Below are 56608 nucleotides of genomic sequence, written 5' to 3' on the forward strand. Positions count from 1 at the left end.
GCCGGGGAGGGCGTCCCCTGCGGCTGGGTGAAGGAGATGCGCGGGTCGCTCGTCGGCGTGTCCAGGGACTGGCCGTCCGCCGTGGAGGGCGGTACCGCGGCGGGCGCGGGCGGTGGGGCGGCGGCCTGGCGGCGCTTGACCAGGGCGACGACCTCGCGCTGGGTGCGGGCCAGGGCGTCGCGCAGGTCGGCGGTGCGCTGGTCGTCGCGGGCGACGTTGCGCAGCGAGTCCAGCAGCGCCTCGCCCTCGGGGCCGAGCCCGGCGGCGAGTTCCAGGGTGCTCCAGGGCGCGGAGGCGACGGCCTCGGCGACGGCGCGGGCCTTCTTGATGGAGGTGCCGTACCGGTCGGCGCTGGTCCCGCCCAGGTCGAAGGAGGCCAGCGCCTCCACCGTCCGCTTCGCCCCGGCCGCGCCCTTGCCGGCCTCCGCCGTGAGGGCGTCCAGCAGCTCCAGGGCGCGGCGGGCGAGGGCGAGCCGTCCGGTGTCGGCGGTCTGGTCGAGGCCGAGGAAGGCGGCGTGGGCCTCCAGCTGGTGCACCAGGTCGGCCGCGTGGTCGCGGTGGGCGCGGGCGGCGCCGATGATCTGGTGGGCGAACTGGTTGACCATCCGGCCGCGCCGCAGTGCGGGCGGCTTCTGGCCGAAGATCGTCTCGAAGCGCTGCCGCGCGGCCTCCCAGTCGGACTCGGCGGGCAGCGGCTGGCTGCGCAGCCCGTCGTGGTCCTTGATCGCGTTCAGTTCGGGCGCGGGGTCCAGGACGGTGCCGCCGCGCACCCACACCCGGTCGTCCATCTCGGCGAAGGCGGCGACGACGAGCCGGACCAGGAAGTCGGGCAGGCCGCGCGGGTCCGGCTCGTCCGTCCAGTCGGCCAGTTTGACCAGGGACAGGTCCCCGGTGACGCCCCGGGAGCGGGCGAGCTTGCGGAAGTGGTCGGCCCAGTAGCGGGACAGCTCGAAGTACGCCTCCTTCTGCTGCCCCAGGCGCAGGGGCCCGGCGACGCGCTGCATGAGCCCGCGGTCGCCGGCCGGGACCTCCACCCGCCCGTCGCGCGCCTCGGCGGCGGCCCGGACGTGGGCGAACACCCTCCTGGTGTCGGCGGGCCTGACGGCGGTGCCGGTCTCCTCGGGGTCGAGGTCGGGGTGGGCCGGGTACTGGTGGGCGAGCAGCTTGCCGGCGACGTGCCGGATGCCGTCGTACATGTTCTGCCCGAAGGACAGCGTCAGGTCGTCCACGTCCGGCAGGGCGACCAGGTGGTCGTCGAAGTCGGGCACCACGTCGGCGGCCTGCTTCCGGGCGAGCCCGTAGGCCTGCTTGAAGGCGCCCTTGACCTGCTTGAGCAGGGCCTCGCGCTGGGTCTCCAGCAGTCCCTTGGCGCGGCTGCGGTTGTCGGCGTTGAGGTGGCCGGCGTACTGGGTGTCGAAGCGGTGCTCGTCGGCCAGTGCCTTGTCGATGACGACCAGGCGCCGGAAGTCGGCGAAGCGCTGCGCGGACAGGTGCGCGGGCAGCCAGGCGACGGTGCGGGACCGCTCGCCCTGCTGCCGCTCGCGCAGCCGCTGGATGCGGTTGGCGTCCTCCACCGGGCCCCACTCGCCCTCGTCGAAGGGGAGGTCTATGGCGATGCGCCACAGGCCGTCCTGCTGCGGCACCAGGTCGTGGTCGGGCAGCTCGTCCTCGTCGGCGACGTTGCCGAAGACGACCTCGGCGGTACGGGCGGTGCCGCGCCAGGTGAAGCCGAGCTGGTCGCTCAACTGGCCGTGCTCGATGCCCAGTTCCTCCGACAGCAGGCGCCGGGCGAGTGCGGCCCGGTTGCCGGGGTTGTCGTTGACCTGGGCGTTGGCGATGACGGAGTCCACGTCGACGCCGGACAGCTCAAGCCGCACACCGGGGTTGGCCTCGGTGCCGGTCTCCTTGATCTCGGGGAACCGGGCGGCCCACTCGGCGACCTTGTTCTTGATGATGCCGACCTCGGCGCCCGGGATGGGGGCGAGCACCGAGCCGTGGTTGAGCGCGCCCAGCCGCCGGATGGTCAGCTCCGACAGCGCGGGCACGCTGGGCGCGAGCGCCGACAGCAGCAGGGTGCACACCAGCCGGTTGTCGCCGGTGAACATCCGGCAGCCGGCCAGCCGCCTGGGGTCGGTGATGGACTCGGGCCGGTTGCGGTACTGCTCGACGTCGTCCTCGGTGATGTCGTACGAGCTGAGCAGATAGGGCCGCAGCTTGGTCCTGTAGAGCTTGTCGGCGGCCTCGAAGACGACCTTGAGGCTGTCGGTGAACGGCTTGTCGCCGCCCTCGGCGATCACCGGGTAGAGGTCGCCGACGGGTACGAGCTGCCCGAGCCGGATCTCGTTGCGGTGGTCGGCCAGGAGCTGGCCCATCAGCTTCAGACCGGTGCGGGAGCGCTGGAGCGCGGAGGAGATGTGGACGAGGGTGTCCATGAAGGCGGGCGAGAACGGGTAGGTCAGCCGGAACGACTCCTCGTCCGCGCCGGTGGTGCCCTTGTCGGTGCCCAGGAGGGTGTCCCAGACCTGCGCGCCGGCCCTCTTGGTCTGCGCGAACGCGTCGTCGACCAGCCGGGCCGCCTCGGCGTCCCTGGGCTTCAGCAGGCGGGCGTGGGCGATCTGCGGGAGGTTGCGGTCCTCCAGGGTGATCTTGTCGAACCGGCCGGAGGCCAGGTTCAGGGTGTCCTGGATGGACGACTCGGCCGCGCCGGACACCTCCTCCCCGACCAACTCGCGCAGGTCGCGCTGGCGGGCGATGAAAGACACCACGGGGATGGCGCGGCGGGCGTCGCCGCCCTCCACGAAGTTCGTGATCTTGCCGGCCTCGCGGGCCACGAACTTCTGGTCGTGGATGAGGGTGGCCAGCCACAGGATCAGCTCGTCCATGAACAGGATCAGGCCGTCGTAGCCGAGCGACTTGGCGTGCTCGGCGATCACGGACAGGCCGGCGTCCAGGGAGACGAAGCCGTGCTCGTCCTCGGCGGCGTTCCTGGCGAAGCCGGGCAGGAGGTTGGTGCTCGCGTCGTTGACCAGCTTGGCGCGCAGCTCGGCCGGTGTGGAGGGGTTCTTGAGGTTGAGCGGGGTCCTCCCCTCGTGGTCCTCCTCGGCGGCGAGCGCGGTGTCCAGCAGTCGCGGGGTCCAGGCGAAGCCCTCGCCCCACTCGTCCTCCTCTCCGTCGTCCGAGCCGCTGCCGCCCAGGCCCCGGATGACGGCCTCGTCGCCGATGTTGGCGCGCATGGCGCGGATGTCGTCGAAGAGGGAGTCGGTCCGGTACACCTGCGGGGTCGGGGCGTCCGGGTGCAGCTTCTTGACGTGGTGCACATAGCCGCCGAGGACGCGCTGCTCCAGGGCCTTCGCGCCGAGCATGTGGTACGGCACCAGCAGGAACTTCTTGCCGTCCGTGCTCAGCCACTCGTGCCGGGTCAGCACCGGGTCGAACTCGGTGCGGGCGCGGGCGGCCGGGTTGCCGCTGAGCAGCGCGTAGAGGACGGCCATGAAGTGCGACTTACCGGAACCGAACGAGCCGTGCAGATACGCCGCCTTGGAGCGGTGGCCGTCCAGCGCGGACTTGATGAGGGCCAGCGCCTCGTCGAAGTTCTCCAGCAGCCGCTCGGTGACGACGTAGTCCCTGAGCGCGTGCCGGGCGCCCTCGGGCGTCGTCGCCTCGGCGAGGGACAGCACGAAGTCCGAGGTGGAGATGGACTCCTTGATGTCGATGACATCGCGGAGGAGGGGCTGCTGGGCCATCGGGTTTTCTCGCTCTCCTTGCGGACGTGCGGTGTGCGGCTCTGCGGTGTACGGGCGGGCGGCGGGGCGGGCCGGGGCCGGAGGCCCGGCCCCGGCTTGCCTTCGGTTTCTTCCTGTTCCTGCCGCTTGCGCTACTTCTTCTCGGCGGCGCGGCGGCCCCGGGTGGTGGCCCGGAGGCGCCGGTTGCGCAGGTCGTCGTCGGTCAGGCCGTGCTCACCCTGCTCGGTCTGCCGGTGGCCGAGGTCGGTCTCGACCGCCTTGGCCTGCTGCTTCAGGTCGTCCGACGGAGCCTTGCGGTCGATCACTTCGCGTCTCCCCCGACACCACTCGCCACGATCTCGCCGGACCCGCGGTGGGCGTTGCCCACCCAGGTGTCCGGAAGCTGGATCCACTCCCCCAGGCCGGCCTGGTACGGCACGGCCACCTGCCCGAGTCTGGGCTCGCGCGAGGGGTCGGCCTGCGGGACCAGGAGCCACAGGCCCCGTCCGCCCCGGCGGGCCGCCGACGCCAGCCGGTCCAGGACGCCCATCGCGTCGTACCGGGCGAACACCCCGGCCTCCGTCAGCAGGACCGGGCCCGCCGCGCCGCCGCTCCCGTCGCCGCCGTCGCTCCCGTCGCCCAGAAGTTCCGCGATCCGCGGCTCGACGAGCCCCCACGCCGTCCGCGCGTACTCCGCGAACCGCACCGCGCCCTTCGAGCCCGGCTCGGCGGCGTCCGCCTTGAGCAGGGTCTCCCAGGTGGGCTTGGTGCCCGGCCTGACCTGCGCGCGCAGGCCCTGAAGGAACAGCTCGGTGACCGAGACGACCCGCGCGCCCAGTCGTTCGGCGCCCAGCTCCCGCACCGCGTCCCGTACGAGCTGCTGCCGCACCGTCAGCACCCGGTAGCCGTCCCGGCGGGCCGAGGCGGCGAGCCGCTCCTCCGCGCGCACCGCGCCCGCGAGCTGCGGGTCGTCCGCGTACCGGGTCGCGGTGCCGATGCGGGTGGACTGCCGCCAGACGCCCGTCGTGAGGTAGCTGGAGGCTTCGTCCACCCGCGTCGGCAGGTAGCGCAGCGTGCCCGTGTCCTCGCGCATCTTGAGCGACAGCTCGAAGCCCGCGTCGCGCAGCGCCTTGGTGAGCGGGCCGCCGGTCGGCAGGTCGTGCGTCGTGCCGCCGCGCCCGTCCGGGGCGACCAGCTCGGGGAAGCGGGCGCGGACCCGCTCGTGGATCTCCTCGCCGGTCAGACCGGGCTGCCTGCCCTCGGGCACGCCCGGGATCCGGCGGACGAGTCCGGCCTGGGTCAGCCGCAGGGCTCGGACGAGCGGCAGGTCGCGCGGGTAGATCTCCAGGCGCGGGGTGGCGGCGGCGTTGACGGAGGCGGCGGCGGCCAGTTCGACCACGCGCCGCTCGTCCCAGTCGATCGTGCCGGGCGGCACGGTCACCGCGCCCAGCTCCGCCAGCACGGTCGCGGCCGTCGGCAGGGTGTCCAGCCTGGCGAGGCGGTCGGCGGTCCTGCCGAGCCTGGTCGCGTAGTCCAGCAGACCGGGCGCGGTCGGGGTGTCCGGCGCGTCGTCCTCTCGCACGTCCAGGGCCAGCAGGCCCGCGCCGAGGGACTCCTCGGTGGCCTTGCGGTTGGGCTGGTGCTGGAACTCCGCCTCGTCGGGGACGAGTTGCTCGGCCTCGACCACGGCGCGCACCGCCGCCAGCGCCAGCGCGCGCCGCTGCTCGCGCTCGGAGAGCTGGCTGCCGCGCCGCACCGCGAGGGCGTCGGCTATCTCGACGGCGGAGGCGACCCGCCCCATGCCCGCGAGCAGGTCGAGGATCTCCTCGCGCAGGGCGCGGACGGCCGCGTCGCCCTTCCAGCGCTTGCGCTCCTCCTTGAGTATCTGCGGGATGCGCCCGGCGCTGAGCCCCAGCGCCCCGGCGACGTCCTTCTGCCTGGGCCAGACCCCGATGTCCGGCAGGACGCCGTGCTCGTCGGGCAGGCGCAGCAGCAGCCGCACCATCTCGGCCTTGTTGCGGTTGGAGCCGTTGTTGTTGACGACCGGCACGAAGACCGTGGCGAGGGCGTCGAGGCTGACCGAGCGCAGGGCGCGCGCCGACAGCCCGCCGGCGGCGTCGGCCGCCACCAGGTCGCCCACGAGGGCGGACTCGGCGGCGGTGAGCTGGTCCAGTTCCTCCTTCGCCTCCGCACGGCCCTCGGGCGTGAGCGGCGAGACGGGTGTGCCGCGCAGCCTCTCGCCCCACTCCCGCTGCCGCCGCTGCACCTCGTTGCGGGTCTTGGCGCCCAGGCCGGGGGCGTTGACGAGCTTGCGGCGGCTGTAGTCGAGGAGTTCGCCGACGGTGCTGATGCCCAGGCCGTAGAGGAAGGACTGGGCCGCGCCCGTGAGACCGGAGACGGTCAGCGGGGTGTCGCGGGTGACCTCGGCGGCGAGGCGGTCGCGCTGCTGCTCGGCGGTCTCCGGCTCGGCGTCCGCGATGACGCCGAGGGGGGCCGCCCCGGCCGTGCCGGGGCCCGCGGCGGAGCCGGTGGCGGCCGGGGCCGGGTGGCGGGTGCGGTGGCTGGAGGGGACGGCCTGCGAGGCGTCGAGGAAGACCTTGCGCCAGGCGTCCCGCATCGGCTTGAGCTCGGGGAACCGCTTGCCCACGTCGCGGTGCAGGGCCTTCCGGAAGAAGGCGACCAGCCCCTCGCGCACGGCCGGGTCGAACGCCTCGGCCGCGATGGTCGGGTACGGCCACTCCTCCGGGTCGGTCATGCGCGGCGGGACACTGCCGTCGCCCCACCTGGGCAGCTCGCGGGAGGCCATCTGGTGCAGGGTGACGGCCACGGCGTACCGCTCGGCATGGGAGTCGTAGCTGCCGCGCGTGATGACGTCGACGAACGGGTCGAGATAGCCGTCGGTGCCCGCGTCGGTGTTCTTCGCCGGGTATCCGGCCAGCGAGAAGTCGATGAGGACCAGTTCGCGGGTGCGGTTGGGGCGGATGCGGATGGCGATGTTGTCCGGCTTGATGTCGCGGTGCCAGACGCCCTCGCCCTCCAGGAAGTCGACCGCGCCGAAGAGGTAGTCGCCGTACGCCTCCAACTGGTCGACCGGGAGCCGGCCGTCGTCGCGGAGCTGGCGGGCGACGGTCTCCTCGCGGCGGCGGGGCTTCTTGCGCTCGCCCGGCTCCCCGGCCTCGTCGCGCTCGTCGCCCACGTACTCCAGCGCCAGGACGGTGCGGCCCGCGATGCGCAGCGGCTCCGGTTCGACCAGGCGGATGATGCCGGAGTGGGGGCGCAGGCGGCCCATCACCTCGGCCTCGCGGACGAGGATGTCGCCCCGGCTGTCGGACAGGGCCACCTTCAGCACGGCCAGCGGGCGGGTCCTGCGCGCCTGCGCCTGGAGGTCGCGTACGAGGAAGGCGCGGCTGGTGGAGCCCGTGCCCAGGCGGCGGCGAACCTCCCAGCGGCCGTCGAGCACATCGCCGGGGACGGCCTCCAGCGGGTCCTTCTCGGGCGCGGCGGCCTCGGAGGCGGTGTCGGTGGCGGTGTCGGAGGCGGTGTCGGAGGCGGGGGCGGTGAGGGAGTCCTCGACGACCTCCAGCATCTCCAGGAAGTCGTCGACGCCGGCCAGGCGCCGGTCCGGGTTGTAGGCCGTGGCCGCCTGCACCAGCTCGTCGACGTCCTCCGACAGGCCGTCCACCAGGGAGCTGGGCCGCAGCCCCTCCCCCGTCTCCAGGCGGGCGCGCAGCTCGGCCTGGCTGGCGGCCGGGGCATGGTCGGTGACCAGCAGATAGGTGAGGACGCCGAGGCCGTAGACGTCCAGGGAGACCGGGTCGGGGCGGAGCGCGGTCAGCTCGGGCGCGAGGTAGGGGTCCTCGTCGTCGGCCAGGTTCATCGCGGACAGGGCCGTCGGCGCCAGGCGCGTGGCGCCCCCGCCCTGGGAGGAGTCCGCGCCGCGCTGGGTGGCGATCTGCCAGTCGGAGATCTGCAGCCTCGGGCTGAGCCAGGCCGCCTCCTCACCGACCGCCTTCCCCGGCCCGCCGTCCGGGCGGGGCAGGACGTGGACGGAGCGGGCGGCCAGGGCCCGGTGGTGGATGCGCCGGGCGTGCGCGGACCGCATGGTCTCGGCGAGCTGGCGGACCAGCGCCATCCGGCCGAGGATGTCCAGCTTCGCGCCGTACTGGACCAGGTACTCGTCCAGCTTCATCGTCCGCCGGTCGTAGTCGAAGACCAGCGCGGGGCCCGCCGGGTGCCCGGTCGGGAAGTACTGCCGGTAGGGGACGACGCCGGGGTGCCGGAAGCGCTGCAGGACGGCCGCCTCGCGGCGGGCGGCGTTCTCCACGGACTGCCGCAGCGAGGAGTCGGAGCCGCGCTCGCTCAGGTAGACGCGGACCCGGGCGCGCTCGGGCAGCTCGCTGTGGCGCGCCTCGTAGTCGGCCCAGGTCTGGCCGGAGTCGAAGGGGCGGCGCTCAAGCTCGTAGGGGCCGACCTTGTACTCGGCGTCGCTGCGGCGGATGCCGATCTTCTCCAGCGCGGCCCTGATCTGGCGGGAGTCGCCCGGGGAGATCCTGCTGCGCTCGTCGCGCGGGGGCCGCCTGAGCAGCTCGACCAGCTCGGCGACCGTGTGGACGCCGTTCCGGTCGTGGGCGGGCAGCCGTACGCGCAGCGAGTCGTCGGTGAAGCAGACGGCCTCGCCGACCCAGATCCGCCTGCCGAGCTGTCCGGCCTGCCCGAGCAGCCCGGACAGCTCCTTGGCCTTCTTGTTGACCAGGTGCAGGGGGTTGGAGTGGGTGCGGCGCCGGCCGCCGGGCGTGGTCTGCACCCAGGTGCCGCCGACGGAGGTGACCGAGCCGTGCCAGTCCTTCAGCTCGATCATGTAGACGCCGCCGGGGGCGACGACGAGCAGATCGACCTCGCGGACGTGCCCGGTGCCCGCGGTGAAGGTGAAGTTCGACCAGGCCCGCCACGGATCGGCGTCCGGCAGCTTCTCCCGGACGGCCTCCAGGCCCCGGCGTTCGTGGTCGAACTCGGACTCGGTGACCGTGGTCCACCGGCCTTCCCGCATGCGCTGTCCTCGCTCGTCGTCTCCGCTGCCCCGGCCTGCCGGGACTGTCCGTCCCGCGGGCCGGTCCCCGGGCGGGATCCTAACGGGTCGGTCCGACATGGGTGGAGGGATCACGGATCACACCTATGAGACGTTCGCCCTGACCGGCAGGGGTGCCGGCCGGGCTGCGGGCAGGGTCAGCGGCGGCGTCCGAGGGTGGGCAGCCCACCCGAGACGGTCCGCACACTGCTGCCGCGCTCCGTGATGTCACGGAGTTCCTCCCGGAACTCCTCGGCCGCGCGGTCGTCGCCGTAGTCGCCGTAGTCGCCGTACGAGAACGCGTCGTCCCTCGGCGGGCGGGCGGGGTTCGGCCACTTACCGCCCTGCCTGGTCTCGGACCCCGGGATCCGCCGGACCGCGACCGACTGCTCCCGCCGCCTCTTCTTCATGGAGGGACAGGCGCATCCCATGCCGATCAGAAGCTCACACCGCGTGCACCTGGTTCCGTTCACTCAGCCCCACCCCCGAGACACTGTTGACGCCGACATCACGTCGACCGCCACCAATCAGCCTACGCAGGCACCGGCGAACGTCAACAGCTTTGACTGAGTTTTCAGTTGACCTTTCGTTGGGTGCGCTCACCGTCTGGAGCGTTGGCCGAGGCCGCCCCGACACGCCTGTGCGGCGGGGTCGGAGCCCCGCCGCACAGGCGGGTGGGTGCATACGGTGCATACGGTTCAGCGGGCGGTGTGGCCGAGGAAGTCCGCCCAGGCCGCCGGGGACACGGACAGCGGCCGCCGCTGGACGCCCTTGGAGTCGCGGACGAGAACGGTCTCAGGGCGTATGGCCACCTCGACGCAGTTGTCGCCTTCGCTTCCGCTGTAGCTGCTCTTGAACCAGCCCTGTTCGTCAGTGGTGCTCATACGCTCCTCGCATCTGTTCCAGCAGGCTCACAGTGGCCCTGCGATCATGAGCCTGCGAGCGCAGGCTGCAATAGCGCTGGAGCAGAACACTGACGTCCTTGGGTGCGGTGAGCAGATTGCTCGACCGCTGCCCTTCGGTGTAGCCGACCCATCGGTGGTCCGGAGTCTCCGCCAGGTACATGTGCCCGTCGACTCCGCAGTGGTCCTCCTGGCGGAGAGGCATGATCTGGATCTCGACGTTGCGCCGCCTGCCCACGTCAACAGGTGGTCGATGACGGCCAGCGTCACCTGATCACCACCCACGTTCCGTTCCAGGAAGGCCTGTTCGATGACGAAGCTGAACGCGGTGTTCGGTTTCTGCTCGATGATCCGCTGCCGGTCGAGCCGAGCGGCGGCCTCTCGCTCGAGCTGCTCCTCGGTGACGGGTGGCAGGCGGCGCTCGAAGATCGCCCGGATGTAGGGCTCGGGCTGCAACAGCCCGGGAATCGCCCTGCACTCGTACGCGTACAGCGACAGCGCCTCCTCCTCGATGCCCGCCCACTGGTGGAACCACGAAGCAAGCCCCGTCCTGCGGGTCAGGCTGCGGTAGGCCGCCGCCAGGACGCGGGAGGCGATGTAACCCAGGGGCTCCTCCGCGCGGCCGGGCAGGTCCTTCGGCGGATACCGCCTGCCCTGCTCGATCTTGGCCATGTAGTGCGCCGAGGACCGCACGCGCGGGGCGAGTTCCTCCTGCGTCAGCCCCGTCTCCTCGCGCAGCACCTTCAGTACCGCGCCGAACGTCCTCAGGCTGTCCGACAGCTCCGCGCCGCCGTTGTCGGCACCGCCGCCGTTGTCCGCCGCCATGGCCACCGCCTCCCCCTCCGTACCGCGTCGTGGGCCTGCCTCCCTGCCCAACGGCCCAGGCCCGCCGCCGTCACGCCGCACACCGGCCCAGCCCAAGGCCCCCACCCGCACAACGCGTTCTGTACCGACGCCGGCCCTGCCGCTCCGGGCCCGGAGGAGGAAAGGAGGACCGGGCGACCTTCAGCAGTCGGCACAGGAGAGCAGCACCGTGGGTGGTCTTCTCAGCTTCGATGACCGTTCACCTCCACCCGGACAGCGGCACCGCGTCTTCACGGGTGACCCGGTCCCTTGTCTCCAGCAACCGCGCATTCACCTGCGCCCCACCGGCGCCCCGCAAGAGCTGGGCTGCTCAAGCCCGTGAAGAGCCGCCGGGCCGATGAGGAGCAGATCGTCGCGGTCGGCCGCGAACTCGGGGAGGTCCGGGTGGGGACCGCGCAGGGGGAACAGGGCCGGCGTGGCGCCCGTCGTGTCGTAGCCCTGGTCGGTGAGCAGGCTGCGGATGTGCTCCGGGCGTTGCAGATCGCCGGTTCCGCGCCGGGCGGCGGTGGCCCTGGCCTCGCCGATCAGGGCGATCCGGGCGCGCGGCGCCTGCGGACGCTCGCCCAGGGCCAGGGCGATGACGTCAACCTCGTGCTTGGTGCGGGCCGCCGGATCGGCGACCTCGGTGGTACCGACCGGACCGGGCAGACCGCCGGGGAGCAGGGTGTGGGCGTAGCGGCGGATGAAGGTGCGGGCGAGGTCCTCGAAGTGCGGGCCGAGGATCTTGGGTTGAAGGTGGGAGCGGAGGATGTCCTGCTCGCGCTGGATGTAACCGGTGGACCCGAGAACATCGAGCGGGTGGGTGACGGCGTTGCGCTGCTCCTGGTCTCCACCGCGGCAACAGCGATCACCTGATAGCCCGGGACGTACCCACAGCCAGAGCCGTGCGAGGTAAAGCCTTTCCACCCGAGCTTCACGTGAGCGTCAGAAGCTCGGGCTGCGCCCTCGCGTCGTCGCCTGCACGAGGACCGCTTCGTCCGAAACCGCAGGCCAGAGAGGTTTTCCCGCTCTTCCGGGAGTCCACGGGCACCGTGAGCGTCAGACGAGCGTCATGGCCCACGGGATCGACGACACGGCCGGGCACCCTCCGGCGTCAGATCGGAAGGTCGTCGGGCAGGACCCGGAACGCCTTGCACCGGCCCAGTGGGCGCACGGCCCGGAAATCGCGACGGTCGAGCGTGAGTACGGCGTCGGTGTCGTACTCGGCGGCCAGGGCCACGTTCACCGCGTCCGTGAGATCCAGGTCCAGGTCGCGGTACCGGGCGCGCACCGACTGGGCTACATCCAGATGGTCTTCCGTGATCTCGGGCAGGGCGATACGGCCTCGACGCATCCAGTACCGGATGTCGTCGACCGCGCTGAGCGCCGCTTCACGGCCGAGCTCGCGCGTGGCGACGTGGTCGATCTCCGCGAGCAGCAGTGGGGACATCACCAGGAGTCCCGCGGCCATGATCGCCTCGTTCGACGCGTGATGCTCGGGATGGGCGGAGTCGAGCGCCGCGAGGAGCCCGGAGGTGTCCGCGATGACGATGATCACGTGGCGGTCCCGGACTCGGTCTCGCGGCTCACGGCGTCGGCGACGGTGTCACGCACCTCGCTCTTGCCGGGAGTACGACCTGCCCCCCGGAACGTGCGGGAGAAGAGAGGCTCGTCCCAGACACGGTTGGCCATGGCCGCGAGATGGATGCCTTGGCGGATGATCTCGGCCTCGCTGATGCCGCGCCGCTTCGCCGCCTCCTTGATGATCGCGAGATCTTCCGGATCGGCGTAGACGTTGGTTCGCTTCATAGACATGTACCACGCATAGCACATGTACCATACTGGTGTATACCAGTTTCGGTCGGGCACTCCATGAACGACGCGGCCGTCACGGACGACGGAAGCAGAGCAACCACCTCCGCCCATCGGCAACCGACGATCTTGCAATGCCAGACCTCGGCAACGCGCAACCACGTCTCGCGGAGCTCCCCTTCCGGCGACCGCGCCATCGTGGTCAGCGCGCTGCCGCGCAGGATCAGCCGGATCCGGCTGTGACGGTCCTTCGGCCGGGCGTCGTATGAGCGTCGGGATTCTGGGCGATGCCCTCGCGCCGGGGCCGGCGCGAGGACCGCCTCGCCACGGAATCACAGGTCGGACCGGCTGCGCAGATGGAGTGGCCGTTCCACACGGTGGGTGGCCGGGAACAGGTCGAGCGCAGTTCCCGGGGCGAAGAAAGCGCAGGTCAGGAGCGCTTCGGCGCGGGCTTGAGGATGGCGACGCACTCGACGTGGTGGGTCATCGGGAACAGGTCGAAGGCCCGCAGGAAGTGCGGGACGTAGCCCTCCTCGCGGAAGTAGGCGATGTCCCGGGCGAGGGCGGCCGGGTCGCAGGCGACGTAGGCGATCCGGCGCGGGCCGAGGGAGGCCACCTGCCGCACCGTCTTGCGCCCGGCGCCGGAGCGGGGCGGGTCCAGGACGACGACGTCGGCCTCGGTGATGCCGGTGCGCGGCAGGACCTGCTCGACGTTGCCGCGCTCGACGCGGACGCGGTCGAGGTCGGCGAGGTTGTGGCGGGCGTCCTCCACCGCGCGCTTGGAGGACTCGATGCCGAGCACCGCGCCCTTCTCCCCCACGCGCTCGGCCAGGGCTCCGGCGAACAGCCCGGCGCCGCAGTACAGGTCGAGGGCCATCTCGCCCCTGCGCGGCGTAAGGCCCGTCATCACGGCCTCGACCAGCAGATCGGCGGCCTTGGGGTGGACCTGCCAGAAGCCCCCCGCGCTGATCCTCCAGGTGCGGCCGACGGCGCGCTCGCGGACGAAGGGGCGGCCGTGCACCCGGTGCACGGCCCGCTCGCCGCCGCGCTCGGCGCCGCGGCCGCGCGGCTCCTCGCCCCGCAGCACCGACACCGGCCGGTCCAGCTCCACCAGGGGCAGGCGCCCGCCGGGGCGGGGGGTCAGCACGACCTGGCGGTCCCCGGAGCCGGTGGCGGCGGTCGCGTCGACGGTGGCGATCTGCGGCCACCGGCGCTTCTCGACGCCCAGCTCGCTCACCCCCGGCGCGGCGATCAGGCAGCGGTCGATCGGCTGCACCTCGTGGGAGCGGTGGCGCAGCAGCCCCGCGCGGCCCTCGTCGTCCACGCTGTAGTGGACGCGGGTGCGCCAGGCCGGGACCTCGCCCTTGGGCACCTTGTCGCCGGGGGCGGGCTCGACGGTGCCGTCCCAGCCGGCGTCCTCGGCCGTGAGCCCGGCCAGCCGCGCCAGTTGCTCGGCGATGACGGAGGCCTTCAGCCGCCGCTGGGCTCCGGGGGCGGCGTGCTGCCAGTCGCAGCCGCCGCACAGGCCGGGGCCGGCGAACGGGCAGGGGGCCTCGACGCGGTCCTTGGAGGGCTCCAGGATCCCGACCGCGTCGGCGCGCAGGAAGCGGGAGTCCTCCCGGCCCTCGGTCACCTTCGCGACGACCCGCTCGCCGGGCAGGGCGTGGCGCACGAACAGCACCCGCCCCTCCTCGGTGCGGGCGATGCAGTGGCCGCCGTGCGCGACGGGGCCGATCTCGACCTCGTACTCCCGGCCCACCAGTGACGGTGCGGTTCCGGGGGACGCGGCGGGGGGTGTTGCGGGGGGCATGGGGAGCGGCTCCAACGGACGGCGGGGCGCATGGACGGCAGTCCTCCAGCCTACCGGTCCGTCCGGGTCACTCCTCCCGCCCGTCGCCCTCCCCCCGGCCCGCGGGCCCGGCGGGGCCGCGGCGCACCGCGCCGGGCGCGCTCCACTCGGAGCGCCTGCGCGCCTTCAGCCGGGCGCGCTCGGAGGATTCCAGCTGGTAGGGCACGGAGGTGACCATCACGCCGGGGGTGAACAGCAGGCGGCCCTTGAGGCGCAGGGCGCTCTGGTTGTGCAGCAGCTGCTCGTACCAGTGGCCGACGACGTACTCGGGGATGTAGACGCTGACCACGGTGCGCGGGTTGCTGCGGCGCAGGCCCTTGACGTACTCCACGACCGGCCGGGTGACCTCGCGGTAGGGGGAGTCCAGGGTCTTGAGCGGGATGTCGATGCCGCGCCGGTTCCACTCCTCGAACAGGGCGCGGGTCTCCTCGGAGTCGACGTTGACGCTCAGGGCCTCCAGGACGTCGGAGCGCATCATCTTGGCGTACGCCAGCGCCCGCAGGGTGGGCCGGTGGACCTTGGAGACCAGGACGATGGAGTGCACCCGAGAGGGCTTGGCCATCTCCTCCCGCCCGGCCTCCGCCGGCAGCGCCAGCTCCTCTGCGACCCGGTCGTAGTGGCGGCGGGTGGCGGTCATCATCGCGTAGAAGAGCGCCATGCCGATCAGGGCGACCCAGGCCCCGTGGCTGAACTTGGTGACCAGCACCACGACCAGGACCAGGCCGGTGAAGAAGGCGCCGAAGGCGTTGATGGCGCGTGAGCGCTTCATCCGGCGGCGGGCGGCGGGCTCGCTCTCCCGGGCGAGGTGGCGGTTCCAGTGCCGGACCATGCCGGTCTGGCTGAAGGTGAAGGCGACGAAGACGCCGACGATGTAGAGCTGGATCAACCGGGTGGAGTCGGCGTCGTAGGCGTAGACGAGCACGCCCGCGAAGACGGCCAGCAGCACGATGCCGTTGGAGAAGGCCAGCCGGTCGCCGCGGGTGTGCAGCTGGCGGGGCAGGTAGCGGTCCTGGGCGAGGATCGAGCCGAGGACCGGGAAGCCGTTGTAGGCGGTGTTGGCGGCCAGGAAGAGGATGAGCGCGGTGGCCGCGGCGACCAGGAGGAAGGGCAGGGATCCGTGGCCGAAGACGGCCGCGGAGACCTGGGCGATGACCGGGTCCTGGTGGTAGTCGGGCCCGGCGGGGCGGCCGTCGATGAGGATGTCGGTGGCGGGCGTCTCGGACATCTTCACGCCGGTGGCCAGGGCCAGGGCGACGATGCCGCCGAACATGGTGGCGGCCAGGCCGCCCATCAGGGCCAGGGTGGTGGCGGCGTTGCGGCTCTTGGGGCGGCGGAAGGCGGGCACTCCGTTGCTGATGGCGCCGACGCCGGTGAGGGCGGCGCAGCCGGAGGAGAAGGCCCGCAGGAGCAGGAAGAGCAGGGCGAAGCCGGTCAGTTCGGCGGTCTCGGCGCTGACCTCGTATCCGGCACTGGGGGCCGACATCTCGTCGCCCAGGACCAGGCCGCGGAAGGCGCCCCAGGCGATGGTGGCCAGTACGCAGGCGACGAAGAGGTAGGTGGGGACGGCGAATATCGTGCCGGACTCGCGTACGCCGCGCAGGTTCAGCACGGCCAGCAGCGCGATGATCGCCACCGCCGTGCCGGTCTTGTTCTCGGAGACGAAGGGGATGGCGGAGCCGAGGTTCTCCACCCCGGCGGCGACCGACACCGCCACCGTCAGGACGTAGTCCACCAGCAGGGCGCCCGCGACGGTGAGTCCGGCCCGGGGGCCGAGGTTGACGGTGGCGACCTCGTAGTCGCCGCCGCCGGAGGGGTAGGCGTGGACGTTCTGCCGGTACGACGCCACCACCGCGAACAGGAGCACGACGACGGCGAGGGTGATCCACGGCCCGTAGCGGTAGGCGGAGAACCCGGCGATGGACAGCACCATCAGGACCTCGCCCGGGGCGTACGCGACCGACGACAGGGGGTCGGAGGCGAAGACCGGGAGGGCGATGCGCTTGGGCAGGAGCGTCTGGGTGAGGCGGTCGCTGCGCAGCGCACTGCCGATCAGGATCCGTTTGGACACGTCGGTCAGCTTGGACACGCAGAGGATCGTAAGCCTCCCCCGCCCGGCCCACCCAACCGCCGGCGGGCCGGAGTGCGGCAGGTCACGGAGGGAAGGCGCAACCTCGGCACCCGTCCCCGCGAGTTGCGGCCGGTGAGGGCGGGGCCAAGCATGGCCGTATGGCGGAGAGGACGGGCCGGCACATGGACGGCGGCAGCGGCAGCGGCGGCACCGGAGGTACAGACGGCACGGGCGCTCCCGCTCCCGGGAAGGGGAGCGGGGCCGCGGGCGGGGAGGAGGGGGGAGGGCTGACGGGCCGGCCGCTGCGCTGCCTGGTCACCGGCGCCACCGGCTACATCGGCGGCCGGCTGGTGCCCGAGCTGCTGGCGGTCGGCCACACCGTGCGCTGCCTGGCCCGCACCCCGGCCAAGCTGCGCGACCACCCCTGGGCAGGGCGGGTGGAGGTGGTGCGCGGCGACGTCACCGACGCCGCGTCGGTGCGCGCGGCGATGGAGGGCGTGGACGTCGCCTACTACCTGGTGCACTCCATGGGCGGCGGCTCCCGCTTCGAGGGCACCGACCGCGAGGCCGCGAGGATCTTCGGCGAGCAGGCGCGGGCGGCCGGGGTGGGCCGGATCGTCTACCTGGGCGGACTGACCCCCGCCGGGGTGCCCGAGGAGGAGCTGTCGCCGCACCTGCGCTCCCGCGCCGAGGTGGGGCGGCTGCTGCTGGCCTCCGGCGTGCCGACGGCCGTGCTTCGGGCGGCGGTGATCATCGGCTCGGGTTCGGCCTCGTTCGAGATGCTGCGCTATCTGACCGAGCGGCTGCCGGTGATGGTCACCCCGAGCTGGGTGCGCACCCGGCTCCAGCCGATCGCGGTGCGCGACGCGCTGCGCTACCTGGTCGGCTGCGCCTGGCTGCCGCCCGAGGTGAACCGGACCTTCGACATCGGCGGCCCGGAGATCCTCACCTACCACGACATGATGCAGCGCTACGCCGCGGTGGCCGGGCTGCCCCGGCGGATCATCGTCCCGGTGCCGGTGCTCTCCCCCACCCTGTCCAGCCACTGGATCGGCCTGATCACCCCCGTCCCGCGCGCACTGGCCCGGCCGCTGGCCGAGTCGCTGCGGCACGAGGTGGTCTGCGCAGAGCACGACATCGCCCGCCACGTCCCCGACCCGCCCGACGGCCTGCTGGGCCTGGACCGGGCGCTGCGGCTGGCGCTGAAGCGGATCAAGGACGCGGACGTGGTCACCCGCTGGTCCTCGGCCTCCGTCCCCGGCGCGCCCAGCGACCCGCTGCCCACCGACCCGAACTGGGCGGGCGGCAGCCTCTACACCGACGAGCGCGAGCGCACCGTGACCGCCTCGCCGGAGGCGCTGTGGCGGGTGATCGAGGGCATCGGCGGCGAGAACGGCTGGTACTCCGCGCCGCTGGCCTGGGCGGTGCGCGGCTGGCTGGACAGGCTGGTGGGCGGGATCGGGCTGCAGCGGGGGCGGCGGGACGCCGAGCGGCTGCGGGCGGGCGACTCGCTGGACTTCTGGCGGGTGGAGGAGATCGAGCCGGGGCGGCTGCTGCGGCTGCGGGCGGAGATGCGGCTGCCGGGTCTGGCCTGGCTGGAGCTGATGGTGGGCCGGGGGCCGGAGGGGGAGACCGTCTACCGGCAGCGGGCGCTGTTCCATCCGCACGGCCTGCTGGGGCAGGCGTACTGGTGGGGCGTCTCGCCGTTCCACGCGGTGGTGTTCGGCGGGATGGCCCGCAACATCGCCTCGGCGGCCGAGGCGGGCGCGGCGGGTGTCGGCCGGCGGCGCGCGGTCACCTCCGGACAGGGTCCCCGTCGGGGCGGTGGCGCAGCGCGGCCAGCTCCTCGTTCATGGCTGCCAGGAAGCGCACGACGGCGCGGAGTTCCGCGTCGCTGAAGCGCTGCCGCACGGTGTCGGTGGCGCGCGCGAGGGGACGGAAGTACTCGCGGGCCACCTGGCGGCCCCGAGGGGCGTAGTGGAGGTGGACGATCCTGCGGTCGGCCGAGTCCCGGGTGCGCCGGATGTGGCCCGCGCGCTCCAGGCGGTCCAGGCAGGCGGTGACGGCGCCCGAGGTGAGCTGGAGGCGTTCGCGCAGCAGCCCGGGGGTGACGGGTTCGTCCCGCTCGCTGTCCAGGATCTCCACCAGGGCCTGGACGTCGGTGGGGTGCAGGCCGTGGGAGTGGGCGAAGTCGTGCGCGGTCCGGCTGAACTCGCCGTTCATGCGGCGGAGCAGCACGGCGAACGCCTGGAGCCCGGTCGGGTCGCCGCCGGGGGCCTCGGAGGGCTCGGCGGAGGCGCCGGCCGGTTCGCCGGTGGGTTCGCCGGTGGGGTCGTCTGAGTCGCGCACTCTCCCACGATATACAATCTCGATCGTCAAGTTTCTCAACGAAAAAGATTTATGCCCGCGCAGCGGTGCCCGCGTCCTTCGTTTCAGGGGAGTCGATGAAACCCACACCACGTGTCCTCAGGTGGCTGGTGCCCGCCGCGCTGATCGTCGTCTGGCTGGCGGTCGGCGGCGCCTTCGGCCCGTACGCCGGGAAGATCAGCGAGGTCTCGACCAACGACCAGGCCTCCTTCCTGCCCGAGAACGCCGAGTCGACCAGGGTGATCGAGCTGCAGGAGGACTTCCGGACCTCCGAGACCGTGCCCGCCATCGTCGTCTGGGAGGCCGAGGAGGGCGGCATCGGCGCCGGCCAGCGGCAGCAGGCCGAGCAGGCGCTGACCGAACTGGCCCAGGCACCCGGCGTCGCCGGCCGCCCCTCCCCCGTGCAGCCCTCGGAGGACGGCGAGGCCCTGCAGGCCGTCATCCCGCTCTCCTCCGACCTCGACGAGGGGATCGGGGACGCCATCGACGCAATCCTGGAGACCGCCGGGCAGGTGGAGGGCGCCGAGGCCTACGTCGCGGGCCCGGCCGCCACCCAGGCCGACCTGTCCGAGGCGTTCGCCGGGATCGACGGGCTGCTGCTGGGCGTGGCGCTCAGCGTGGTGCTGCTGATCCTGCTGCTGGTCTACCGCAGCGTGCTGCTGCCACTGGCGATCATCCTCGGCTCGGTCTTCGCCCTCGCGCTGGCCACCGCGATCGTCTACTTCCTGGCCGAACGGGACGTGGTACGGGTCGACGGCCAGGTGCAGGGCATCCTGTTCATCCTGGTCATCGGCGCCGCCACCGACTACGGACTGCTGCTGTCGGCCCGCTTCCGCGAGGAGCTCGCCCACAGCGGCGACCGCATGCGCTCCGCGCGGACCGCGCTGCGCCGCTCCCTGGGCGCCATCGTCGCCAGCGGTTCCACCGTCGCCCTGGGCCTGCTGGCCCTGCTGCTGAGCGATCTACGCAACAACCAGGCCCTGGGTCCGGTCGGCGCCATCGGCATCGCCTGCGCGATGCTCAGCGCCCTGACCTTCCTGCCCGCGGTGCTGGCGGTGCTCGGCCGGTCCGCGTACTGGCCCGCCCGCCCCAAGCCGCCCGCGGACCCGTCCGACCCGTCCGCCGCCCGGGGCGTGTGGGGCAGGGTGGCGGCCCTGGTGGACCGCTCCCCGCGCCGGGTGTGGGCGGTGTCGCTGGCGGGCCTGGCCGTCGCCGCCGCGTTCTTCCCGACCCTGTCGTCCACCGGCGTGCCGACCAAGGAGATCTTCGTCGGCGGCGCCCCGTCCGTCACCGCCCAGGAGAAGCTCAACGAGCACTTCCCCGGCGGCTCCGGCAACCCTGCCGTGATCATCGCGGACGCCGACCGGGTACGGGAGGTCACCGCGGCCGCGCAGGACACCGAGGGGGTCGCCTCGGCCGCCCCGGTCACCTCCTCCGGCCGCCCCGGCGGGGGCGAGCCGCTGGTCGTCGACGGCCGGGTGAGCGTCCAGGCCACCCTGTCGGCCGGAGCCGACTCCGACGAGGCCCTGCGGGCCGTCGAGCGGCTGAGGGAGTCGGTGCACGCGGTGGACGGCGCGGACGCCCTGGTCGGCGGCTACACCGCCCAGCAGCTCGACAGCCGCGACACCGCGCGGGAGGACCGCGCGCTGATCATCCCCGTCGTCCTGGTGATCATCCTGATCATCCTGATCGGGCTGCTGCGGTCGGTGGTGATGCCCGTGCTGCTGGTGGCGACCGTGGCCCTGAACTTCCTGGCCACCCTGGGCATCGCCGCCCTGGTCTTCGAGGGCCTCCTCGGCTACAGCGGCACCGACCCCTCCATCCCGCTGTACGGCTTCGTGTTCCTGGTGGCCCTGGGGGTGGACTACAACATCTTCCTGATGACCCGGGTCCGCGAGGAGACCCTGCTGCACGGCAACCGGATGGGCGTGCTCAAGGGCCTGACCGCCACCGGCGGGGTGATCACCTCGGCCGGGGTGGTGCTGGCCGCCACCTTCGCGGCGCTGGTGGTGATCCCGCTGTCCTTCCTGGTGCAGATCGCCTTCATCGTCGCCTTCGGCGTGCTCATGGACACCGTCCTCGTGCGCTCCCTGCTCGTCCCGGCCCTCGCCAGGGACATCGGGCCGGCCGTGTGGTGGCCCAGCGCGCTGAGCCGCCGCGGTGAGGAGACACGGCCCGGAGGGGACCGGGAGGGGCGCCCCGCGCCGGATGCCGGGTAGCGTTACGGCGCAGGACAGATCGGCAGGTGCCCCGGTCGGGGCGGGAAGGATGACGCGCGATGCGGGCCCGGGTCGTCACGGCACAGGAAGGCACGGGGTAGCGGCCTCATGCACATCGTCATCATGGGGTGCGGGCGCGTGGGCGCCGCACTCGCCCGGACCCTGGAGCAACGGGGTCACACGGTTGCGATCATCGACCGGGACGAGGCGGCCTTCCGCCGCCTGGGCTCGTCCTTCGGCGGACGCCGGGTGGAGGGGATCGGCTTCGACCGCGACACCCTGCGCGAGGCGGGCATAGAGGAGGCCGGGGCGTTCGCCGCCGTCAGCAGCGGCGACAACTCCAACATCATCGCGGCCCGCGTGGCGCGCGAGATGTTCGGCGTGGAGAACGTGGCCGCCCGCATCTACGACCCCCGCCGCGCCGAGGTCTACCAGCGGCTGGGGATCCCGACCGTCGCCACGGTCCGCTGGACGGCCGACCAGATGCTGCGGCGGCTCCTGCCCTCGGGGGCGGAGCCGCTGTGGCTGGACCCGACCGGAGGCGTGCAGCTCGCCGAGGTGCACGCCTCCACCGCCTGGGTCGGGCACCGGGTGAGCCGCCTCCAGCAGGAGACGGGCACCCGGGTCGCCTTCATCACCCGGCTGGGCGAGGCGATGCTGCCCGCCTCCGAAACGGTGATCCAGGAGGGCGATCTGGTGCACGTGATGATGCGCTGCGACCGGGTCGGCGACGTGGAGGCCGCGTTCTCGCGCGGTCCCGAGGGAGAGACACGATGAGGGTCGCGATCGCCGGGGCCGGCGCGGTGGGCCGTTCCATCGCCGGGGAGCTGCTGGAGAACGGCCACGAGGTGCTGCTGATCGACAAGACGCCCGGCGCCATCTCGGTGGAGCAGGTGCCGCAGGCCGAGTGGCTGCTGGCCGACGCCTGCGAGATCACCTCGCTGGACGAGGCCGCGCTCCAGCGCTGCAACGTCGTGATCGCCGCGACGGGCGACGACAAGGTCAACCTCGTGGTCTCCCTGCTGGCCAAGACGGAGTACGCCGTACCAAGGGTCGTGGCGCGGGTGAACCACCCCAAGAACGAGTGGCTGTTCAACGAGTCCTGGGGGATCGACGTGGCCGTCTCGACCCCGCGGCTGATGTCCGCGCTGGTCGAGGAGGCCGTCAGCGTCGGCGATCTGGTGCGGCTGCTGCGCTTCAGCCAGGGCGACGCCAACCTGGTCGAGCTCACCCTGCCCCCCGAGTCGGCGCTGGCCGGCACGCGGGTGGGCGATGTGCAGTGGCCCGAGGACACCGCGCTGGTGACGATAATCCGCGGCAGCAGGGTCCTCACCCCGGGCCCCGAGGACTCCCTGGAGCCGGGCGACGAGCTGCTGTTCGTCGCCGCCCAGTCCCGCGAGGAGCAGTTGGAGGAGCTGCTGTCGGTGCGGCGGGAGCCGGAGGAGGAGTCCCGGTAGCGGCGCTCCGTGCGTACGAGGGCGGCGGCCCCGGTCGGCCGACCGGGGCCGCCGCCCTCGTCGTGTGCCGTACGGCCGCCGCGGGACCGTGCCGGGCTCAGGAGTCCGTGCGCGCCTCGCCCGCCACGCGCTCGCGTTCCCGCTCCCCGGCGCGCTTCCTCTCCGCCTCGGCGGCCTCCTCCGCCTCCATCTCCGCGATCACGTCGATCGGCGGCGGGGCCTTGGCCAGGAAGACGTAGGTCAGGTAGACGCACAGCAGCAGCGGCGGGATGCCCAGCGCCACCTTCACCCAGCCGAGCTGCGTGGCGTCGCCCCAGAAGTAGATCGGGAAGAGGATCGCCGACTTGGCCAGCAGGACGATGCCCCAGGCCCAGGTCGCCTTGGTGTAGGCCGCCAGGCGGCCGGGGTTGCGGGTGCGCCAGGAGAGGTTCTCGCGCATCAGCGGTCCGAGCAGCACCCCGATCAGCGGGAAGCGCACCATCGCCGAGACGCAGTACGCGACCGCCAGCCCCAGGGTGTAGAGCATGCCCGGCAGGTAGAAGTTCTTGGCGTCGCCCGACATCATCGCGAAGACCGCGCCGATCCCGACCCCGAAGACGCCGCTGAAGGCGTGCTTGAGGGTCTCGCGCTGCACCAGGCGGGCCAGCGCGAGCAGGACGCTCAGGCCCAGTGCCGCGACGGCCGCGAGGTGGATGTCCCGCCTGATCGTGTAGACCAGCACGAAGACCAGCCCGGGCACGGTGGTGTCCACCATGCCCCGCACACCGCCGAACGCCTCCATCAGCGCCTTGTCCGTGACCGTCGGACCGGACGCGCCGGCCTCGGCCCCGGACCCGGTTCCGTCCACGCCGGCGGCCGGCTTGTCGAGAGAGGTCACCCGCTACTCCTGTCCGCTGTCCTGTCCGATGGGTCGCAGCTCGTACTTGGGGTTGAACAGCACCGGGCGGCCGCGGTTCATCGCGATCCGCCCGTGGGCGATCAGCCTGCGGCCCGGTTCTATGCCCGCGATGGACCGGCGGCCGAGCCACACGACGTCCAGCGGGGCGGACCCGTCGAACAGCTCCGCCTCCAGCGCGGGCACGCCCGCCCTGGGGCGCTGCGTCACCGTGCGCAGCGTACCGGTCACCGTGACGATCTGCCGGTCGCCGCAGTCGCAGATGCGGGTGCAGCCGCTCTCCTCGGTGTCCTGCCGGAGTTCGGCGGAGAGCAGATCCTCCTGGGAGGAGGCCAGACGCCCGAGGAGGCGCCGCAGCCGGCCGCCCTGCCTCTCGAGTCGGGTAACGCCACTCATGCGGCCAGCCTACCCGCGCCCGTCACCGCCCGTAATGCCCCTGAGGGCCCCGGAACCGGATGTGACCGAAGGCTCTCCTCAAGCGCCCCGGGGGTCCCCGGCATCCCCGGCGCCCCACGGCGCGCACCGGGCCCGCGGCTCAGGGTTCACCGCTCAGGGCCGGGCCGGCAGCGGACGGAGCTCGGGGCCGGCCTCGCGCAGCCGTCCGTCGCACAGCTCCAGGACGCGGTCGGAGCGGGAGAGCAGCCAGGGGTCGCGGGTGGCCACCAGCGCGGTGGCGCCGCGGGCGCGGACGGCGGTGTACAGCAGCTCCAGCACCCCGGCGGCCTCGCCGGGGCCGAGCAGCGCGGTGGGTTCGTCGGCGACGAGCAGCGCCGGCCGGATGGCGAGCGCGCGGGCGACGGCGACGCGCTGGCGCTGGGCGCCGCCGATCTCGTCGGGCCGCCGTCCGGCCAGCTCGGCGAGGCCGGCCTCGGCCAGCAGCCGGGAGACGCGCTCCTCGCGTTCGTGCGCGGGGACGTTGCGCAGCCTCAGCGGAACTCCGACGTTCTCGGCGACGGTGAGGACCGGCAGCAGTCCCGGGGAGGGGAAGACGATGCCGATGCGGTCGCGGCGCAGCCTCAGCCGCTCCTGCTCCCCCATTCCGTCCAGCCGTACGCCGTCGACGGTGATCCGGCCCGAGACGGGGGTGTCGAGTCCGCCGACGAGGCCCAGGAGTGTCGTGCGGCCCGCGCCGGGGCGCCCGGTGACCGCGACCAGCTCGCCGCGCCGGACGGTGAGCGACAGGCCGCGCAGTACGGGGACAGCGGCGGGTGCGTGACCGTGGGAGTGGTGCAGGTCCTCGACGACGACCACGGCGCCCATACGGCCTCCCCTTCCGGACGGTGCCGAGCCTAGCGCCCCCGCGGGCCGCTGGGGCGGGGCGGAACGGCGCTACTTCTCCCAGACGGTGACGTCGGCCGCGTAGCCGACCCCGGTCTTCTCCCCCAGCCGGACGAAGGCGATCCGGCCCTCGTCGGTGCGCGCGCAGAAGGAGGTGCCCTCACCGCTCCACTCCACGACGGTGTCCCGGATGGCGAACCGGGCGAGGTACTCCTCGCACTGCCGGCGGCCGGGGGCCCGCTCCTCCTTCCACTCCGCCGTCGTCACCATCGGGGCGACACCGCCCATCGTCATGGCGTAGAAGTACAGGTCGGTGCCGGTGTACGCAACGGAGCCCGCCGATGGGGACACCCCCGGCGGTTCGTGGTCCAGGTCGAAGTCGTCGCCGATCAGGACGTCTCCCGAGAAGCGGACGGCCCCGGGTGCCGCCTTGGAACCGCCCCCGTCGCCACGGCCTCCCAGGACCCCGGGCAGGCCTCCCGGGGTGTCCTCCCCCGCCTTCCCGGCGGTTCCGTCACCGAGGACGTTGTCTCCGTTGCCGTCGCCGCAGATGGCCGAGCCGCTGCAGCTGGTGCTGGTGCAGCCGGCCAGGACGAGGCAGAGCGGCAGCAGGCAGGCCGCGGCCGCGAGTCCGGTTCGGGGCATGGCCGGGGGCCTCACTCGCCCTGGCCGGGCACGCCCACCCGGTTGTTGTCGTTGCCGTCACCGCAGACGGCCCCGCCGCTGCAGTCGTTGCTGCTGCCGCCGACGGTCTCCTGGACGGTGAAGATCCCCACGACCGCCAGCGCCACCGTTCCGACGACTCCGACGACGTACATCCATAACTTCCGCCGGTCCGCCCCGTTCATGGGCACGGTTCCCCCCAATCCCCGCCGCTTCCGCGGGCTCCTCGGAACGGGCCCATGGTGGCACACCCCGCCTGCCGCCGTCATCGGACCGCAGGGCCGCGAGAGGGCTCCGGCCCTGCCGCCCCGTACGGCGGCAGGGCTCCGGGCCGCGTCCCGGTCAGCGGACCTCGGTGATCTCCGGGCCGCGCTGGAGCTTGTCGATGCCGCCGGCGAAGCGGGAGCCCTCCTGCGCCTGCTCCTGCTGGACGCCGTCGGGCACCATCTGCGCGTCGTCGGGGAGCTTGAGGACGATCGGGTCGCGGGGCGCCATCGGGGAGTCGCCGCGCACCACGACCGTGTCCCGGAAGATCTGCTCCAGCAGTCCGGCGGCCTGCGGCTGCACCGCGCCCTGGCCGGAGATGACACCGCGCAGGAACCAGCGGGGGCCGTCCACGCCGACGAAGCGCACGACCTGCATGCCGCTGTTGCCGTCGGGCAGCCTGACCGGCACCTGCGCGCGCAGCTCCCAGCCCAGCGGCCCCTCGACCTCGTCGATGATCCCGCCCTTCTGGGTGATGCCCGAGGCGATCTCCTCGCGCACCTCGTCCCAGATGCCCTCGCGCTTGGGCGCGGCGAAGGCCTGGAGCTGGACGGCGCTGTCCTTGAGCACGATCGTCGCGGCGACGATGGCGTCCCCGGCGACCTCCACCCGCAGCTCCATGCCCGGCACTCCGGGGACGAACATGCCGCCCAGGTCGACCCGGCCCTCGCCCGGGGCGTGCAGCTCGCTCACGTCCCAGGGGCCGTCCGGCCGGGGGGCCGGGGGGAGCTTGACCCTGGCCTGCTCGCCGCCGGTGCCGTCGGCGGACCCGTCCGACGCGTCGGTGCCCTCGTCGGATCGTTCCGTCTCGAACTCGTCCGAGGCGCCCTCGGGCCCTACCTTCTTCTTGCGACGACGTCCGAACACGTCACTGTCCCTTCAGGTCGGCGGCCTCGTCGGCCGCGACCGCAGCGTAATGGTTGTGCTGTGCAGCGTGGTCCTGTGCGGCGCCGTCCTGTGCGGCGTGGCCGCCCGTGGAGCCGAAGCCCCCCGCCGCTCGCGCCGATCCCGGCAGTTCCTCCACCTCGTGGAAGCGCACCTTCTCGACTTGCTGGACGACGAGCTGGGCGATGCGGTCGAACCGCTCGAACCGCACGCTCTCGCGCGGATCCAGGTTGGCCACGATCACCCTGATCTCCCCACGGTACCCGGCATCGACGGTTCCGGGGGCATTCACGAGGCAGACCCCGCAGCGGGCCGCCAGACCGGAGCGCGGATGCACGAAGGCGGCGTACCCGTCGGGCAGCGCGATGGAAACCCCCGTGGGCAGAACGGCCCTCTCGCCGGGGGCCAGTTCGGCCGCCTCGGTGGTGACCAGATCGCAGCCCGCGTCGCCGGGGTGGGCGTAGGCGGGCAGCGGAACCTCGGGGTCGAGACGGCGGATCAGCACCTCGACGGGACCGCGCCCGGGCAGGCCGGCGCGGCTCACGGGTTCACCTCGAAGGCGCGGGCCCGGCGGACGGTGTCGGGGTCGGCCATCGCGGCCTCGATCTCGTCCTTGCGGCCGTGGTCGACGAAGTGCTCGACCTTGACCTCGACGAAGAGGGCGTCGGCGCGCACCGCGAGGGGGCCGTCGGGGCCGCCGACGCGTCCGGTGGCGGTGCAGTAGATCTTGCGTCCGTGCCGGGCCGTGGCCCGTGCCGTCAGGTGCAGCACGGAGTCCACGGGGACGGGCTGGAGGAAGTCGGTCTCCAGCCGTCCGGTGACCGAGATGGTGTGCATCAGCCAGTTCAGGGAGCCCAGGATCTCGTCCATGGCCGTGGCCAGCAGTCCGCCGTGGGCGAGGCCGGGGGCGCCCTGGTGCTCGGGGCGGACGGTGAACTCGGCGGTGACGCTGACGCCCTCGCCCGCCCGGGCTTCGAGGTGCAGTCCGTGGGGCTGCTCGGTGCCGCAGCCGAAGCACTGCGCGTAGTGGGCGCCCAGCGGCTCTCCGGGAGCGGGGGCGTCGGGGTGACGCGCCGGGGGAACGGCGTCGTCCGGCGGGGTCAGGGATGTCTTGGTGGCACTCACGGATGCTGACCTTACCGCCGGGTCAGTGAGCCGGTCGCGGGCGTGCCAAGCTGGGGACATGCTTCCTCCCGGCGTGCTGTACGACGAGCGGCTGACCGCGCCCCGCCCCTGGTGGCTCATCCCCGCCCTGTCCGGGGTCTGCCTGGGCCTGATCCTGTTCCCCCTGGGCCCGATGCCCCTGCTGGGCGGTCTGGTGGTGGGTACGGCGCTGGGCGCGGTGGCGGTGAGCGCCTACGGCTCGGCCCGCATCCGCGTGGTCGCGGACTCGCTGGTCGCGGGGGAGGCCCGGGTGCCGGTCTCCGCGCTGGGCGAGGCGCACGTCCTGGACGAGGAGGAGGCCCGCGCCTGGCGCACCCACCGCGCCGATCCGCGCGCCTACATGCTGCTGCGCGGCTATGTGCCCACGGCGCTGCGCGTCGAGGTCACCGATCCCGAGGACCCCACGCCGTACCTGTACCTGTCCACGCGGCGTCCGCGGGCGCTGGCCGACGCCCTGCAGGCGGCGCGCCGGTAGCCGCGGCCGGCCGTACGGGCGGCCGCGGATCCGGCGGGGACGGGGGGCGGCGGGCGTCAGCCGTCCTCTTCCGGGCCGCGCGTGAGCTGCGAGGGGATGACCTTCCCCGGACGGTCCTCCAGGGGGACGGCGTCCCAGGGGATCCGCCGCCTTCTGAGGTCGGCGCGGATCGTCTCCGCCAGCTTCCTGGTGTCGCGCCGGTTCATCAGGGCGCCCACCGCCGCGCCGATCATGAACGGCGTGAGATTGGGGAGGTTGCGCATGGTGCGCTTGAGGAGGGTCTGGCGCAGCTGGCGTCTCATGTGGCTGCCGAACGCCGCGCCGAACGTCGCGGGCGCGGCCAGTTCTATCCCGCGCTCCTGGGTCCACTCGGCGAGGTAGGCGGCGGCCCGCTCCCGGACGTTGCCGGGCGGGCGCAGTCCGTAGACCTCGTGCAGTTCGGCGATGAGCTTGAGCTCGACCGCGGCCACCCCGACGACCTCGGCGGCCAGCTCGGCGGGCATCGCAGGCGGTACGGGCAGCATCGCCGAGGCGCCCACTCCGGCGCCGACGGTCGCACTGCCCTTCATGGCGCCCGATATCAGCCTGTCGGCCATCTCCTCGGGCCCCAGGCCGGGGAACTGCCGGCGGAGCGTGTCCAGGTCCCTCACCGGGATCCTGGGCGCGAGGTCGACGATGCGGTCGGCCACCACACCCAGGAACGCCCTGACCGTGCCGCGCTCGCGCGGCTCCCCGGCTCTGCCCCCGTCCGTTCCGTCCGCGCCGTCCGCGCCGCCTGTCCGGCGCGGACGGAGCCGCCGCAGCCCGCGGCCGAGGGCGGCTGCGGGCGCGGAACGGGGTGCGGGTACGGGCGCGAGCGAGGCCTTGCCGTCCTGGCCCCGCTCGGCGTCACGTGCTTCCTCGGCCGTCATCAGCCGGCCCCGGCTCAGGCCGCGCAGTCGCGGCAGATGGGGTGACCGTTCTTCTCCGCCGCGAGCTGCGAGCGGTGGTGGACGAGGAAGCAGCTCATGCAGGTGAACTCGTCGGCCTGGCGGGGCAGCACCCGCACGGACAGCTCCTCGTTGGAGAGGTCCGCTCCGGGCAGCTCCAGGCCCTCGGCCTGCTCGAACTCGTCGACGTCGACGGTCGAGGCGGACTTGTCGTTCCGCCGGGCCTTCAGTTCCTCGATGCTGTCCTCGTTGACGTCGTCATCGGTCTTGCGTGGAGTGTCGTAGTCGGTCGCCATGTCGCTCTCCCCCTCTGGGTGTCTGTGGTGTCTCCAGCGCACGTAACGCGCGAGAGGCCGGACTTGTGCCCGACCTGAGGCGGAGATTTTGCCTCACATCAAGCCCTGTTACTCAATCGACACCCAACCGCGCCCCTGATGGGGTGACCGAGTCGGCCGTCGACCGAGGGCCCGGGACGGCCCCCGTGTCCACTTTGCGCCTACCGCCTCCCCTCTTTTCCACGATCGCGACCTGCGAAAACATGGATTTTCCGGCATTTTTCGGCAGGGCCTGGGACGCTGTACACGTGTGACCGAAAAATCGTGTGTGTGATCGATCACAACCGGTTCGAACCATGGAGGAATTCCCGGATTTCGCCCCATAACACCGGGCCCCGCGGAGATATTCCATGATCGTCCTTTCCGCCCCGCGCCCGGGAACGTCAGACGGGGAGCGTGACCCGGACCACCAGTCCGCCCTCCTCGCGCGGCCTGGCCGTGACCGCCCCGCCGTGGGCGCGTACCACCGACCGCACGATCGACAGCCCCAGGCCGACCCCCCTGTCGCTGCCGGTGCGCTCGGTGCGCAGCCTGCGGAAGGGCTCGAAGAGGTTGTCCACCTCGTACGCCGGGACCACCGGGCCGGTGTTCTCCACCACCAGCACCGCCTGCCCCGGCTGGGCCCGGGTGTCCACCGAGACCCAGCCCTCACGGGACACGTTGTAGCGCACGGCGTTCTGCACCAGGTTGAGTGCGACCCGTTCCAGCAGCACCCCGCTGCCCTGCACATAGGCGGGCTGGCGCACGCCCCGCAGCTCCACGCCCCGCTCCTGGGCCTCGCCGCGCGCCTGCTCCACGGCCTGGGAGGCGACCTCGGCCAGGTCCACGGGCTTGCGGTCGACGATCTCGTTCTCGCTGCGGGCGAGCAGCAGCAGGCCCTCCACCAGTTGCTCGCTGCGCTCGTTCGTGGCGAGCAGCGTCTTGCCGAGCTGGACCAGTTCCGGCGAGGCGTCCGGGTCTGAGAGCTGGACCTCCAGCAGGGTGCGGTTGATCGCCAGCGGGGTGCGCAGCTCGTGCGAGGCGTTGGCGACGAACCGCTGCTGGGCGGTGAACGCCCGGTCCAGCCGGTCCAGCATCTGGTCGAAGGTGTCGGCCAGCTCCTTGAGCTCGTCGTCCGGTCCGTCCAGCTCGATGCGGCGGTGCAGGTCGGAACCGGCGACCCGCTGGGCGGTGCGCGTGATGCGCTCGAGCGGCGAGAGCACCCGGCCGGCCATGACGTAGCCGAAGGCGAAGGCGGCCACGGCCAGGCCCAGCAGGGCCAGCAGGGAGTGGTTGAGCAGGGCCTCCAGGGCCGCCTGCCGCTGGTTCTCCATGCACTGCTGGACGGCGGCGGTCAGCTCCTGGGTGGTCAGCTCCCCGCCGTCCGCCCGGCTGGGCAGGCTGCACACGGCGCTGGTGGTCTGGTCCTGCACGCCGATGATCCGGAAGGGCAGGTGGCTGCCCTCCTTCAGCGCCTGGGCCGCCAGCAGGTAGATGATCGCCAGCAGCACCATCCCCGCGATCAGGAACATCCCGCCGTACAGCAGGGTCAGGCGTATGCGGATGGTGGGCCGCAGCCAGGGGTGGGAGCGGCCCGGCTGGAAGGGGTCCCAGGTGGGCTTGGGCGGGGTCGCGGGGGGCTGGGGCGGGGGGCCGGGGGTACCGGGCGTGCTGGGTGTCATGAGGGGCTCAGATGCGGTATCCGGAGCCGGGCACGGTGACGATCACCGGCGGCTCGCCGAGTTTGCGGCGCAGGGTCATCACGGTGACCCGTACGACGTTGGTGAACGGGTCGGTGTTCTCGTCCCAGGCCTTCTCCAGGAGCTGCTCGGCGGAGACCACCGATCCCTCGCCCCGCATGAGCACCTCCAGGACCGCGAACTCCTTGGGGGCCAGCTGCACCTGCCGGCCGTCCCGGAAGACCTCGCGGCGGTTGGGGTCCAGCCGGATGCCGGCTCGCTCCAGCACCGGAGGCAGGGGGGCGGTGCTGCGGCGGCCCAGCGCCCGCACCCGGGCGGTCAGCTCGCTGAAGGCGAAGGGCTTGGGCAGGTAGTCGTCCGCGCCCAGTTCCAGGCCCTCCACCCGGTCGCTGACGTCGCCGGAGGCGGTGAGCATCAGCACCCGCGTGGGCAGGCCCAGCCGGATGATCTCGCGGCACACGTCGTCGCCGTGGACCAGCGGCAGGTCGCGGTCGAGCACCACGACGTCGTAGTCGTTGACCCCGACGCGTTCGAGGGCCGCGGCGCCGTCGTAGACCACGTCGACGGCCATGGCCTCCCGGCGCAGCCCGGTGGCCACGGCATCGGCGAGCAGCCGCTCGTCCTCGACGACGAGTACGCGCACGGGTGGTGTCCTTCCTGGGTTCGCGGAGCGGGGAACCGCCCCGAGGTGTTCGAGGGCGGCGTGGGAGCGGTGCGGGACGGGGACGGGTGAGCCCCGGCCCGGCGGACCGGGGCGCGCCGCGCCTTGTCCCGCCCTGTCCATCGTGGTCCATCGTGCCCGCGAGCTCAGTAAACGGGCCGTAAGGGACTTCCGCCGCAGCCGTTCACCGAATTTTCGTCCATCTTGAGGTTTCTCTGAGGTTTGAGATGGGGAGGACGGCATTACACCCGCGATCACGCCCTGTAGGCGGCATCTCACGACCCCTCTTCCCAGTCCTCCCGGCCCCGGAAGAGCCGTCGGCCGACCGCTCGGGGAGTGCACCGTGATCGCCCCACCCCCGGCACACCCCCGTGCCGACGACCCACGACGAGGGGGCGCACCATGGACGCGTTCACCGCAGGCATTCTGCAGCGCATACGGACCACGGAGTCCGACCTGATCCGCGCTCGTGAGTCGGGCGACGACTTCCTGGCGGACGTCGAGCAGGCCGAGCTGGAGGATCTGCGCCGTCTGGCCGCCGAGTACGGAGTGGAGGTCGGCGCCACCAGCGCCTGACCCGGCACCACACGGCGGCGCCCCGGAGGGGAGAACCCTCCGGGGCGCCGCCGTGTGGAGGGCGCAAGGGGGGCCGGTGCCCCTGGTGCCCCGGCCGGGGCCGTTCAGTCGTGCCAGGCGCCCAGTTCCTCCAGCAGCGGCTGGAGCACGCCGAAGACCCCGGGCGAGGCGGCCACCGTCAGTTCGCCCGTCGGCGGGGAGCCGGGCCGCCCGCCGGTGAGGGCGCCCGCCTCGCGGGCGACCAGATCGCCCGCGGCGAAGTCCCATGGGTGCAGCCCCCGTTCGTAGAAGCCGTCCAGCCGCCCGCCGCCCACGTCGCACAGGTCGATGGCGGCCGAGCCGGAGCGGCGGATGTCGCGGACCTGCGGCAGCAGGCGGCGGGCCACCTCGGCCTGGGCCCGCCGGCGCCCGGCGACGTAGTTGAAGCCGGTGCCGATCAGCGCCTGCTCCAGCGGCGGCGAGGGGCGGCAGCGCACGCGCTCCCCGTTCAGCCAGGCGCCCTCGCCGAGCACCGCGTGGTACGTCTCCCCGCGCGGCGGGACGTGGACCACGCCGACGACAGTCTCGCCCCGGTGCTCGGCTGCGATCGAGACGGCCCAGGCGGGCTGTCCGTAGAGGTAGTTCACGGTGCCGTCGATCGGATCGATCACCCAGCGCACCCCGCTGCCGCCCTCGGTGGAGGCCCCCTCCTCCCCCAGGAAGCCGTCCTCGGGGCGGTGGTCGGCCAGGAAGCCGGTGATCAGCTTCTCGGAGGCGAGGTCCATCTCGGTGACGACGTCGACGGGGCTGCTCTTGGTCGCGGCCACCCCCAGGTCGGCGGGACGGCCCTCGCTCAGCAGCGCGCCCGCCCGGCGGGCGGCCTCCAGCGCGAGGCCCAGGAGTTCCCTCCTGAGCGGATCCGCCACGGCGGCGGTCGCGCGGTCGGTCTCCGCTCCGGCCCCGGTGGGGCTGCCTGCGGGGGTCCCGGCGGAGCTTGCGGCGTCGGTCACGGCTCTCCTCGGCGGTGTAGGACGGGCGTCGGACGGCTGCCGGACGAGTGTGTCGGGCGGCTGCCGGACGGGTGTCAGGCGTAGGGGCTGTCGGCGCCCGCGGCGGCGGGCCTGGGCGTACGGGCCGGGCAGCAGCCCACCGGGCACACGTCGTGGCTGGGGCCCAGCGCGCCCAGTGCGCAGCGCTCGGGGCGCTCGCCGCGCTCGGCGGCGGCGCGCTCGGTCACCAGGTCGCGCACGGCCGCGACGAAGCGCGGGTCGGCGCCGACGGTGGCCGACCGCACCGCCGGCAGGCCCAGCTCCCCGGCCTTGGCCATCGCCTCGGTGTCGAGGTCGTACAGGACCTCCATGTGGTCCGAGACGAAGCCGATCGGGACCATCACCGCGGCCGGCGCGCCCTGCCCGTGCAGCGCCTCCAGGTGGTCGCAGACATCAGGTTCCAGCCAGGGGATGTGGGGGGCGCCGCTGCGGGACTGGTAGACCAGCTCCCAGGGCCTGTCCACCCCGGTCTCCTCGCGCACCGCGTCGGCGATCACCCGGGCCACGTCCAGGTGCTGGGCGACGTACGCGCCGCCGGCCGGCCCGGAGGTCTCGGCCTGGGAGAGGGGGATGGAGTGGGTGGTGAAGACCAGGTGCGCCCCCGCGCGGACGTCCTCGGGCAGCTCGGCGAGCGAGGCCAGCACCCCGTCGGTCATGGGGCGGACGAAGCCGGGGTGGTTGAAGTAGTGCCGCAGCTTGTCCACCCGCGGTACCGGGAGCCCCTCGGCCTCCAGTGCGGCCAGGGCCTCGGCGAGGTTCTCCCGGTACTGGCGGCAGCCGGAGTACGAGGCGTACGCGCTGGTGGCCAGCACCAGGATCCGGCGGCGGCCGTCGGCCGCCATCTCGCGCAGGGTGTCGGTCAGGTACGGCGCCCAGTTCCGGTTGCCCCAGTAGACGGGCAGGTCCAGCCCGTTGGCGGCGAAGTCCTCGCGCAGGGCGGCGAGCAGCCCGCGGTTCTGGGCGTTGATCGGGCTGACGCCGCCGAACAGGTAGTAGTGCTGCCCGACCTCCTCCAGCCTCTCCCGCGGGATCCCCCTTCCGCGGGTGACGTTCTCCAGGAACGGCACCACGTCGTCGGGGCCCTCCGGTCCTCCGAAGGACAGCAGCAGCAGGGCGTCGTAGGGGCGGGCGTCAGTTGCGTCGGACATGTCTCGATCCTGCCATCCGGCCGCGGAGCAGACCGCCCGGACCCGCGGTGGGGCCGGGAACGGCCCGCGTGAGTATGATCCCCCTCCGACCCGCCGGGTCCAGCGCCCGCGCGGTACGCCAGCCATGGGGAGGGCCGTCAGCGATGAGCACGCGCACAGCACGGCGTACGAAGCGGCCCGCGCCGCCGACGTGGCGCAACTGGGCGGGCAACGCCACCGCCCGCCCGCTGCGGACCTCGGCCCCCTCCACCACCGAGGCGCTCGCGGAGGTGGTGCGCCGCGCCGCCGAGGACGGGCTGACGGTCAAGGCCGCCGGCACCGGGCACTCGTTCACGCCCGTGGCCGCCACCGAGGGGGTGCTGATACGCCCCGACCGCCTCACCGGCATACGCCGGATCGACCGCGGGGCCGGGACGGTGACGGTGGCCGCCGGGACGCCGCTGAGGCAGCTCAACGAGGCGCTGGCCGCCGAGGGCCTGTCCCTGACCAACATGGGCGACATCATGGAGCAGACCGTCTCCGGTGCGGTCGGCACCGGTACCCACGGCACCGGCCGCGACTCCGGCTCCCTGGCCGCCCAGATCCGCGCCCTGGAGATGGTCCTGGCCGACGGTTCGGTCCTGCGGTGCTCCGGGGGCGAGGCCGGCGAGAATCCGGAGGTGTTCGCGGCGGCCCGCATCGGCCTGGGGGCGCTGGGGGTGATCACCGAGATCACCTTCGCCGTGGAGCCGCTGTTCCTGCTGACCGCGCGCGAGGAGCCCATGCGCCTGGACGCGGTACTGGCGGACTTCGACCATCTGGTGCGCGACAACGAGCACTTCGAGTTCTACTGGTTCCCGCACACCGACCGCTGCGTCACCAAGCGCAACAACCGCAGCGACGGACCGGCCGACCCGCTGCCGCGCCTGGGCGGCTGGCTGGAGGACGAGTTCCTCTCCAACGGCGTCTTCCAGGCGGCCTGTTCGGTGGGCCGGGCCTTCCCCGCCGCCGTGCCCGGCATCGCGCGGATCGCCGGCCGCGCACTGTCGGCCCGCACCTACACCGACATCCCCTACAAGGTGTTCACCTCGCCGCGCCGGGTGCGCTTCGTGGAGATGGAGTACGCCCTGCCCCGGGCGGCCGCGGTGGAGGCGCTGCGCGAACTGCGGGCGGTGGTGGGCCGTTCGGGACTGCGGGTGAACTTCCCCGTCGAGGTGCGCGTCGCGCCCGCCGACGACATCACGCTGTCCACCGCCTCGGGCCGCGACACCGCCTACCTGGCGGTGCACGTCTACCGGGGCACCCCGCACGAGCGGTACTTCACGGCCGCCGAGCAGATCATGGTCGCGCACGGCGGGCGCCCCCACTGGGGGAAGCTGCACAGCCGCGACGCCGGGTACCTGTGCGAGGTCTATCCGCGCTTCGCGGAGTTCACCGCGCTGCGCGACCGCCTCGACCCGCACCGGGTGTTCGGCAACGACCACCTGCGGCGGGTGCTGGGCGACTGAGCCGGGCGCAGCACCACCACCGGCCCGCCGCCGCCAGTCCACCGCCGTCAGCCCGCCGCCCCGCCCGTCCCCCTGCCGGGCCGGGTCGCACATATCTTCCTCTCCGCCCCCGCGGGGTGGTTTCCGGCCAAGGTGGTGGTTCCGTTTCGGCGGATTCCGTGAAGATCCACACCTTCGATGCCGTCTTTTTACGGCCGGCGCGGTGTTCAACTCCCCGTCGCTGTGAGAACTTGGGCGGCGTGCCGATCCAACGGCGTGGCCCCAATGGAGTAGTGTGGCGAGCCCTGACCCTGGCCCCGGTCAGCCGGTACCACGGACAGTCACCGCGTCGGTCACTTTCCGTGGTCAACAGGCAACCGTGCCACAGTGGCGGATCAGGGCGCGGGCCCGACACGCCGGGCAGGTCGGCAAGGTTGTGGCAGGCTGCGCCCGGGCACGCCACACTCGTCTAGCGGGAGCAGCGACGCACGTGACGTCGGCAGGCACCACCCGGGAGGTTCCCATGCCCGAACTGCGTGTCGTGGCCGTCAGCAACGACGGCACACGGCTGGTGCTCAAGGCTGCCGACAACACGGAGTACACACTCCCGATCGACGAGCGGCTGCGCGCCGCCGTCCGCAACGACCGCGCCAGGCTCGGCCAGATCGAGATCGAGGTCGAGAGCCATCTGCGCCCCCGCGACATCCAGGCCCGCATACGGGCCGGAGCCACCGCCGAGGAGGTCGCCCAGCTCGCCGGCATCCCCGTGGACCGCGTACGGCGGTTCGAGGGGCCGGTGCTCGCCGAGCGCGCGTTCATGGCCGAGCGGGCCCGCAAGACACCGGTGCGCCGCCCCGGCGAGAGCACCGGCCCGCAGCTCGGCGAGGCCGTGGCCGAGCGGCTGATGCTGCGCGGCGCCGACAAGGAGACGGTGCAGTGGGACTCCTGGCGCCGGGACGACGGCACCTGGGAGGTGATGCTCGTCTACCGGGTGGCCGGCGAGCCCCATTCGGCGAGCTGGACGTACGATCCGCCGCGGCGGCTGGTGCAGGCCGTGGACGACGAGGCGCGGGCGCTGATCGGCGAGAGCGACGACACCCCCGAGCCGAGCTTCCCGTTCGTGCCGCGCATCGCGCGGCTGCCGCGCGACCGCTTCGACCGGACGGAGCGGTCCGACGCCTCCGAGTCCGAGCCGCCGGAGGCCGCGGGCCAGGACGCCGGCGTCGAACGGGACTCCCTGACCAGCCTGTTGGAGGCGGTGCCCAGCTTCCGGGGCGATCTGGTGGTGCCGGAGCAGTCCTCCTCGCCCGACGGCGCGCCGGAGGACGAGGCCGAGGAGCCGGAGGCGGTGGAACCGCCCGCCCCCGCGGCGAGCGCGGGGGCGGCCTACGCCGATGTGCTCATGCCCCGCTCGGTGGCGGGCCACCGCGACCGGCTCACCGGCAGCACCGACCGCCAGGCCGAGGCGGACGGCGTCCGCCCGGGCCGCCGTGCCGCGGTCCCCAGCTGGGACGAGATCGTCTTCGGCACACGCCGCAAGAAGCAGGAGTAGGGCGGCGGCGGCACGGCCCGGGAAGCGGGCCCGGAGGGCGGCGGGGCTCTGCCCCGCCGCCCTCCGGCGCGTGCGCTGGCCGTGCGCCGGCCCGGCCCTCAGCCCGGATCGGGGCCCGTGGCCACCGGGCGGGAGGGGTCGGCGGACCACTGCGACCAGGAGCCCGGATACAGCGCCGCGTCGATGCCCGCGATCGCCAGCGCCAGGACCTCGTGGGCCGCCGAGACCCCCGAACCGCAGTAGACGCCGACCTCGGTGTCCGCGTCGATGCCCAGTCCGGCGAAGCGGGCGGCAAGTTCGGCGGCGGGCCGGAAGGCGCAGGGGGCGCCGCCGGAGGTGCTGTCGGCCGTGTTCTCCGTGGTGGGTGCCGACACGGCACCCGGGATGTGCCCGGCGACGCGGTCGATCGGCTCGACCTCGCCGCGGTAGCGCTCGCCCGAGCGGGCGTCGAGCAGCACCCCGGTGCGGGCCAGGGCCGCCGCGCCGTCGGCGTCGAGCACCGGCAGCGCGCCCGGCCGGGGCGTGAAGTCGCCCTCGGGCGGCCGCGGCACCTCGCCGGTCAGCGGGCCCTCCCAGGCCGCGAGACCGCCGTCCAGCACCCGCACGTCCTCGTGGCCCGCCCAGCGCAGCAGCCACCAGGCACGGGCCGCGGCCCAGCCCCGGCCGCCGTCGTAGACCACCACCGGGTGCCCCTGCCGGACACCGGCCCGGCGCATGGCCGCCCCGAAGACCTCCGGGTCCGGGAGAGGATGACGGCCCGTTCCCTCCCCCACCGGCCCGGCCAGTTCGGTATCCAGGTCCACGTAGACGGCTCCGGGCAGGTGCGCAGCGTCGTAGCCGGGGTGCCGGGGAGAACCGTGGCCCTGGGGCCGGGGCGAACCGGTCGGCTCCCATCGGACATCGAGCAGCGTGGGCGGGGTATGCGGTGGGGAGGGCGAACCGGTGAGTTCGCGCGCGAGTTGGGTAGGGGAGACGATGACTGCCATGGCCGTATCTTCGCGCGGCCGTTCCCGTATGTCCTGGCCACCGCCCGGCGCGGCCCGCCCGTGTCGGCGTGCGGAGCGGGGCCGGGGGCGAGATGTCCGCTGTTCTCCCCGGAGGACCTCCTCTCCCCTTAAGGGCTGGACGGCCCCGTGCGCGGCATGGGCGTCGAATGAGACCATGGACACCGACAGTGCACGGAAGATCACCGGACGACCGCATCGACGACGGTCCCGAGGAGAGAAGTGAAGAGATGACCGAGGCAGCGGCACGACACGCTCCGGGCACCCCCTCCTGGCTGAGCCTGCTGGCCCAGGACCCGGCGGCGAGCCAGGAGTTCTACCACGAGTTGTTCGGCTGGGAGTACCGGCAGGGTCCGGGGCCGGGGTCGGCCGGCCCGCACTTCCGTGCGCTGCTCGACGGGAGCGAGGTCGCGTGCATCGGCCAGATGCCGCGGGGGCGGCAGTGCCTGCCCGCCTGGCTGCCGTACCTGTCCGCCGACGACGCCGACAAGGCCGCGGAGCTGGTCCGGCTGTGCGGCGGGACGGTCGGGGTGGGGCCGCTGGACATGGAGGGGACGATGCGCGTGGCGATCGCGGCGGACCCCTCCGGGGCCTCCTTCGGGATACGGCAGACGGACACGCGGCCCGGGGCCCGCATGGGCGGCGGCCCGGGCACGGTGGTGTGGAACGAGCTGGTCACCCACCGGGCTTCGGCGGTCGAGAAGTTCTACCAGACGGTGTTCGGCCTGGAGAGCGAGCCCTCCGGGGAGCACCCGGGCGCGGACGGTGCGGTCGGTGCGGACGCGGAGCCGGAACGCCTGACCCTGACGGCGCACGGCCGGATCGTCGGCGGCGTCCGCGGCGTCGGGGACGAGTTGCCGCACGACCGCGGCTCGCACTGGCTGATGTACGTCGAGGTGGCCGACACCGACGCGGCGGCGCGCCGGGTGGCCGAACTGGGCGGACGCGTCCTGCTCCCGCCGCACGACACGCCGTACGGGCGGACGGCGCGGGTCGCCGACCGCGAGGGCGCGCCCTTCGCGGTGGTCCACACCGGTCGCCGGGGTTCGTGAAACGCCCTGGGGCGAGCGCCCGTTGAGGGCCGTTCAGCCGTGGTGCAGGGCGGGGGCGTCCGCACCGTCCACGGGCAGTACGTCCGGGGACAGCGCCCCCGCCCGGGCCGCGGCCGCGGTGAGCCGGCGCCGGTGGTGGCGCCGGCACAGCACCTCGTAGCCGACGTCCTCCCCCGCCGCGCCCTGCGGGCCCGCGACGTCCCCGACGACGACCTGTGCCCCCTCGACGACCATCCGGCCGCCGACGGTACGGGCGTTGTGTGTGGCGCGTGCGCCGCACCAGCACAGCGCCTCGACCTGGAGGGACTCGATCCGGTCGGCCAGTTCGATCAGCCGCCGGGAGCCCGGGAAGAGCCTGGTGCGGAAGTCGGTGGTGATGCCGAAGGCGAAGACGTCGATGCCCAGGTCGTCGACGACGCAGGCGAGTTGGTCGACCTGCTCCGGCTCCAGGAACTGCGCCTCGTCCGCGATCACGTAGTCCGTGCGGCCACCGGATGTCAGATGCCGCACCAGATGGGCGTGGAAGTCGAAGCCCTCGCCCGCCTCCACGGCCTCGGTGACCAGACCGAGCCGTGAGGAGAGCCGCCCCTCCCCCGCCCGGTCGTTGCGGGTGAAGATCATCCCCGACAGTCCCCGCGCCGAGCGGTTGTGCTGGATCTGGAGCGCGAGGGTGCTCTTCCCGCAGTCCATCGTTCCGGCGAAGAAGACCAGTTCGGGCATGGGGAGGCGGAACCTTTCGGCAGTCGGCGGGCGGCGTACGGCGGTGGCGGGCGGACCGGCGCGCGGCGGCGCCCGGGTCCGGCGGGCCTGGCGGCCCCGGGCTACGTGCGGACTTCCAGCAGCGGGACCAGCTGCTCGGCCGGCGTCATCGAGCCGTGCATGCCGATCAGTTCGGACTCGTTGGGCTCGGTCTCGGTGGCGACGACCGCGACCGTGCCGGTCATCGCGGCCACCACGTCGCCGATCCGGGCGCGCACCCGGTCGTCGACGCGCGGACCGAACCAGCCCAGTTCGATCGCCTCGTCCCGGGTGGCCACCCACGCCCGGTCCGCCAGGACCTCGCGCCAGACGGCGTGGACGTCACCGGCGGCGCCGGGCACCGCGTACAGATGGCGGGCCCGGCCCTCGCCGCCGAGCCGTGCGACGCCCGCGCGCAGTTCCCAGTCGTGGTCGAAGTCGTAGCGGGCGTCCGGGTCCCGCGGGATGTCCACCATGCCGTGGTCGGCGGTGATGTAGAGCGCGGAGCGCGGCGGAAGCCGCTCGGCCAGGCGCTGGGCGAGGCCGTCGACGTACATCAGCTGGCCGCGCCAGGCGTCGGAGTCGACGCCGTGGCGGTGGCCGCTGCCGTCGAGTTCGGCGTAGTACGTGTAGACCAGCGCTCGGTCGGCAGAGCCGAGCCGCTCGGCGGCCAGGTCCATGCGCTCCTCGGCCGACAGGCGGCCGAGGAAGGAGCCGCCCGACAGCGCGATCTTCGTGAGCGGGGTGTGCTCGAAGTGGGGAGCGGTGACCTGGCAGGCGGCGACGCCGGCGGCGTCGGCGAGCTGGAAGACGGTGGGGTACGGCTGCCACCGGTACGGGTCGGTCCACGGCTGCCAGCGCAGCTGGTTCATCAGCTCGCCGGTGGCCGGGTCGAGCACGGTGTAGCCGGGCAGCCCGTGGGCGCCGGGCACCCGGCCCGTGCCCACGGAGGCGAGCGAGGTGGCGGTGGTGGAGGGGAAGCCCGCGGTGAGGGGCTGCCCGGTGCCGCCGCGCGAGGTGTGCAGCAGGGATGACAGGAAGGGGGCCTCCCCGGGATGGGCGGCCAGCAGTTCCCAGCCCATGCCGTCCACCAGGAAGACGCACACGCGGTCGGCGGGCTCCAGCTCCAGGCCCGAGGAGAGTCCGGGCACGCCCTGCCCGGCGGCGACGGCGGGCAGCAGGTCGGCCAGCGACGCGTCGCCGTAGCGCGGCACGGGCGCGGTGCGCGGATCCAGGGGGACGGGGTCGTGGGCGGCCGGGCCGTGCGGGAGGGACTGGACCATCAGCGGGCGCCGGCGGTGGCCGCGGTCGCCTCGGACAGCGCCTGCGCGAAGGCGAGCGCCTGGCGGACGGTGTCCGGTCCGTCGCCCGCCTCGCTGACGCGCAGCGAGAGGTCGTCGGCGGTCAGGGAGCCCGTGTAGCCGTGGTCGGCCTCGCAGTTGGGGTCGCCGCAGTTGGCGGGCTCCATGTCGAGGCGGGAGACGGCGCCCCAGCCGATGGTGAGGACGACCTCGCGCGGCAGGGTGCCGGGGGTGTAGGACTCGGGGTTGGCGACGACGCGGCTGAGGACGACCGAGGAGATCCGCTCCAGCTTCACCGACTCGGTGGAGGTGGTGGCGTACGGCGAGGGGGAGGTGCCGTCGGCGGGCTGCTCGTCGGTGTGGCTGACGATGAACCGGGTGTCGGTGAGCACCAGCACCGTGACGTGGCGGCGGACCTCGTTGGAGTCGAAGGTCGTCTCCTGGTGGACCACGTACGAGGAGACGGGCTCGCCGCCCACGGCGGACTCGACCGCCTCGGCCACGAGAGCCGGGTAGTAGCCGCTGCGCTCGATGGCCGCGCGCAGCCCCTGGGTCGTCGTACCGGTCTTCGCCATGCGGCCCATCCTACGGGGACCGGGCGGATCAGTACGCGGGCAGGCGGCGGGGGCCGAGGTCGGCCCAGGCGGGGTGGGCCGTGCCGAAGGGGGCGGGCGGCTCGGCGACGCGGACGGCCGCGTCCAGGACGGTCAGCCCGCGGGCGGCGACGACCACCGGTTCCAGGTCGACGGATACGACCTCGGGGTGGTCCTCGACCAGCCGGGAGACGCGCAGCAGCAGCTCCTCCAGGGCGCCCGTGTCCACCGGCTGGGCGCCGCGCCAGCCGAACAGCACGGGCGCGGAGCGGATGGAGCGGACCAGCTCGGCCGCGTCCCGGTCGGTGACGGGGACGAGCCGGTGGGCGACGTCGCCCAGCAGTTCCGAGGGCGGGCCGGCCAGCCCGAAGGAGAGCACCGCGCCGATGGCGGGGTCGACGGTGGCCTTCACCGCGGTGTCCACGCCGCGGGGCGCCATGGCCTGGACGACGGGCCGCAGCTCGGCGGGATCGCCCAGCTGCTCGGTCATCCTGGCGTAGGCGCGCCGCAGTCCGGCCTCGCTGCCGATGTCCAGCCGTACGCCTCCCAGGTCGGGGCGGTGGCGCAGGTGGGGGGCGGTGGTCTTCAGTGCCACGGGGTAGCCCAGCCTCTTCGCGGCGGCGCGGGCGGCGCGGGCGTCGGGCGCGGGCAGGACGGGCTGCACCGAAACGCCGTAGTGGCCCAGCAGTTCGGCCGCCTCCCCACCGCTCAGGGGGGTGCTGCGGAGCGTGCCGCGGTCCGGCTCGCGCACCCGGGCCAGCAGGGCGGCGGCGGCCGCCTCGTCGATGTCGTCGTACTCGGGCACCCGGCCCGGTTCGGCCGCGTCACGCCGCCACTGCGCGTAGCGGACCGCCTCCGACAGGGCGCCCACGGCGCGCTCGGGTGCGGGGTAGGCCGGCAGGCGGTGCTCGGCGAGGGCGGCGTCCAGGCCCTCGATGGCCAGATGGACCACGACCACCGGCTTGGCCTGGGCGCCCGCGGCTCCCGCGCCGCTCCCGCCGCCCCCCTCACCGCCGCTCGCGCCGGCGGCCGGCTCGCGCAGCGCCTGTGCCAGTGACTCGGCCAGCAGGGCCGCGTCCTTCGGGCCGTGGCTGGCGTCCACCCAGGGGATGGCGGTGACCACGACGGCGTCGGTGGCCGGGTCGGCGAGGGTGGCGGACAGGGCCCGGCGGAAGTCCTCGGGGGTGGCCTCGGTGGTCAGGTCGGTGACGGGCTGCGGGCGCAGACCCCGGGCCAGGCAGGCGTCGTAGGTGAGCAGGCACAGCGACTCGGCGTTGCCCAGGATGCCCACGCGCGGCCCGGCGGGCAGCGGCTGGGTGGCCAGCAGCACGCCGGCGTCGACGAGTTCGGTGACGGTGTCGACACGGATGACACCGGCCTGCCGCAGCAGCGAGGAGACCGTGGCGTCGGGGGTGCGGCCGGCCGGGACGGCGTGGCCGGGGGGCGGGGCGCTGGCGTTGTGGCGGGCGCCCTTGACCACGACGATCGGCTTGCGGGCGGCCGTGCGCCTGGCCAGGCGGTTGAACTTCCTTGGGTTGCCGAAGGACTCCAGGTACATCAGGACGACGTCGGTGTCGGGGTCGTCGTCCCAGTACTGGAGCACGTCGTTGCCGGAGACGTCGGCGCGGTTGCCGGCCGAGACGAAGGTGGAGACTCCGCCGGCCCCCCGGCCGCGGCGGTGCAGTCCGGCGAGCACGGCGATGCCGATGGCCCCGGACTGCGTGAACAGCCCGATGCGGCCGCGCTCGGGCGTCTCGGGCGACAGGGTGGCGTTGAGCCGGACGTCCGGGGCGGTGTTGATCAGGCCGAAGGCGTTGGGCCCGATGATGCGCATCCCGTACGAGCGGGCCTGCCGCACCAGTTCGCGCTGCGCGTCGCGGCCGAAGTCGGCGGAGAGGACGACCAGCCCCTGCACGCCCCGCTCCCCGCACTCGGCGACCACACCGGGCACCTCCCGGGCGGGGACGGCGACGACGGCGAGGTCGACGGGCTCGGGGATGTCGCGCACCGAGCGGTGGGCGGGCACCGAGTCGATCTCGGCGCGGCCGTCCTCCAGCGCGCGGTTGACGGCGTGGACGCGGCCGGTGAAGCCGGCCGTGCGCAGACTCTCCAGGACGGTGCGCCCGGCCCCGCCCGGGTCGCGGCTGGCGCCGATGACGGCGACCACACCGGGCGACAGCAGCCGCTGCACGGAGCGGGCCTCGGCGCGCTGCTCGCGGGCCCGCATGACCGCCAGGGACTGCTCGGTCGGTTCGATGCCGAAGGTGAGGTGGACCGCGCCGTCCTCGAAGCTGCGCTTCTGGGAGTAGCCGGCGTCCGTGAAGACCTTGACCATCTTCGTGTTCGCGGGCAGCACCTCGGCGACGAAGCGGCGCACCCCGCGCTCGCGGGCGCAGGCGGCGATGTGCTCCAGCAGGGCGGAACCGACCCCGCGGCCCTGGTGGTCGTCGCGGACGAGGAAGGCGACCTCGGCCTCGTCGGCGGGCAGGGAGGCGGGGCGGCCGGAGGAGTCGATGCGGTCGTAGCGGACGGTGGCGATGAACTCACCGCCGACGATGGCGGCCAGGCCGACCCGGTCGACGTGGTCATGGTGGGTGAAGCGGCGTACGTCGCGGTCGGAGAGCCGGGGGTAGGGGGCGAAGAAGCGGTAGTACTTCGACTGGTCGGAGACCTGCTCGTAGAACCTGACCAGGCGCTCGGCGTCGTCGGGCGTGATGGGGCGGACCCGGGCCGTGCCGCCGTCGCGCAGCACCACGTCGGCTTCCCAGTGGGCGGGGTAGGCAGGCTCGCTCGGCGTCCGCATGGGGGTCAGCCTAGTCACCGGGCCCAGGATCGCGGAGGTGTCGGCTCCCCTTCCCGGGCGCCCGTCTGTGCGAAGCTGGGCCGGGCCCCGGACCTGCGGACCGGACCAGGCCGGACCCGGACCGGTCCGCGCCGGCCCGGCCCGGTCCGGTCCGGCTCGATCCGCTCCGATCCGTTTCGACTCGAAGGGCGACACCATGGCAGAGCGCCGTGTCACCGTGGGCTGGCCCGAGGGCCTGCACGCCCGCCCCGCCGCGATCTTCGTCCGCGCCGTGACCTCCTCCGGCGTCCCCGTAACCGTGGCCAGGCCGGACGGCGAACCGGTCAACGCCGCCTCGTTGCTCTCGGTACTGGGGCTGGGGGTGGAGGGCGGCCAGGAGATCGTGCTGGCCTCCGCGGCCGAGGACGCCGGCACCGTCCTGGACCGGCTGGCGAAGCTGGTCTCCGAGGGGCTGGACGAGCTGCCCGGGGCCGTCTGAGCCACCCGTACGGTGTCCGGCCGCGCCGGACCGGGCCCGTACACGGCACTGGATACGGGCCCGGCGTGGAAACGCGACGGAAATCACCGGAGGACCACCACCGGAAAAGGCTGCGGGCGAACGCCCCGCAGCCTTTTTCCGCACCCGGAGCATTTCGGGCGCGCATTCACCGTGCATTCTCTTCCTGTGTACACAATTCCTGTTACGGGTTGTCACACGGTGTGTTTACGGCGTGTTTCGTTCTTCTCACCGGGACTTTCCGGCGCCCGTCGCGCGCGGCCACCGGCCGCTGCTCGCGGCGCACCGCGACGGAGCGTTCCACATGCTCGCTCGCCAGGGCGCGCGCCCGCTCCGCGTCGCCGCGCGCGACGGCGTCCACGACGGCTCCGTGCTCCCGCCACACGGCGACCGCGCGCAGCGGCGGTTCCGCGGCGTAGACCCAGTTGATCTTGCGGCGCAGCTGCGTGAGCAGCGAGGCCAGACTGGGACTGCCCGACGCCCGGGCCAGCGTCTCGTGGTACCAGTCCTCCAGAGCCCCCAGGTCGGACAGCCGACCGCTCTCCGCGCGCTGCAGGCCCAGGCGGACCAGTCCGCGCAGCACCCTCAGCTGCGCCTCGGTGCGGCGCCGGGCGGCCCGCGCGGTACCCAGCGGCTCCAGCAGGGCGCGGATGTCGAGCAGGTCGGCGGCCTCCTGCTCGGTGGGCTGGGCGACACAGGCGCCCGCGTGGCGGCGGGAGACGACGAAGCCCTCCGACTCCAGGGTCCGCAGGGCCTCGCGCACCGGGACGCGGGAGACGCCGTAGCGTCTGGCGAGGAGTTCCTCGGTGAGCCGGGCCCCGGGCGGGAACACACCGGAGACGATGTCGTCACGGACCGCGCTGCACACCATGTGCGCGGAAATACGCATGGGCCGACCTCCACCGCCGTCTCCATGTTTCCCGAAGTGCCGCAGAGACGAACTGTATTCCACTGCCACGCGTTTTCCGATGCCCGCCGGAAAACAGACGTGAAAACATCCGCCGCGCGACCTCTCGGGCCGCGCGGCGGATGCCGGTGCGTGATCGCCGGGTGCCCTGCGGGCCCGGTCCGTCAGACGTCGACGCCCTTGCCGGCCAGATAGGTGATCGGGTTGAAGTCCGAGCCGTAGTGGGCGCCGTTGCGGGCCTCGAAGTGCAGGTGCGGGCCGGTGCTGTTGCCGGTGGAGCCGACCGCGCCGATCTGCTGGCCGCCGCCGACCTTCTGGCCCGCCGAGACCTTCGTGGCGGACAGGTGGGCGTACTGGGTGTACTTGCCGTCGTCGTGGCGGATGACGATCTGGTTGCCGTACGCGCCGCCCCAGCCGACCGTCACCACGGTGCCCGGGCCGACGGACCGCACCGGGGTGCCGGTGTTGGCGGGGAAGTCGATGCCGCTGTGCTTGCCGGAGGACCAGGAGGCGCCGGCCTGCTTGTAGGTGGTGGTGGTGTCCACGCCCGCGACCGGGTCGACGTAGCCGGTGGCCGAGCGGCGCTCGGCGGAGCGGTCGGCTCGCTCGTTCGCGCGCTTCTTCGCGGCGGCCTCGCGCTTCGCGGCGGCCTCGCGCTCCTTGGCCGCCTCGGCGGCCTTCGCGGCCTTCTCCTTCGCGGCCTTCTCCTTCGCGGCCTTCTCCTCTGCCGCCTTCTCCGCGGCGGCCTTCTCCGCGGCGGCGTCGGCCACACGCTGCTGAGCCTGGGCCTGGGCCCTGACGTCGTCGGCGATCGTGTCGCCGACGGCCATGGCCTGGACGAAGCCCAGGGCGTAGGTTCCCGAGCCCTCGCCCGGAGCGGCGATCGCGGGGGTGGCGGCGGCGCCGACCACGCCGGTGACGGCGACGGCGGCGGCTCCGACCAGACCGGCGCGGGTGCGCACGGAGCGGCTGGAGAGGTGGTGCTTCTCGGTGAGGCTCTCGGTGAGCCCGGTGAGCTTCTCGGTCAGCTTCTCGGCGAGCTGCGCGGTGGCACGGGTGAACGCCATGGGAGGCGTACTCCTTTCCTTCCTTCTCGCCTACCGGGTTAGCTGTCGGGTTCGGAGCAGGAAGGTCTCCTACGGGCGCACGGCCCGATTCACCCCAGGTGCCTCGGAGGAGGACCGCTCCCGCGCAGAAGGGCGGGAGGGTGGGTCCCCGGCTCCCCCGCTCGGGGGACTCGGCGATCACTGCCGTCGGCCGCGGTCGCGGTCACTTCTGACGGCCAGCGGGATCGACGCTAAACGGACAAATTTGAGCGAGCAAGCAAATAGTGTCTTTTGTAGGCCACACCACACAGGCCGCCCACCGGAACAGCCCAAAACCGGACATACGGAAGGCCCTTGGTGTGGCAACCCCACCAAGGGCCTTCCTTCACACAGCCGCCGCGGCGCGGCCGGGGATCACTGGTCCGTGACGACCGTCACCTCTCCGATGCCCAGGTCGCGCACCGTGTCGGCGATCTGTGACGCGTCTCCCACCAGCACCGTCACCAGGCGGTCCGCGGGGAAAGCGGCCACGGCCGCCGCCGTCGCCTCCACCGTGCCGGTCTCGGCCAGACGCGCGTACAGCTTCGCCTGGTAGTCGTCGGGAAGGTGCTGCTCCACCTGGTCGGCGAGGGTGCCGGCCACGGCAGCCGCCGTCTCGTAACGCAGCGGGGCCACCCCCACCAGGTTCTGCACGGCCGTGTCGCGCTCGGCGTCGGTGAGGCCCTCCTCCGCCAGGGTGCGCAGCACGCGCCACAGGTCCTCCAGTGCGGGACCCGTCACATCGGTGGCCACCGAGCCGTTGATCGCCAGCATCGAGGCGCCGGTGCCCTCGGGCGAGGAGCGCAGCACCTGGGCGAAGGCCCGCACGCCGTAGGTGTAGCCCTTCTCCTCGCGCAGCACCCGGTCCAGGCGGGAGGTGAGCGTGCCGCCCAGGCAGTACGTGCCGAGCACCTGGGCGGGCCAGACCCGGTCGTGCCGGTCGGGGCCGATCCGGCCGATGAGGAGCTGGGTCTGCACCGCTCCGGGCCGGTCCACGACGACCACCCGGCCGGTGTCGTCCGCGGTGATCGGCGGGACCGGGCGCGGCCCGGCGGCCGCGCCCTTCCAGTCCCCGAGGGTCTCGGCCAGCGCCTTGTCCAGGTCCACCCCGGTGAAGTCGCCGACCACCACGGCCGTGGCCGTGGAGGGCCGCACGTGCTCCGCGTAGAAGGCGCGCACCGCCGCGGCGTCGATGTTCCCGATGGTCTCCTCGGCTCCCTGGCGGGGCCGCGAGAGCCGGGAGTCGGCCGGGAACAGCTCCTTCGACAGCGCGATGGCCGCCCGGCGGGCGGGATTGGCCAGCTCGTGCGGGATCTCGTCCAGGCGGTTGCGCACCAGCCTCTCGACCTCGCCCTCGGGGAAGGCGGGGGCGCGCAGCGCGTCGGCGAGCAGGCCGAGCGCCCTGGTCAGCCGGGAGGCGGGGACCTCCAGGGAGACCCGTACACCGGGGTGGTCGGCGTGCGCGTCCAGGGTGGCGCCGCACCGCTCCAGCTCGGCGGCGAACTCCTCGGCACTGTGCCGGTCGGTGCCCTCGCTCAGCGCCCGGGCCATGATCCCGGCCACGCCCTCCAGGTCGCGGGGCTCGGCCTCCAGCGGCGCGACGAGGTTGACCTCGACGGCCACGACCTTCTGGCCGGGGCGGTGGCAGCGCAGCACGGTCATCCCGTTGGGCAGTTCGCCGCGCTCGGGGGCGGGGAACGCCCACGGCCGGGGCTCGCCGCCGCGGGGCTGGGGGTGGAACTCCATCGACATTCCGTTCTGGGCCGTGGCGTCGCTCACTGAGCGGCCTCCTGGTCGTGGGTGCCGGCGCCGGCGCCGGTCTCGGAGACGGTGGCGCCCTCGGAGACGTCGGCCCCGGTGTCGGGGGCGGTCACCTGGGTGGGCTCGTAGATCAGCACCGCGCGGTTGTCGGGGCGCAGCCGGGCCGCGGCCACCTCGCGCACCTCGTCGGCGGTGACCTGGAGCACGCGCTCCACAGCGGTCAGGGCGAGCTGGGGGTCGCCGAACAGCACCGCGTAGCGGCACAGCTCGTCGGCGCGGCCGCCGACCGTGGCCAGCCGGTCCAGCCACTCGCGCTCCAGCAGCGCCTGGGCGCGCTCCATCTCCGCCGGGGTCGGCCCCTCCTCGGCGAAGCGGGCCAGCTCCTCGTCGACCGCCCGCTCGATGTCGGCGATCTCGGCGTCGCCGGACGCCTTCACGTCCAGCCACCCCATCGAGGGCGCCCCCGCCAGCCGCAGCATGCCGAAGCCGGCGGTGACGGCGGTGCGGTCGCGGCGGACCAGGCGGGTCTGCAGGCGGGAGGAGTCACCTCCGCCGAGCACCGTCAGCGCCAGGTCGGCGGCGTCCGCCTCACGGGTGCCGTCGTGCGGCAGCCGGTAGGCGGCCATCATCGCCCGGGAGGGCACCTCCTCGTGGAGGATCTGCTTGACCTCCTCGCCGATGACCTCCGGCAGGGAGCCGTCGCGCGGCGGCCGCTTGCCCTCGTGGGAGGGGATGGAGCCGAAGTACTTCTCGACCCAGGCGAGCGTCCGCTGCGGGTCGATGTCGCCGACGACCGCCAGTACGGCGTTGTTCGGCGCGTAGTAGGTGCGGAAGAAGTCCCGCGCGTCCTCCAGGGAGGCGGCGTCCAGGTCGGCCATTGAGCCGATGGGGGTGTGGTGGTACGGATGGCCCTCGGGGTAGACCATCGCCGTCAGCCTCTCGAACGCCGTGCCGTAGGGCACGTTGTCGTACCGCTGGCGGCGCTCGTTCTTCACCACGTCACGCTGGTTCTCCATGGACTCCTCGTCCAGGGCGGCCAGCAGCGACCCCATGCGGTCGGCCTCCAGCCACAGCGCCAGCTCCAGCTGGTGGGCGGGCATCGTCTCGAAGTAGTTGGTGCGCTCGAAGCTGGTGGTGCCGTTGAGCGAGCCGCCCGCCCCCTGCACCAGCTCGAAGTGGCCGTTCCCCTTCACCTGTGCCGATCCCTGGAACATCAGGTGCTCGAAGAGGTGCGCCAGACCCGTGCGCCCGGCGACCTCGTGGCGCGATCCGACGTCGTACCAGAGGCAGACCGCGGCGACCGGCGTCTGGTGGTCCTCGGAGAGCACCACGCGCAGGCCGTTGGCCAGCCGGTGCTCGGTCGCCGTCAGGCCGCCGGCGGTGGGCGGAGGGGAGGCCGTGTGAGCCATGGGCAGGGAGTCCCTTCGATCGCGATCGCGGACCGCGTTCTCACAACGCGTGTGTGGTCACTGTATGCAAGCGACCGGACAAAGCGCGAAGTTCCCGTACGGTTCGGGGCGGGGACCGGACTGTCGGTGCCGAGGTCCACAATGGTGCCCGTCCGTCCCCTGCCCCGGCACGGGGACACACAGTCCGCAGTACGCAAGAAGGAGTCGCAGCCGCGATGGCCCGCCGCAGCACGAAGACCCCGCCGCCCGGGGGAGAGTTCGAGGAGCGCGTCCTCGACATCGACGTCGTCGACGAGATGCAGGGCTCCTTCCTGGAGTACGCCTACTCGGTCATCTACTCGCGCGCCCTGCCCGACGCGCGCGACGGACTCAAGCCGGTCCACCGGCGGATCCTCTACCAGATGCACGAGATGGGGCTGCGGCCGGAGCGCGGCTACGTCAAGTGCGCACGCGTCGTCGGCGAGGTGATGGGCAAACTCCACCCGCACGGCGACAGCGCCATCTACGACGCGCTGGTGCGCCTGGCCCAGCCCTTCTCCATGCGGCTGCCGCTGGTGGACGGGCACGGGAACTTCGGCTCGCTGGGCAACGACGACCCGCCCGCCGCCATGCGGTACACCGAGTGCCGCTCCGCCCCGGCGGCCGGGCTGATGGTCGAGTCGATCGACGAGGACACCGTCGACTTCGCGCCCAACTACGACGGCAGCGAGTCCGAGCCGTCCGTACTGCCCTCCGCCTACCCGAACCTGCTGGTCAACGGCTCCTCCGGCATCGCGGTCGGCATGGCCACCAACATGCCCCCGCACAACCTGGGCGAGGTGATCGCCGCCGCCCGGCACCTGATCCGGCACCCCGGCGCGGACCTGGAGACGCTGATGCGTTTCGTGCCGGGCCCCGACCTGCCCACCGGCGGCCGGATCGTCGGCCTGGAGGGCATCAAGGACGCCTACGCCAAGGGGCGCGGCACCTTCAAGATCCGCGCCACGGTCTCCGTGGAGAACGTCACCGCGCGGCGCAAGGGCCTGGTCGTCACCGAACTGCCCTTCAACGTCGGCCCCGAGAAGGTCATCTCCAAGATCAAGGACCTGGTCAACGGCAAGAAGATCCAGGGCATCGCCGACGTCAAGGACCTCACCGACCGCGAGCACGGGCTGCGGCTGGTCATCGAGATCAAGAACGGCTTCAACCCCGAGGCCGTGCTGGAGCAGCTCTACAAGCTGACGCCGATGGAGGAGTCCTTCGGCATCAACAACGTGGCCCTGGTCGACGGCCAGCCGCTGACGCTGGGGCTGAAGGAGCTGCTGGAGGTCTACGTCGACCACCGCTTCACCGTGGTGCGGCGGCGCAGCGAGTTCCGGCGCGGCAGGCGGCGCGACCGGCTGCACCTGGTCGAGGGCCTGCTGGTGGCGCTGGTCGACATCGACGAGGTCATCCGGATCATCCGCTCCAGCGAGAACGCCGCACAGGCCAAGGAGTCGCTGATCGCCCGGTTCGGCCTGTCCGAGGTGCAGACGCAGTACATCCTCGACACCCCGCTGCGCAGGCTGACGAAGTTCGACCGCATCGAGCTGGAGGCCGAGCGCGACCGGCTGAACGCCGAGATCGAGGAGCTGACCCGCATCCTGGAGTCCGACGCGGAGCTGCGCAAGCTGGTCTCCTCGGAGCTGTCCGCGGTCGCCAGGAAGTACGGCACCCCGCGCCGCACCGAGCTGCTGTCCTCGGCCGACGTCCCGGCGGCGGCCGTCCCGCTCCAGGTGGCGGACGACCCGTGCCGGGTGCTGCTGTCCTCCACCGGGCTGCTGGCCCGCACCGCGGGCGGCGAGCCGGCCTTCGACTCCTCCGCCAAGCGCCGCAAGCACGACGTGGTGGTCTCGGCCGTCCCCGCCACGGCCCGGGGCGAGGTGGGGGCGGTGACCTCCGCCGGGCGCCTGCTGCGGATCTCGGTCATCGACCTGCCGCAGCTCCCGGAGAACTCCGCGCCGAACCTGGCGGGCGGCGCCCGGTTCACGGAGTTCCTGTCCCTGCGGGAGGGCGAGGAGCTGGTGTGCCTCACCACTCTGGACGAGTCCTCGCCGGGGCTGGCGCTGGGCACGGAACAGGGCGTGGTCAAACGGGTGGTGCCCGACTACCCCTCCAACAAGGGCGAGTTGGAGGTCATCACCCTCAAGGAGGGCGACCGGATCGTCGGCGCGGTGGAACTGCGCACCGGCGAGGAGGACCTGGTCTTCATCACCGACGAGGCGCAGCTGCTGCGCTTCCCCGCCGGGCAGGTCAGGCCGCAGGGGCGCCCGGCCGGCGGTGTGGCGGGCGTCAAGCTGGGCCAGGGGGCGAAGGTGATCTCCTTCACCGCCGTCGACCCGGCCGCCGACGCGGTGGTCTTCACGGTCGCGGGCTCGCACGACACGCTGGTGGGCGAGGTGGGCACGGCCAAGCTGACGCCGTTCGACCAGTATCCGCGCAAGGGCCGGGCCACGGGCGGAGTGCGCTGCCAGCGCTTCCTCAAGGGCGAGGACCATCTGACCTTCGCCTGGGCCGGCGCCGCGCCCGCTCGCGCGGCGGACGCCAAGGGCTCGCCGGTGGACCTGCCGGAACCGGACCCGCGGCGCGACGGCTCGGGCACTCCGCTGGCCAAGCCGGTCTCGGTGGTCGCCGGGCCGGTGTGACCTCACGGTGTGACCTCACGGTGCGGCGGCCACGGGCCGGGCCGCCGCACCGCCGACCGCCCCGCGAAGCGGCGCGGTCAGGGCCGTACGTAGCGCAGGACGCCCCACATGCTGTCGGGGCCCGCCTCCTCCGGCGAGCCTGGAGCCGCGCAGGAGGCCAGCTCCCCGCGCACCGCGTCGGCGTCGATACCGGAGCCGATCAGCACGAGCTGGGTCAGACGCGGCTCGCCGCTCCCCCACGCCCCGGGACTGAAGCGCAGGAAGCGGCCGACCGCGTGCAGCCCGTACTTCTCCCGGTGGCCGGGCACGCCGAAGTGGACGAAGCCCTTGATCCGGTACAGGCCGTCGGGCCTGCCGTCCAGGAACTCCATGAGCCTGCGCGGGTCCACCGGCTCGTCGGTGGTGAACTCCACGCTCTGGTAGGCGGCGTGGAGATGCCCGTCGTGCCCTTCGCCGCATCCGCGCCCGGCCTCGCGGATCTCGGCCCACACGTCCTCGAAGGAGAGCTGCCGCATCCCCTGTGCGCCGTCGTCGCGGGGGCGCGGGTCGAAGAGCAGCTCCGGGTCGACGCGCCCGTGGGAGGCGCGGACGACGGGCACGCCCCGGCCGATCCTCCGCAGCTCACCGGTCAGGGCGGACAGCTCCTGCTCACCGGCCCGGTCCGCCTTGTTGAGCACCACCAGATCGGCCATCGCCACATGCCGTTCGAGCTCCGGGTGCCTGGCCCGGGTGCTCGCGAACTCCACGGCGTCGACGACCTCCACCAGCCCGCCGTAGACGATGTTCTCCTCGGCGCTGGAGAGGATCATGCGGATCAGGGTCTGCGGCTCAGCGAGGCCGCTGGCCTCCACCACGATGACGTCGATGCGGGCCGAGGGGCGCGAGAGGCGCTCCAGCATGGCGTCCAGGTCGCTGGTGTCGACGGCGCAGCACAGGCAGCCGTTGCCCAGGGAGATCATCGAGTCGACCTGCCCGGCCACCGACATGGCGTCGATCTCGATGCTGCCGAAGTCGTTGACGACCACACCGATGCGGGTGCCCCCGCTGTGGGCGAGGAGGTGGTTGAGAAGGGTGGTCTTCCCGGACCCGAGGAAACCGGCGAGCACGACGACCGGGATCCGCTTCCTGACCAAGCTCGCGCCTCCATCGTGCGGGTGGCAGCCGTACCGGAACGGCTGCCGATGGTAGCCGACGGCCCCTCCCGTACCCGATACCGCCCGCGCCCCGCACCCGCACCCGCGCCCGCACCGCTCTGCGGGATCCTGGCCGGGCCCGCCCGTCCAACCGGTGGGACTCCCGGGGCGTGAGCGGTTAGGCTCCCCTGTGTGAGTACCTGTTCGACCGCCTCCCGGGCGCTGGCCGAACCGCCGGCCGCCACCGCCGCGACCGCCCGGACATGGCTGCTGGTCGAGCAGCCCGGACCGTGGGGGGCCAGGGCCCTCACCGACAGCCGTCTCGACCCGGTGCTCGGCCGTGCGCTGGAGCGGGCCGCCGAGGGCACCGGTGTACGGGTCGCGCTGATCCGCCGCCCCGGCCGCCATCCGGACCGCCACGAGCCCGCCGTCCGCCGTGTCTACCTCGCCCACACCCTCCCCGGCCGGTCCTGGGTGCGTACCGCCCTGCTCACCGGCCCGGACGAGCTGTACGGCCTCGACGCGGCCGTCATGGCATCGCTGGGCGCGGGCGACCACGGCGGGCTGTGGGAGCCGTACGCCGGCGATCCGCTGGCCCTGGTGTGCACCAACGGCAGGCGCGACCGCTGCTGTGCCACCCTGGGCCGCCCGCTTGCAGCCGAACTGGCGGCCTCCGAGGCCGGTGAGGTGTGGGAGACCACCCACATCGGCGGCCACCGTTTCGCCCCCACCCTGCTGGTCCTGCCGTACGGCTATGTGTACGGCAGGCTGGGGGGCCACGCCGTCAAGGGCGTGCTGGACGAGTTGCGGCGCGGCCGGATCGCCACCGACGGGTGCCGGGGCCGGTCCGCCTGGGACCGGCCGGGCCAGGCCGCCGACCTGGCGGTGCGCGAGCTGACGGGCGAGGCGGGTGCCGACGCCCTGGCGGTCACCGGCACCACGGGCGCCGCCCCTCGGTGGAGCGTCACGGTGGCCCACACCGACGGCCGCTCCTGGCGTGTCACGGTCACCGAGAACACCGATGTCCCGCCCGTGGCCGCGAGCTGCGGCGCCGTTCCCGCCGTACAGCCCCGCGTGACGGCCGTGGACGTGGCCCCGCTCTGACCCGGCTTCCCCGGGCCGGGCGGGGTGTGGTCCGGCCGCGCGCCGGTCATCCGGCCCGGTCTCCCCTCCCCTGGGCCGCCGCACCCGCCGCGTGGAGCGGTTCGCGTCCGCACCGGCACGGCTCGGGGGCCTCCACGCGCCCGTCCCGGCGCGGACGCGTGTGGCGGGCGTACGCCCGGACCAGCAGGCAGACGGCGGCGAACTGCGCGAGCCCGGCGGCCGTGCCCGCCGTGACGGGCCCGCCGCCCAGTACCCGGCCCGTAACGCCGGGCACGGCGGTGACCGCGACCAGGTACGCCAGGTGGCAGGCGAGGAGGGCGGCGCCAGCGGACAGGACGAGGCGGCGGTGGCGGCGGCTGCGCGTCCCGCGGGGAGTTGCTCCGCGGGAGCGGGTGAGGCGGGCGGCGCCGGCGGCTGCCGTACCGGGAGCGGCCCGTCCGGGGAAGGGCGCAGCGGCGGCGCCGCACTCCCCCTCCCAGCCGGAGGCGAGGGTGTCGTGCCAGGGGTCGTCGATCCGCATGTCCCAGGATGGGCAGGGCCCCGGCCCCCGCGGGAGACCAATCCGGACTCTTCACCCTTTCAGGGGAGGATTCGCCGAGCAGGCCCCGTGCCCCGGCGGGCCTGGCCGCCGGACGCCCGGGCCGTGACCTGGGGCTGGTCCGTGACCTGGGCGGGAAAAACCGCGCCCCCGCCCCCGGACGGGCCGGAGGCGGAGACGCGGCGACGGCGGCGGAAGGCCTGGGACTGCGTGGGTCAGACGTCGATCCGGGAGCGGTCCAGAGTGGCCGCGGAAGTGGTGATGAACTCCTTGCGCGGTGCGACCTCGTTGCCCATCAGCAGGTCGAAGGTCTTCTCGGCGGCCTCCAGGTCGCTGATGTTGATGCGCCGCAGGGTGCGGTGGCGCGGATCCATCGTCGTCTCCGCGAGCTGGTCGGCGTCCATCTCGCCCAGGCCCTTGTAGCGCTGGATGGAGTCCTTGAAGCGGATCCCCTTGCCCTGGAGCTCCAGCAGGGTCTGGCGCAGTTCGTTGTCGGAGTAGGTGTAGATGTACTTCGCCTGGCCCCGCCGGGGGTTGATCAGCTCGATCCGGTGCAGCGGCGGCACCGCCGAGAAGACCCTGCCCTGCTCGACCATCGGCCTCATGTAGCGCTGGAAGAGCGTCAGCAGCAGGCAGCGGATGTGCGCGCCGTCGACGTCGGCGTCGGCCAGGAAGATGACCTTGCCGTAGCGGGCCTGGTCGATGTCGAACGTCCGGCC

Annotated in this window: 48 protein-coding genes, 2 pseudogenes and 1 riboswitch (1 of these 51 cut by a window edge); of the genes and pseudogenes, 12 read left to right on the forward strand and 38 right to left on the reverse strand. The window is 73.4% G+C overall.

The window, feature by feature from the left end:
- The 11 genes and pseudogenes from pglY to ACLIYP_RS02225 all read right to left on the reverse strand — a co-directional run.
- Positions 1-3743: BREX-2 system ATPase PglY (gene pglY / locus ACLIYP_RS02175; RefSeq protein ID WP_412711425.1), on the reverse strand; the 3743-nt coding region annotated here is incomplete at its 3' end.
- Between the two features lie 131 nt (positions 3744-3874).
- A complete protein-coding gene (locus ACLIYP_RS02180) occupies positions 3875-4048 on the reverse strand; it encodes a hypothetical protein (RefSeq protein ID WP_412711426.1) in 174 nt (57 codons plus the stop codon).
- Positions 4045-8769, reverse strand: coding sequence for a BREX system serine/threonine kinase PglW (gene pglW, locus ACLIYP_RS02185; protein ID WP_412711427.1), 4725 nt, complete (start codon positions 8767-8769; stop codon positions 4045-4047). Before pglW ends, ACLIYP_RS02180 begins: the two co-directional genes overlap by 4 nt.
- A 176-nt stretch (positions 8770-8945) precedes the next feature.
- The gene (locus tag ACLIYP_RS02190) at positions 8946-9197 is read right to left on the reverse strand and encodes a hypothetical protein (RefSeq protein WP_412711428.1); all 252 of its coding nucleotides are present in this window, start codon (positions 9195-9197) and stop codon (positions 8946-8948) included.
- Positions 9198-9485: 288 nt separating this feature from the next.
- Positions 9486-9671, reverse strand: coding sequence for a DUF397 domain-containing protein (locus ACLIYP_RS02195; protein WP_412711429.1), 186 nt, complete (start codon positions 9669-9671; stop codon positions 9486-9488).
- Positions 9658-10514, reverse strand: a pseudogene (locus ACLIYP_RS02200) (helix-turn-helix domain-containing protein). The gene ACLIYP_RS02195 and the pseudogene ACLIYP_RS02200 overlap by 14 nt, the downstream one beginning before the upstream one ends.
- Before the next feature lie 309 nt (positions 10515-10823).
- Positions 10824-11378 (reverse strand): annotated as a pseudogene (locus ACLIYP_RS02205) (ATP-binding protein); the annotation flags it as partial.
- A 268-nt stretch (positions 11379-11646) separates the two neighbouring features.
- On the reverse strand, positions 11647-12090 hold the full coding sequence (locus ACLIYP_RS02210; RefSeq protein ID WP_412711430.1) for a type II toxin-antitoxin system VapC family toxin: 444 nt from the start codon (positions 12088-12090) through the stop codon (positions 11647-11649).
- A complete protein-coding gene (locus ACLIYP_RS02215) occupies positions 12087-12347 on the reverse strand; it encodes a ribbon-helix-helix domain-containing protein (RefSeq protein WP_412711431.1) in 261 nt (86 codons plus the stop codon). Before ACLIYP_RS02215 ends, ACLIYP_RS02210 begins: the two co-directional genes overlap by 4 nt.
- A 427-nt stretch (positions 12348-12774) precedes the next feature.
- Positions 12775-14154: a class I SAM-dependent RNA methyltransferase gene (locus ACLIYP_RS02220; protein WP_412711432.1), complete on the reverse strand. Its 1380-nt coding sequence runs from the start codon at positions 14152-14154 to the stop codon at positions 12775-12777.
- A gap of 67 nt (positions 14155-14221) precedes the next feature.
- Positions 14222-16279 carry an APC family permease gene (locus ACLIYP_RS02225; RefSeq protein WP_412711433.1) on the reverse strand — a complete coding sequence of 686 codons (2058 nt, stop codon included), beginning with the start codon at positions 16277-16279 and terminating at the stop codon, positions 14222-14224.
- Between the two features lie 140 nt (positions 16280-16419).
- Between ACLIYP_RS02225 and ACLIYP_RS02230 the strand changes: the two genes are divergently transcribed.
- Positions 16420-18159: an SDR family oxidoreductase gene (locus tag ACLIYP_RS02230; protein ID WP_412711434.1), complete on the forward strand. Its 1740-nt coding sequence runs from the start codon at positions 16420-16422 to the stop codon at positions 18157-18159.
- On the opposite strand, the gene ACLIYP_RS02235 is transcribed toward ACLIYP_RS02230, so the two are convergent.
- The gene (locus ACLIYP_RS02235) at positions 18056-18610 is read right to left on the reverse strand and encodes a MarR family transcriptional regulator (protein ID WP_412711435.1); all 555 of its coding nucleotides are present in this window, start codon (positions 18608-18610) and stop codon (positions 18056-18058) included. The genes ACLIYP_RS02230 and ACLIYP_RS02235 overlap by 104 nt on opposite strands.
- Before the next feature lie 95 nt (positions 18611-18705).
- Between ACLIYP_RS02235 and ACLIYP_RS02240 the strand changes: the two genes are divergently transcribed.
- From ACLIYP_RS02240 to ACLIYP_RS02250, 3 genes are all read left to right on the forward strand, one after another.
- Positions 18706-20847 carry an MMPL family transporter gene (locus tag ACLIYP_RS02240; RefSeq protein ID WP_412711436.1) on the forward strand — a complete coding sequence of 714 codons (2142 nt, stop codon included), beginning with the start codon at positions 18706-18708 and terminating at the stop codon, positions 20845-20847.
- Positions 20848-20955: 108 nt separating this feature from the next.
- Positions 20956-21624, forward strand: a complete 669-nt coding sequence (locus tag ACLIYP_RS02245) for a potassium channel family protein (RefSeq protein WP_412711437.1) — start codon at positions 20956-20958, stop codon at positions 21622-21624.
- The gene (locus ACLIYP_RS02250; protein WP_412711438.1) at positions 21621-22304 is read left to right on the forward strand and encodes a potassium channel family protein; all 684 of its coding nucleotides are present in this window, start codon (positions 21621-21623) and stop codon (positions 22302-22304) included. Before ACLIYP_RS02245 ends, ACLIYP_RS02250 begins: the two co-directional genes overlap by 4 nt.
- A gap of 97 nt (positions 22305-22401) precedes the next feature.
- On the opposite strand, the gene ACLIYP_RS02255 is transcribed toward ACLIYP_RS02250, so the two are convergent.
- From ACLIYP_RS02255 to ACLIYP_RS02290, 8 genes are all read right to left on the reverse strand, one after another.
- Positions 22402-23181 carry a DUF3159 domain-containing protein gene (locus ACLIYP_RS02255; RefSeq protein ID WP_412711439.1) on the reverse strand — a complete coding sequence of 260 codons (780 nt, stop codon included), beginning with the start codon at positions 23179-23181 and terminating at the stop codon, positions 22402-22404.
- Positions 23182-23184: 3 nt separating this feature from the next.
- The gene (locus ACLIYP_RS02260) at positions 23185-23595 is read right to left on the reverse strand and encodes an OB-fold nucleic acid binding domain-containing protein (protein WP_093662721.1); all 411 of its coding nucleotides are present in this window, start codon (positions 23593-23595) and stop codon (positions 23185-23187) included.
- Positions 23596-23748: 153 nt separating this feature from the next.
- The gene (locus ACLIYP_RS02265; RefSeq protein ID WP_412711440.1) at positions 23749-24459 is read right to left on the reverse strand and encodes an ABC transporter ATP-binding protein; all 711 of its coding nucleotides are present in this window, start codon (positions 24457-24459) and stop codon (positions 23749-23751) included.
- 69 nt (positions 24460-24528) lie between these two features.
- Entirely contained in the window at positions 24529-25122 is a 594-nt protein-coding gene (locus tag ACLIYP_RS02270; RefSeq protein WP_412711441.1) for a hypothetical protein, read from the reverse strand.
- A gap of 11 nt (positions 25123-25133) precedes the next feature.
- Entirely contained in the window at positions 25134-25325 is a 192-nt protein-coding gene (locus ACLIYP_RS02275) for a hypothetical protein (RefSeq protein WP_412711442.1), read from the reverse strand.
- A 157-nt stretch (positions 25326-25482) separates the two neighbouring features.
- Positions 25483-26271 carry a DUF3710 domain-containing protein gene (locus tag ACLIYP_RS02280; protein WP_412711443.1) on the reverse strand — a complete coding sequence of 263 codons (789 nt, stop codon included), beginning with the start codon at positions 26269-26271 and terminating at the stop codon, positions 25483-25485.
- A gap of 1 nt (position 26272) precedes the next feature.
- Entirely contained in the window at positions 26273-26833 is a 561-nt protein-coding gene (dut, locus tag ACLIYP_RS02285) for a dUTP diphosphatase (protein ID WP_412711444.1), read from the reverse strand.
- Complete coding sequence (locus ACLIYP_RS02290) at positions 26830-27414, reverse strand: PaaI family thioesterase (protein ID WP_412711445.1); 585 nt, start codon at positions 27412-27414, stop codon at positions 26830-26832. The genes dut and ACLIYP_RS02290 overlap by 4 nt, the downstream gene beginning before the upstream one ends.
- Before the next feature lie 58 nt (positions 27415-27472).
- Between ACLIYP_RS02290 and ACLIYP_RS02295 the strand changes: the two genes are divergently transcribed.
- Positions 27473-27928, forward strand: coding sequence for a DUF3093 domain-containing protein (locus ACLIYP_RS02295; RefSeq protein WP_412711446.1), 456 nt, complete (start codon positions 27473-27475; stop codon positions 27926-27928).
- A gap of 56 nt (positions 27929-27984) precedes the next feature.
- Here the strand turns inward: ACLIYP_RS02295 and ACLIYP_RS02300 are convergent, their stop codons facing one another.
- From ACLIYP_RS02300 to ACLIYP_RS02315, 4 genes are all read right to left on the reverse strand, one after another.
- Positions 27985-28839, reverse strand: coding sequence for a hypothetical protein (locus ACLIYP_RS02300; protein ID WP_412711447.1), 855 nt, complete (start codon positions 28837-28839; stop codon positions 27985-27987).
- Between the two features lie 14 nt (positions 28840-28853).
- Positions 28854-29153: a DUF4193 domain-containing protein gene (locus ACLIYP_RS02305; RefSeq protein ID WP_093662716.1), complete on the reverse strand. Its 300-nt coding sequence runs from the start codon at positions 29151-29153 to the stop codon at positions 28854-28856.
- Positions 29154-29575: 422 nt separating this feature from the next.
- Positions 29576-30853, reverse strand: a complete 1278-nt coding sequence (locus ACLIYP_RS02310) for a sensor histidine kinase (RefSeq protein ID WP_412711448.1) — start codon at positions 30851-30853, stop codon at positions 29576-29578.
- A 7-nt stretch (positions 30854-30860) separates the two neighbouring features.
- The gene (locus ACLIYP_RS02315) at positions 30861-31514 is read right to left on the reverse strand and encodes a response regulator transcription factor (protein ID WP_093662714.1); all 654 of its coding nucleotides are present in this window, start codon (positions 31512-31514) and stop codon (positions 30861-30863) included.
- A 420-nt stretch (positions 31515-31934) separates the two neighbouring features.
- On the opposite strand from ACLIYP_RS02315, the gene ACLIYP_RS02320 reads away from it, so the two are divergent.
- Complete coding sequence (locus ACLIYP_RS02320; RefSeq protein WP_412711449.1) at positions 31935-32108, forward strand: hypothetical protein; 174 nt, start codon at positions 31935-31937, stop codon at positions 32106-32108.
- A 104-nt stretch (positions 32109-32212) separates the two neighbouring features.
- Here the strand turns inward: ACLIYP_RS02320 and ACLIYP_RS02325 are convergent, their stop codons facing one another.
- Together ACLIYP_RS02325 and ACLIYP_RS02330 are read right to left on the reverse strand one after the other, a co-directional pair.
- On the reverse strand, positions 32213-33013 hold the full coding sequence (locus tag ACLIYP_RS02325) for an inositol monophosphatase family protein (RefSeq protein WP_412711514.1): 801 nt from the start codon (positions 33011-33013) through the stop codon (positions 32213-32215).
- 158 nt (positions 33014-33171) lie between these two features.
- Complete coding sequence (locus tag ACLIYP_RS02330; RefSeq protein ID WP_412711450.1) at positions 33172-34284, reverse strand: ferrochelatase; 1113 nt, start codon at positions 34282-34284, stop codon at positions 33172-33174.
- Between the two features lie 143 nt (positions 34285-34427).
- On the opposite strand from ACLIYP_RS02330, the gene ACLIYP_RS02335 reads away from it, so the two are divergent.
- Positions 34428-35771 carry a D-arabinono-1,4-lactone oxidase gene (locus ACLIYP_RS02335; protein ID WP_412711451.1) on the forward strand — a complete coding sequence of 448 codons (1344 nt, stop codon included), beginning with the start codon at positions 34428-34430 and terminating at the stop codon, positions 35769-35771.
- 469 nt (positions 35772-36240) lie between these two features.
- Positions 36241-37302, forward strand: a complete 1062-nt coding sequence (gene sepH, locus ACLIYP_RS02340; protein ID WP_412711452.1) for a septation protein SepH — start codon at positions 36241-36243, stop codon at positions 37300-37302.
- A gap of 98 nt (positions 37303-37400) precedes the next feature.
- Here the strand turns inward: sepH and ACLIYP_RS02345 are convergent, their stop codons facing one another.
- Positions 37401-38288, reverse strand: coding sequence for a sulfurtransferase (locus ACLIYP_RS02345; protein WP_412711453.1), 888 nt, complete (start codon positions 38286-38288; stop codon positions 37401-37403).
- Positions 38289-38536: 248 nt separating this feature from the next.
- Between ACLIYP_RS02345 and ACLIYP_RS02350 the strand changes: the two genes are divergently transcribed.
- Entirely contained in the window at positions 38537-39358 is an 822-nt protein-coding gene (locus ACLIYP_RS02350) for a VOC family protein (protein ID WP_412711454.1), read from the forward strand.
- A 33-nt stretch (positions 39359-39391) separates the two neighbouring features.
- Here ACLIYP_RS02350 and ACLIYP_RS02355 read toward each other — a convergent pair whose 3' ends face one another.
- The 4 genes from ACLIYP_RS02355 to ACLIYP_RS02370 form a co-directional block, all read right to left on the reverse strand.
- Positions 39392-40078 carry a thymidine kinase gene (locus tag ACLIYP_RS02355; protein WP_412711455.1) on the reverse strand — a complete coding sequence of 229 codons (687 nt, stop codon included), beginning with the start codon at positions 40076-40078 and terminating at the stop codon, positions 39392-39394.
- A gap of 101 nt (positions 40079-40179) precedes the next feature.
- The gene (locus ACLIYP_RS02360; RefSeq protein WP_412711456.1) at positions 40180-41379 is read right to left on the reverse strand and encodes an alkaline phosphatase family protein; all 1200 of its coding nucleotides are present in this window, start codon (positions 41377-41379) and stop codon (positions 40180-40182) included.
- On the reverse strand, positions 41379-41972 hold the full coding sequence (locus ACLIYP_RS02365; protein ID WP_412711457.1) for a DUF5998 family protein: 594 nt from the start codon (positions 41970-41972) through the stop codon (positions 41379-41381). Before ACLIYP_RS02365 ends, ACLIYP_RS02360 begins: the two co-directional genes overlap by 1 nt.
- Before the next feature lie 28 nt (positions 41973-42000).
- Positions 42001-44793, reverse strand: a complete 2793-nt coding sequence (locus tag ACLIYP_RS02370) for a bifunctional acetate--CoA ligase family protein/GNAT family N-acetyltransferase (RefSeq protein ID WP_412711458.1) — start codon at positions 44791-44793, stop codon at positions 42001-42003.
- Between the two features lie 196 nt (positions 44794-44989).
- Between ACLIYP_RS02370 and ACLIYP_RS02375 the strand changes: the two genes are divergently transcribed.
- Positions 44990-45271 (forward strand): HPr family phosphocarrier protein, encoded by a 282-nt coding sequence (locus ACLIYP_RS02375; RefSeq protein ID WP_412711459.1) that lies wholly within the window; start codon positions 44990-44992, stop codon positions 45269-45271.
- Positions 45272-45473: 202 nt separating this feature from the next.
- Here the strand turns inward: ACLIYP_RS02375 and ACLIYP_RS02380 are convergent, their stop codons facing one another.
- From ACLIYP_RS02380 to ACLIYP_RS02395, 4 genes are all read right to left on the reverse strand, one after another.
- Positions 45474-46178: a GntR family transcriptional regulator gene (locus tag ACLIYP_RS02380; protein ID WP_412711460.1), complete on the reverse strand. Its 705-nt coding sequence runs from the start codon at positions 46176-46178 to the stop codon at positions 45474-45476.
- Between the two features lie 182 nt (positions 46179-46360).
- Positions 46361-47263: a M23 family metallopeptidase gene (locus ACLIYP_RS02385; protein WP_412711461.1), complete on the reverse strand. Its 903-nt coding sequence runs from the start codon at positions 47261-47263 to the stop codon at positions 46361-46363.
- A 13-nt stretch (positions 47264-47276) separates the two neighbouring features.
- Positions 47277-47449: riboswitch (cyclic di-AMP (ydaO/yuaA leader) on the reverse strand.
- 207 nt (positions 47450-47656) lie between these two features.
- Positions 47657-49033: a M16 family metallopeptidase gene (locus tag ACLIYP_RS02390; RefSeq protein ID WP_412711515.1), complete on the reverse strand. Its 1377-nt coding sequence runs from the start codon at positions 49031-49033 to the stop codon at positions 47657-47659.
- Between the two features lie 23 nt (positions 49034-49056).
- Entirely contained in the window at positions 49057-50451 is a 1395-nt protein-coding gene (locus ACLIYP_RS02395) for a M16 family metallopeptidase (RefSeq protein WP_412711462.1), read from the reverse strand.
- Positions 50452-50666: 215 nt separating this feature from the next.
- Between ACLIYP_RS02395 and ACLIYP_RS02400 the strand changes: the two genes are divergently transcribed.
- Positions 50667-53114 carry a DNA gyrase/topoisomerase IV subunit A gene (locus ACLIYP_RS02400; protein WP_412711463.1) on the forward strand — a complete coding sequence of 816 codons (2448 nt, stop codon included), beginning with the start codon at positions 50667-50669 and terminating at the stop codon, positions 53112-53114.
- A gap of 77 nt (positions 53115-53191) precedes the next feature.
- On the opposite strand, the gene ACLIYP_RS02405 is transcribed toward ACLIYP_RS02400, so the two are convergent.
- Positions 53192-54247 carry a CobW family GTP-binding protein gene (locus ACLIYP_RS02405; RefSeq protein ID WP_412711464.1) on the reverse strand — a complete coding sequence of 352 codons (1056 nt, stop codon included), beginning with the start codon at positions 54245-54247 and terminating at the stop codon, positions 53192-53194.
- A gap of 192 nt (positions 54248-54439) precedes the next feature.
- Between ACLIYP_RS02405 and ACLIYP_RS02410 the strand changes: the two genes are divergently transcribed.
- Positions 54440-55351 carry a sucrase ferredoxin gene (locus ACLIYP_RS02410; RefSeq protein ID WP_412711465.1) on the forward strand — a complete coding sequence of 304 codons (912 nt, stop codon included), beginning with the start codon at positions 54440-54442 and terminating at the stop codon, positions 55349-55351.
- A 46-nt stretch (positions 55352-55397) separates the two neighbouring features.
- On the opposite strand, the gene ACLIYP_RS02415 is transcribed toward ACLIYP_RS02410, so the two are convergent.
- Both ACLIYP_RS02415 and ACLIYP_RS02420 read right to left on the reverse strand, forming a co-directional pair.
- Positions 55398-55871 (reverse strand): DUF485 domain-containing protein, encoded by a 474-nt coding sequence (locus ACLIYP_RS02415; protein WP_412711466.1) that lies wholly within the window; start codon positions 55869-55871, stop codon positions 55398-55400.
- 233 nt (positions 55872-56104) lie between these two features.
- Positions 56105-56608, reverse strand: partial view of a DNA gyrase/topoisomerase IV subunit B gene (locus ACLIYP_RS02420; RefSeq protein WP_412711516.1) — the end only. 1608 nt of this gene lie beyond the right edge of the window; 504 of the gene's 2112 nt are visible here — the last part of the coding sequence; the start codon falls outside the window, past its right edge — the gene reads right to left on this strand; its stop codon occupies positions 56105-56107.

It is taken from the genome of Streptomyces nanhaiensis (assembly GCF_046614825.1).
Lineage (GTDB): Bacteria > Actinomycetota > Actinomycetes > Streptomycetales > Streptomycetaceae > Streptomyces > Streptomyces radiopugnans.

Excerpts from the sequence above, each read along its gene's own strand:
- ACLIYP_RS02385 (WP_412711461.1), bottom strand. The coding sequence starts at position 47,263 with ATGGCGTTCACCCGTGCCACCGCGCAGCTCGCCGAGAAGCTGACCGAG.
- ACLIYP_RS02330 (WP_412711450.1), bottom strand. The coding sequence starts at position 34,284 with ATGTCCGACGCAACTGACGCCCGCCCCTACGACGCCCTGCTGCTGCTG.
- ACLIYP_RS02300 (WP_412711447.1), bottom strand. The coding sequence starts at position 28,839 with ATGACGGCCGAGGAAGCACGTGACGCCGAGCGGGGCCAGGACGGCAAG.
- ACLIYP_RS02375 (WP_412711459.1), top strand. The coding sequence starts at position 44,990 with ATGGCAGAGCGCCGTGTCACCGTGGGCTGGCCCGAGGGCCTGCACGCC.
- ACLIYP_RS02380 (WP_412711460.1), bottom strand. The coding sequence starts at position 46,178 with ATGCGTATTTCCGCGCACATGGTGTGCAGCGCGGTCCGTGACGACATC.
- ACLIYP_RS02220 (WP_412711432.1), bottom strand. The coding sequence starts at position 14,154 with ATGCCCCCCGCAACACCCCCCGCCGCGTCCCCCGGAACCGCACCGTCA.
- ACLIYP_RS02345 (WP_412711453.1), bottom strand. The coding sequence starts at position 38,288 with ATGGCAGTCATCGTCTCCCCTACCCAACTCGCGCGCGAACTCACCGGT.
- ACLIYP_RS02265 (WP_412711440.1), bottom strand. The coding sequence starts at position 24,459 with ATGGGCGCCGTGGTCGTCGTCGAGGACCTGCACCACTCCCACGGTCAC.
- ACLIYP_RS02390 (WP_412711515.1), bottom strand. The coding sequence starts at position 49,033 with ATGTCGATGGAGTTCCACCCCCAGCCCCGCGGCGGCGAGCCCCGGCCG.
- ACLIYP_RS02360 (WP_412711456.1), bottom strand. The coding sequence starts at position 41,379 with ATGGTCCAGTCCCTCCCGCACGGCCCGGCCGCCCACGACCCCGTCCCC.
- ACLIYP_RS02270 (WP_412711441.1), bottom strand. The coding sequence starts at position 25,122 with ATGCCCCGAACCGGACTCGCGGCCGCGGCCTGCCTGCTGCCGCTCTGC.
- ACLIYP_RS02250 (WP_412711438.1), top strand. The coding sequence starts at position 21,621 with ATGAGGGTCGCGATCGCCGGGGCCGGCGCGGTGGGCCGTTCCATCGCC.
- ACLIYP_RS02415 (WP_412711466.1), bottom strand. The coding sequence starts at position 55,871 with ATGCGGATCGACGACCCCTGGCACGACACCCTCGCCTCCGGCTGGGAG.
- pglW (WP_412711427.1), bottom strand. The coding sequence starts at position 8,769 with ATGCGGGAAGGCCGGTGGACCACGGTCACCGAGTCCGAGTTCGACCAC.
- ACLIYP_RS02365 (WP_412711457.1), bottom strand. The coding sequence starts at position 41,972 with ATGGCGAAGACCGGTACGACGACCCAGGGGCTGCGCGCGGCCATCGAG.
- ACLIYP_RS02190 (WP_412711428.1), bottom strand. The coding sequence starts at position 9,197 with ATGAAGAAGAGGCGGCGGGAGCAGTCGGTCGCGGTCCGGCGGATCCCG.
- ACLIYP_RS02195 (WP_412711429.1), bottom strand. The coding sequence starts at position 9,671 with ATGAGCACCACTGACGAACAGGGCTGGTTCAAGAGCAGCTACAGCGGA.
- ACLIYP_RS02245 (WP_412711437.1), top strand. The coding sequence starts at position 20,956 with ATGCACATCGTCATCATGGGGTGCGGGCGCGTGGGCGCCGCACTCGCC.
- ACLIYP_RS02275 (WP_412711442.1), bottom strand. The coding sequence starts at position 25,325 with ATGAACGGGGCGGACCGGCGGAAGTTATGGATGTACGTCGTCGGAGTC.
- ACLIYP_RS02240 (WP_412711436.1), top strand. The coding sequence starts at position 18,706 with ATGAAACCCACACCACGTGTCCTCAGGTGGCTGGTGCCCGCCGCGCTG.
- ACLIYP_RS02350 (WP_412711454.1), top strand. The coding sequence starts at position 38,537 with ATGACCGAGGCAGCGGCACGACACGCTCCGGGCACCCCCTCCTGGCTG.
- ACLIYP_RS02230 (WP_412711434.1), top strand. The coding sequence starts at position 16,420 with ATGGCGGAGAGGACGGGCCGGCACATGGACGGCGGCAGCGGCAGCGGC.
- ACLIYP_RS02305 (WP_093662716.1), bottom strand. The coding sequence starts at position 29,153 with ATGGCGACCGACTACGACACTCCACGCAAGACCGATGACGACGTCAAC.
- ACLIYP_RS02310 (WP_412711448.1), bottom strand. The coding sequence starts at position 30,853 with ATGACACCCAGCACGCCCGGTACCCCCGGCCCCCCGCCCCAGCCCCCC.
- ACLIYP_RS02320 (WP_412711449.1), top strand. The coding sequence starts at position 31,935 with ATGGACGCGTTCACCGCAGGCATTCTGCAGCGCATACGGACCACGGAG.
- ACLIYP_RS02395 (WP_412711462.1), bottom strand. The coding sequence starts at position 50,451 with ATGGCTCACACGGCCTCCCCTCCGCCCACCGCCGGCGGCCTGACGGCG.
- ACLIYP_RS02400 (WP_412711463.1), top strand. The coding sequence starts at position 50,667 with ATGGCCCGCCGCAGCACGAAGACCCCGCCGCCCGGGGGAGAGTTCGAG.
- ACLIYP_RS02295 (WP_412711446.1), top strand. The coding sequence starts at position 27,473 with ATGCTTCCTCCCGGCGTGCTGTACGACGAGCGGCTGACCGCGCCCCGC.
- ACLIYP_RS02260 (WP_093662721.1), bottom strand. The coding sequence starts at position 23,595 with ATGAGTGGCGTTACCCGACTCGAGAGGCAGGGCGGCCGGCTGCGGCGC.
- ACLIYP_RS02335 (WP_412711451.1), top strand. The coding sequence starts at position 34,428 with ATGAGCACGCGCACAGCACGGCGTACGAAGCGGCCCGCGCCGCCGACG.
- ACLIYP_RS02215 (WP_412711431.1), bottom strand. The coding sequence starts at position 12,347 with ATGTCTATGAAGCGAACCAACGTCTACGCCGATCCGGAAGATCTCGCG.
- ACLIYP_RS02355 (WP_412711455.1), bottom strand. The coding sequence starts at position 40,078 with ATGCCCGAACTGGTCTTCTTCGCCGGAACGATGGACTGCGGGAAGAGC.
- ACLIYP_RS02370 (WP_412711458.1), bottom strand. The coding sequence starts at position 44,793 with ATGCGGACGCCGAGCGAGCCTGCCTACCCCGCCCACTGGGAAGCCGAC.